The organism is Psychrobacter sp. CX18, assembly GCF_057396215.1.
Window position 1 is genome coordinate 1 of the sequence record NZ_JBXYJH010000004.1, and the last position, 57,671, is coordinate 57,671.

The window sequence follows — 57,671 nt, forward strand, 5'->3', positions numbered from 1 at the left end:
TTTAAATAATCATCTCTATTGTACTGACTTACCAAGTAAATCGAACGCTTCTCCTTACCGGGCTTATGAAACTGACTCATAAAAGGCTCATCATCCGCATTATGCGTTAGTAGCGTAAAGCTATGTACTGGCTCATTAAAGTGATTGTTATACTCGTACATGCCAGCGATGGTAAACGCCATTTTATCTTTCCTATGGATACGCTTCCATTCACTTTTATTATTATCTCCGCTTAAATAGTACGGCTCCATAAATCCTGCCATTGGTACTAAACAAAACTGGTTTTTGGTGAATGCAGGCTCAAATGTCTTTTTACTCTCAATAGTCTCAAATCTTGCGTTATAGGTAGAGTAATCTACTGGATCACTTGCCCACGATGGGCTAAGTCCGAACTGGCCTTTAACAACCTCTAATCCATTATCAGTTTTAATAATAATTGGGCAGAAGTCTTTTGGATAAACACGCTTCTTATATTCAAAATCCAACTCAAGCTGTTCGTTAACAATTTCCTCTATCAGCTTCGGACTTGCTGGTTCAAAGTTTGAGCACATGTTTGTTATCCCTTTGGTTATCAATCATATCTTCAATATCATTATTCACTATTAAAACATTTACTGCTAGATGAATTGATTAATGTAACGTGAATTAATTTTAGGCAATATATGTCGTCGCTTATTTCAGTTAAACAAAATCAAAAATTTGCAACTGACATGTCCTCTAACGGCTCAACCTATCAGTTAATCACGCATAGGTATTCCTGAAATATTAATTACTAACTTTAAAGTAAGTTAGTCGTAGCGATATCAGGTATCAATGTATATATTTTACTTAATACCAAGCATCGATTTTCTTGATTAATAAAATTTGTGTTGCCTTTTTTAGAACAAAAAAGTTTATTCATTATAATTCTTCTTATGGTCTGATTAGTTAGAATAAACTTTCAGGAGCTTGATATTAAAGGAATAGACATGATTAATAAAAAGGTAGGTATTATCGGGTTAGGCCGTATGGGTAATGGTATGGCTAAGTCCTTACTTCGTAACGGTTTTAAAGTATATGGCACTGACATAGGCGAGGCACAATGTAAAGCAGCTAGGGAAGTTGGTGTGGAGGTTGTTCTAGATATTAAAGCCTTATGTATAGAGGCTAGTACAATAATCCTATCTTTACCTATGGCAAAACATGTGCAGGCAGTCATAAAAGGCGAGGGTGGTATTATTGAAAGTGCCCAACCCAATACTCTCATTCTTGATACTTCTACATCAGAGCCAGAAGTAACGAGAGAACTTTCAACAGAGCTTAAGCAATTAGGTCATCAGTTTTTGGACTGTCCTGTCAGTGGTGGTCCAGCAGGCGCAGAGGCTGGTACTATGGTGATGGTTGTTGGGGGTGAAAAAAGTGCTCTTGATCGAGCTCAGCAGTATCTGGACTCTTTAAGCTCAAAAGTAGTCTACATGGGTAGATCTGGTAATGGACACGCAGCAAAACTAATCAATAACTTACTGTGTGCTGCACATCTTGTGACAACAGCTGAGGCCATCTCTTTAGGTACTAAGGTAGGACTCGATTCGGCGGATCTTATCGCTGGTTTAAATGCTGGTTCAGGTCGTAGTGCCGTTAGTGAAGTGAACTTTCCTCGTTGGATTCTTAACAATAGCTTCAACTCCGGTTTCACTATGGAACTGATGCGTAAAGATGTGCGCCTAGCAAATAATATGATTAATGAGATGAGAGTAGAGCTGCCTTTATCTAAACAAGTAGCTGACATATGGGCACAGAGCGAAGATAACATTCCTAATCAGGCGGACTTTAACTGCATTATCAAAAATTTGGGTTTAGGAGAGTAAGTTATGGCTTTTTTAGTAGAAGGGAGCGGCGAGCAGCAAGTCAAAGCACTGCTTAATGAGCTTATAGGTACGTCTGAGTTTGGCAGCTGGATAGATGGTGAGCTAGTTACCGGTACTGGTGATGAAATTGACCTGACTAATCCGGCAACCGGACAGGTATTTATGAGTTATAGAGATGCAGGGGAAAGCCTTGTTTCAGCCGCTGCAGAGGCTGCAAAAAAAGCTCAAAAAGTCTGGTGGTCAATGACAGCCAGTGCAAGAAGTCAGTTAATGTGGAAATGCAGTGTTGAGATACGTAAAGTAGCTGAGAGTTTAGCACGTTTAGAATGTATCTCTGCCGGTAAGCCGATTCGAGACTGCCGAGTTGAGGTATCCAAAGTTGCAGAAATGTTTGAGTATTATGCTGGATGGTGTGACAAAATAACAGGGCAAGTCATTCCGGTGCCAACGAGTCATTTAAACTATACTCGCCATGAGCCCTATGGCGTAGTTACTCAGATTACGCCGTGGAATGCCCCTATATTTACTGGAGGCTGGCAGATTGCTCCAGCTATTTGCTCAGGAAATGGAGTTCTACTAAAGCCATCTGAATTAACCCCCCTCAGCTCAACCGTGTTGGCTAAACTACTTGAGAGGGCAGGTATCCCTCGTGGCTTAGTAAACGTCATTAATGGATTCGGTCATACGACTGCTAATAGCGCTATTGCTAACCCAGCAACTAAAAAGGTTGTTTTTGTAGGCTCTCCAAAAACGGGTGCGCTTATTGCTTCTGCAGCCGCGCAACGTGTTATTCCATGTATATTGGAGCTGGGCGGAAAGTCAGCTAATATTATCTTCCCTGATGCAGATATTGATCGTGCGGTGGTAGGTGCACAGGCAGCGATATTCTCTGCTGCAGGGCAGAGTTGTGTTTCAGGTTCACGATTGTTAGTTCATCGTGATATCTATCAAGAAGTAGTAGAACGCGTCGCTTCAGCAGCCAGTAAGTTACCAATTGGCTTACCCTGGAATAACAGCACAATGCTCGGACCAATTAATAATCAAAAACAGTTCAATCACGTAAGCTCATTAGTATCTAATGGTATCAAAGCAGGTGCTACTATTGCTACTGGTGGAAGGCCAGGAGAAATTCAAGACGGTGAAAACGGTTATTTTTATCTTCCAACAGTATTAGCTAATGTAAATAATGATATGTTAGTAGCACAGGAAGAGATTTTTGGGCCTGTAGTTTCTGCGATTCCATTTGAAGATGAGGATGAAGCTTTGGCTTTGGCTAACGATAGTCGGTTTGGTTTAGCTGGAGCTGTTTGGACTTCCGATGTTGGACGCGCTCATAGAATGGCCGCTCAGATAAATGCAGGAACATTCTGGGTAAATGGTTATAAGACAATTAACGTAATGTCTCCATTTGGTGGCTTTAATGAAAGTGGCTACGGTCGATCTAGTGGTTATGAAGGCTTGCTTGAGTATACGCAAACGAAAAGTGTTTGGATTGAAACTGCAAAAGATTCTGCGATTCAATTCGGCTACTCAATCCAGTAGTCGGTTTAGTATTAAGCAAAGGCAGAGAGATTAATCAATATATCTGCCCAAAAACTATATCTAATAACTAACTTTGATACCGGCGGTTTTATTAGTTTGAATTTAGAACATGTAATGTATCGCTTGAAATATTACAGGGAATCTAACAGTATAACACCGTGTTAACGGTATATATTAAAGGAGAAGCGAAATGTCAGTTAGTAAAGAGCTATTAAAAGAAGTGAAGCAGTGGCGTAAGTTAATACATAGCCAGCCTGAGCTTGGATTCAATGAAGTTAAGACATCTTCTCTTATTGTGCAGAAGCTTGAGTCTTTTGGTATCAGTGTTCATAAAGGTCTCGGTATAACTGGAGTAGTCGGCACTCTTAAAAACGGTGCAGGACCTACTATTGGGTTGCGAGCTGATATAGATGCGCTACCAATAGAAGAGAAAAATGATTTTGACCATAAATCTACTCACGCTAACTGTATGCATGCATGTGGTCATGATGGTCATACATCAATCATGCTTGGAGTAGCAAAATACCTAAGCGAAAATAGAAATTTCAATGGCACCATTCATTTTATATTTCAGCCTGCTGAAGAGGTTTTAGGCGGCGCTAAGTCAATGATTGATGATGGATTATTCGATAAGTTTCCTGTAGATGCTGTATATGGGTTACATAACTGGCCAGGATTACCTATAGGTGAGATTGCAGTTAATGATGGACCTATGATGGCATCTTTCGACACCTTTAAAATCACACTGACTGGTAAAGGTACGCATGCGGCTATGCCACATCTAGGTGCTGATCCTATAGCAGCAGGAGCAGCATTGATTACTAATATACAATCTATAATTTCGCGTCGAATATCTCCACTTGAGTCAGGAGTTATTAGCGTTACTCAGATGAATAGTGGCGATACGACGAATGTTATTCCTGATTACGCTACTCTCAAAGGAACTGTTCGAAGCTTTGATATGGATGTGCGTCAGTCAATGCAGGATATGCTCACAGATATGGTTAATACGCTACCGCCATTATATGGAGTGACAGGTAAGATTGATTATCATATTCGATATCCAGTCACTATCAATGACAGTGATGCTTATCTTGAAGTGAAGGAGGCAGCTACTAAAGTACTGGGCTCAAATAAGGTGCATACTGGTGTTGAGCCTTCAATGGCTTCTGAAGACTTTTCGTTCATGAGTCAAACTGCCAAAGGTGCTTATTTTTGGTTAGGTGTAGATGGACAAAGCCCTTCAAAGCCATTACATAATGCATCTTATGACTTTAATGATGACGCTATTGAAACTGGTATCAAAGTATGGGTTTCGTTAGTTGAGACTAAATTACCAAAAACTACTGCATAATCTTACGTATGGAAAATGTCTAAAACTTAAAATGTAAAAGGAATTGCTATGAAAAATACCAGTGTACTTTCAAGTACCATGACTAAACATCTATTTGATTGGAGACTACATTTACTCGTAATTATTACATCACTAATTGCAGAGTGGATAGGAATTATTAAGATTCCAATTGGTATCGGTACATTAGTCTTACTGCCTTTATTGTATGCCTTTATATTTACGATACTTTTAAATCCTAATGTTATACCTTCAATGGGAGCAATAATTTCTAAGGATAAAGCTAAATTTGCAAGCTATGCTGTTCTTCTAAGTATCATGCCTTTTATTGCAAAATTTGGTGTGGGTATTGGTCCTAAAGTAGAAGAAATTATAGCAGCAGGTCCTGCTTTATTACTTCAAGAGCTAGGTAATATAGCTACTGCTCTTATAGCCTTACCTGTTGCCGTATTAGTATTTGGGATGGGAAGGGAAGCTATTGGTGCTACCCACTCAATTGCTCGGGAGCCAAATATTGCGCTTGTTGCAGATAAGTATGGACTTCAGAGTGCTGAGGGTATTGGTGTCATGGGTGTTTATGTCATGGGTACCTTATTTGGCGCCGTGTACTTTTCGTTAATGGCAGGCGTCATTGCATCTATGGATATTATGGATATCCGTGCCCTAGCGATGGCTTGTGGTATTGGTAGTGGAAGTATGATGGGTGCTTGTTCAGCAGCACTAGCAGAAACAGTACCTGCTCAAGAAGAAACGATTACTGCATTTGCAGCAAGTTCTAACTTACTAACTTATGCGACAGGGCTTTTCATTAGTTTGTTTGTGGCTTTACCGTTCACAGAGTTTCTGTACAAAGTTACCAGTAAACTTAAGAAAAATGATGCTGTTGATATATCCAAGCAAGAAGATTTTGGTATAAAGCTACAAGAACAATCAGTTTTATCTGTAAGTCAGTCTGTATCTTTGCTTGCTGTTATCTGTATGATTCTATTATTAAGTAACTGGGTTGGACAGGGTGTTAATCCAATAGCCGGTCTACCTGGTATGTTAATTCTATTCGCTTGTTGTATCGTTGGTATCTTATTAAAAAGAATTATTCCTGGTAACATTCCGGCGATCGCATGGATATCTATTGTAGCTATTATAATATCTTTACCTCAGTTTCCTATGAATGAGTACATCCTAGCAGAAACGGAGAAATTAGGAGTTTTACAGCTCATTACTCCTGTACTTGCTTATGCAGGTTTCGCAATTTCACAAATGGAAGTTGAGTTATTTAAGAAGTCTGGGTTTAAGATTGCAGTGGTCGCGTTGCTTACCTTTACTGGGACTTTCTTAGGTTCTGCAGTGATTGCTCAAGCTTTACTTTAAACCTATAACAGTTTTTTTTAACTCAATGCTCAAAGCTAAGGATATAGGATGAATTGTGCGAGGCGCTGTACCAGAACATGGTAAAGTGGCTTCGCACAATAACTTTGAGGTTGTGTTAGAAAGCTTTAATAAAAAGCTTGGCATCATTCATATATAAAATATTTATAGTGATTTCATCCATAACTTTAGATGATTTAACAACTCATTAGGACCTTGCGAGAGGTAACGACCCAATCGGGTCACGATATGGGCTTCACCGCTTGCCAGTAGCGAATTATCTACAGGTATTGCTACTAAATGACCATCCTTTACCTCTTTAGATACGACAAAATAGGGTAGAAAGGTAAGCCCCATATTCGATCTAGCAAAGTCTATCAAGACAGCAACTGAGTCAGTAGTTAAAATAGGGTTAAACCTAATCTTTTGTTGAAATTCAGCCATTGCTAACAACTGACGCACGCCAAAACGATTTTCGGCCAATCCAACAGGATATTCTAACAGCTCTTTCAACTGCACAGGTTTATCTTTGCTTGCTAATGGATGCTGAGGTGCGATAATAATACATAAGGGTTGATAACTAATATACTGAGAGCGGATACGTGGATGACTATTCGGATGGAATAGTAGTCCTATGTGCGCCTCATCCTTTTCAACCTGACGAATTACTTCATTTGATCCACCAACACTGATTGAAAGTGTTAACTCTGGATATAAGCGAGAGAACTCTGGTATTGGCCCCAGCATCAGATCGCCAACAAAACCATCACCGACTGCTAGCTTTATATGCCCGCGCTGTAGACCTGACAATGCCTTCAATTTGGAAGCACAGGCCTCTTCAGCGGATAATGACTCCCGATAAAACTGTAAAACAATACTACCTGCTTCTGTTGGCGTCACTCCTTTGCGATGACGTTCGATAAGTGTGCATGCTAATTCTGACTCTAATAGAGATATTTGCCGGCTAATTGCTGAGGGAGCTATATTGAGCTTGTCAGCAGCAGCACGTATTGTGCCCATACTTACTGCTTCATACAGATAAGATAGCCTCTTTATATTGATCTCTGTCATAGCTACTGTATTACTCCACATGGCAAATAAAACCAATATATTTCTAATATCACTCATCAGACTTTGAATCATAGTATATTCATCATTAGAGTGTTTCAAAATATTTAATTTTTTAAACATTTTATTATATACAACTGTTAATCAATATTAGATGCTCTTATTCATCATAATGACTAATAAACTCTTTAACGGCAGAGGATACCTCTAACAACGAGCTTTCTTGAACTTTTAATTGTCTTAGGGATTTTAAATTAACGAAGCTATCTGGTATGGACTTCAAGCCATTTTCATATAATGTTAAGCTAGTTAATGTTGGCAGGTTACCAAAAGATTCGGGTAGTCTATCCAATTGTGAAGCTCTAATATTAATATACTCAAGGTTTGATAGTTTATCGAAATCCTCAGGAAGATATTCCAATGGATTCACACAAAAAGTAATACTTCTAAGCTGTTTTAACTGAGTAAATGATTCAGGTAATTCTTTAACCTGAGTGCCTCTCATATCAATCAATCTTAGAGACGATAACTGACCTATACGGAGTATAGAAAGTTAGGTGATTTAACCGTTACGGCCTTTTATTTTGATCTTAACTTAAGTCTGCTATCTAGAACTATTGAACTTGCTAAGGCTTATGGTGTTGATGAGGATAAGATTCTAAAAGAAATTAATGATGTAGTTGATTACTTTTTTAGTTAATTGCTAGTATTTGATTAATTCGTTTTTTGCTAATTTTTGTACAGAGCCAACCATGTTATATTAGATATAAGGTCCAGTGTCAAAAAAAGGACCTTGTATTCTTCCTTCGTTAATAGCCCGTAAAATAAAAGCCAAATTGTAAAATTTTTAATTAGTAGCTTTCCTATAACTATAAGAAGTATTATGTATTAAATGCTTATAAATTCAACTATTTGAGGATTGAACTAAATATGTACGAACTGGATATTAATGAGTTACGCGATGAAGCACAACGTTTATTAAAACAAGAGATTAAATTATTAGAGCAAATTCAAAGTACACCGAACTTACTAGTTCAAACAAAGCAGAAAAATATTCAAACCCTTGATTCTGAATCAATTATGGAAGCTATTAAGCGTTTGGAGGATGAAAATTATAAGCTTAATAACCTTGAATTAGTTATAGCTGTAGTGGGAACAATGAAGGCGGGCAAGTCAACTACTATCAATGCCATTGTCGGCATGGAAGTCTTGCCTAATCGCAACAGACCAATGACCGCTTTACCCACATTGATTCGACACACTCAAGGAGTTACTGAGCCGCGTTTATTTTTCCAGAATACAGCACCTGTTAATACCCTAGTCAATGAGTTGAGTAAAAAATTAAAAAGTGCTCCTAAGAGTCTATTAAATGGGCTTAATGAAAATGATGACATGCAAGATTTGCTAGACCAGGTTAGAAAAAATCAGAATTTTTCGGAAAGCCACGAAGGTAGCGATGCAATTTTTAACTTTCTTAAGAGCTTAAATGACTTAGTTCGTTTATGCACAGAGCTTGAAGTCGACTTTCCATTTTCGGCTTATAGCAGTATTGAGAGCTTGCCTGTTATTGAGGTTGAGTTTACTCATTTAAGCCAGATGGGTCATATGCAAGGTCGTTTAACTTTATTGGATACTCCAGGCCCTAATGAAGCTGGTCAAAGTCATCTACGACCTATGCTTCGTGATCAACTAAAAAAAGCGTCTGCTATTTTGGCTGTACTAGATTATACGCAACTAAAATCTGATGCAGATAATGAAATACGTGAGAACTTAGAAGAAGTGGCAAGTGTAAGTGGTGAACGCTTATACGCACTAGTTAATAGATTTGATCAAAAAGATAGAAACAGTGATAGTTCGGATGAAGTGCGTAAATATGTGTCGAGTAACTTAATGAAAGGCCTAATCCCTATTAATCGTGTTTATCCAGTATCAGCAAGATATGGTTATTTGGCAAGTCAAGCTAAGAATGAGCTTGCTGTAAATGGATGTATACCTAGTCACGACACTCACGATTGGGTTACTGACTTTGCTAAAATAGCAATAGGTGGCTTTCGCTGGAAAGACCAACTTAATGATATTGAGACAGTTACTGCTGCAGCTAAATATTTATGGGAAGAGTCGCAATTCAACGAACCTCTAGAACATGTGATCCGTCAAGCTTATAGTAAAGCAGCTATTCTTACTATTGACTCCACAGCATCAAAATTGGTTGAGACTGCAGAGACTGCGAAAAATTTCTTAGGCACTCGTAAACAAGCCTTTAAGAAGAGTGTTGATGAGCTTCAATATAAAATTATCTCGCTGCAAGATAATATAGACTTTATTCAGAATCAGGAAAAGGAGGTTAGTAAGGATGCTAATTCTGCTCTAAATGACGTAAGAAAAGGTATTCAAAGCGCAGGGCAAACAGCTCAAGAAGAAACCCTGTCTATGCTTGATAAGTACTTTAAAGAAGGTAAACGTATTGAGAGGACGAAGGAAAAAGAGCAAGAGCTTAGCAAAAAATCTAAAAAAAAAGGCATTAAAAGTCCGATGCTAACAGACTTTGGTAACATTTTTAGTGATTCAGGTAGGGAAGAAGACGCTCAAGACTTTAAGTTTAGTGATAAACCACTTAAGTTCGAAGACCAAAATGAAGCTGAAAAGCTACTCAATCGTATTGAAGAATCCCTTGAGGAAATAAGTAAAGATGCTGAAGAGGCTTTACGTAAGGATATCCATAAACAAATACAATTTTTTAGTGAAAGGTTTCAAGGTTATGTTGATGAAACTAAAAAGGTAATTGACAATATCAAAAAAGATATGGGTGACTTTGACTTAATTATCCGTGTACCAGATGTAGAAGACTTACAGCTAGGCTTTGCTATAGATGAAGTATTAAGTGATGCAACACAGAAAAGAAAAGAAAAAGAGACTCGCTATCGTAGAAAACGTGGAGTATGGGGAAAAATTTGTAGCTGGTTTGGCACAACGGATTGGGGCTGGGAGGATTATTCAGTCAATGTAGACGTATATTATGTTGATATAAAATCCATCAAGAAGCAAGTTGAGGATGGCATTGGAATAGCTTTTAAAGAATTGGAGAGCACTCTTAGTTTAACAGTTGAAGCACAGTTAAATGAACAAGCAAATAGCTTTTTTTTAACATTAAGAGAAAAGGTTGAGCATATTCGCGGCGACTTAATCGCTAGTATAGAAGATAGAAAAAAGAGTCAAGAAGAGCAGAGAATACTATTAAATAGTTTAGAAAAATTGGAGAAACCTATCCCTCATTTGTTGGAGGATAGCGAGGCTATCTTAAAAGATATACGTGGTTTATTACTCAGCGTAGGAACAGTAAAATGAGCCAGAATTTACAACCGATAACTCCCGATTGTGTTTTATTAAAAACCCTAAATTCAATACCAGAAAAATTCATAGTGGATTTTGCAAACAGTATTGATGTTACTCGGGATCACTCGAAGGTACAAATTGAGAGAAATAAATTTTTCACTCGCTGCTTTGACGGTTTTACAGGTAAAGATGTAAGGCGTCAAAATGAAATTAATTCTAACTTAACTAATGCTGTTGAATGTTCATTGACGTGGCTAACAGAGCTAACCCAAGACTTAGCTCATACTAATTATGCTATAACATGCGTCAATGAACGAGTTACTAAGTTAACCAGTCAGGTGACATACCTTGCACAGTATTCAGAGAATACTCGTCTCATGTTAAAGGAATTATCACAAGAGCTTGATGTTCGCATACTACGTTTAGATGAAGAGGTAATGCGAATTGATTTTAATCAAAAAGTAATACTACATCTTGACCAAGTTTTTAATAAATGGAGAGCTGGTCGTTTAGCAAGTTATTCACCTGCTGGTCGCTGTTACGCCGCTATAGAAGAGTTACGTTGGGGTGCTTTTGGTGATTTTTGCCGCAGTCATACAGGTTTAGATCGAGATAGCTTTATGCAGCAAGCAGTAGATCGTGCAACCGCACAGCTAGCAGCAGATGCAGAAATTAGTATTGGTACTAGATTGAGTTTTTATAATGGATGGTTGCAGTTGCCTCATAATACTAATCAGGATGATGACTGGCATCAGGCATTAAGATATTTGGCGAATGACTTTACTACGGATAAAGCACCTTTAATTACAACTATTACGCAAAAAACATCAGAAAGGCTAGGAGATGTTCCTTTACTGGCAAATGCATCACGAATAGCTGAGACAATTATGGATGAGGTGTTTGCGGAGGCACATTATGTCTGAACAAATGAAGGTAGGTTTAGTGCTATCTGGTGGCGGTGCTAAAGGAGCTTATCAAGTTGGAGTTCTGCGAGCTCTACAAGAGTTAGGTACGCAGATTGATATGGTGTCAGGCGCTAGTATTGGAGCGCTTAATGGAGGGATATTAGCCAGTGCGCCAACACTTAATGAAGGTATTAAGCGAATTGAAAAACTTTGGAGTGTTTTGGCTGAAACCTCTCCTATTCAGGTAAATTCAATGAGTTATATTAGGCTAGCAGTATCTGCAGGAGCTGTATTAGCACCTAGTGCCCGCTTTCTAGCCTTAGCTCTTGGATTAAGTGAGGATGCGATTCTATCAGATAAGCCTTTAATAGAGTTAATGGATGAATATCTTGATACCAATGAGCTCGCTAAAGGTATGCCTCTTTATGTGTCAGTTTATAAGAGTTTAGGTGCGACAAGAGATATTGGCCGCTGTATTTTGGCAGCAACTGAATTAAAAGATACTCCAGATTCTGAGTTCTTACATGTGCAGTCATTGCCTAAAGATGAGCAGCGTAACGCTTTATTAGCTTCAGCGGCACTGCCTAAGCTTTTTAAAGCAAGAGAGGTGTCAGGTAATAAGTATACTGATGGTGGGCAAGGTGGCTGGTCAAAAGCACAAGGTAATACGCCAATACAACCCCTGATAGATGCAGGTTGTAATCTAATAATAGTAACGCACCTTAGTAATGGCTCTTTTTGGAGCCGTGATGACTTTCCTAGCGCAACAATTCTTGAAATTCGTCCTCAGTCAACTATAGCTAGAGCTACAGGCCTGATGAGTGGGGCTAAAGATTTATTAGGTTTTGATGCAAGTAAAATTCCATCATGGATAGAGCAAGGATACAATGATACTTTGCACTGCATAGGCCGAGTAAAGAAAATCACACAGTCTCGAGAAGCACTCAAAGCATCTAAATCTACTTTAGAGGAAAGTGAAAAATATGGAGCAGCAGTAGATACTGCTTTAGATAATGCCTTATCAAGAATGAGAGAGTCAGAATAGTTGTAATATATCAATTCATATTAAATATACCTGACTATCTTATTGAACGATGATTTTGTGGGTTTTAAATGCTGATTTTATACGCCTACTTATATCTAATTAAAGTGCTATCTGTTCGATACCTACCTGATAAAAAGCCAGTAAAAAGGACCATTAATACTTCCCTCGTTAGTTGCCTGTGAAATAAAAACTGAATTGGAGAACTTCTTATCAAGCAGTTTTCCAATGACCACTGCTGGATTTCAAGGTCAGGGTGACCAAGGTTTGATGGGGCAGTTTTTACGAGATCCAGAATGCCCAAACAACCTGTTAAAAGGTCCATGGCTTGAGGTGAAGCTGCCATTTCGAACCGCAAGCCCGTCAGAAGAGTCTCTATTAACTAAGATCAAGCTAGGATTTACCCCTTATACGCATATGTAATAGACTAAACTTATTTATATCGAATATCATTTAAGAATCAGTTCTTAAAATTCATATCTATTCGGAAGTCATTATTAGATCACTCTTAATCATTAAGCTAGTCTAAAGTTTTATGAAAAGTTATTTAATGGGAAAAATGGTATTATTATAATTTAGCTATAGTGCCTTCAACTTTAATGTTTACTTTCATACAGACGTAATTTTGCTTTAGATAAAACTTTTCTAGCGAATAGCTAAAGCTATTAGTAGCTAAGTAACTACTTCATACCCTTAGTCTTGTTGCAACTCATCGAAAACCCCTAGAATAAATTTGAATAATAAAGAACCTAATTATTGCCAAAATATACTACCAAAGTTATAAAGGCCTTCTATTCTAGTTGATTCAGCTCTAAGCCTAAAAAACTTTATACTCGCAATTAAGCTGAATAAAGTCATAAGTGTTGAGAGTCTTGCATACTAAACCACCCCCTCGGAATACTATGAACAGAAGTGTCTAAATAACCCTTCCACAGCTTTTCTATCAATACGGTTTACAAAGTTTTCATCCTAAGGATTATTAGAATAGGCCATCGACTCTTTAAAACTAATTTTTTTGCCATTTAAGGTGTTGCTCACGACATGGGATTTTACTGGGTTTTTACAGTTGATTTCTAAAGTATTTTCAAATGCACCCCTAAAACCTGTAGCTGATACATACACCATCATAACTTCGGGTTTTAGGTTTCTATCAGATGGTGAGATGATAACGAAAGGTTTTGCAGTCCAAGATGTAGACCTTACGCCGTCACCAGCAGGTTGATCGTAAATCAAAACTTCTCCAGTCGCAAAAAAGTCATTAGCATTCTTAATTTTTGCAATAGCAGGGGTGCTAGTAATAAGACCTGCTAAAGCGATGCTAGCTAAAACTTTATTTAATATATTAAATTGCACTCTCCTTGTTGATTAATAATATAATATACCATCAATATAAGTGTGTTTTAAATTTTATTAGATTTAAAAGAATTACCATCAATAACACTCATCAAACATTCAATATTAGTGTGCTCGGCTTTTAAATAATCATCTCTATTGTACTGACTTACCAAGTAAATCGAACGCTTCTCCTTACCGGGCTTATGAAACTGACTCATAAAAGGCTCATCATCCGCATTATGCGTTAGTAGCGTAAAGCTATGTACTGGCTCATTAAAGTGATTGTTATACTCGTACATGCCAGCGATGGTAAACGCCATTTTATCTTTCCTATGGATACGCTTCCATTCACTTTTATTATTATCTCCGCTTAAATAGTACGGCTCCATAAATCCTGCCATTGGTACTAAACAAAACTGGTTTTTGGTGAATGCAGGCTCAAATGTCTTTTTACCTTCAATAGTTTCAAGTCTTGCGTTATAGGTAGAGTAATCCACTGGATCACTTGCCCACGATGGACTAAGTCCGAACTGGCCTTTAACCACCTCAAGCCCATTATCTGTTTGAATAATAATAGGGCAGAAGTCTTTTGGATAGACACGCTTCTTATATTCAAAATCAAACTTAAGCTGTTTGTTAACAATTGCCTCAATCTGCTTCGGACTTGCTGGTTCAAAGTTTGAGCACATCGTAGTTATCCCTCTTTGTTTTATTAATTAACTTTAGTCTATTATTGCTTATAAAGTTCAACCAATCTATCGGGTTCTAATAAATCAAACTATGCGACGTAAGCTATCGTTTACCGGCTTTAAAACTATCAAACTAAGTATACAAAACAACGTATGAAGATTTATGTCAGTGTTCTCAAAAATAGCTCATTTAATAATAGTGAAAAATATGCGTCCATATGAGGCTAATGTCATTTTAATATACGGCCAGTTGATACTAGAAAAGTGGAAGCGGAAGATCGAAAGGTTGCTAATTAATATGATCAGTTTACAAACAGATGATGAAAAAAGAAACGCACATAATTGTGAAACTTAATGGGTAAGCTAAACAGTATGATTAAACCTGATCTTAATCAGCTGCCAGCGGTCCTTTATCCTTTGTGAGTGCATTAAGGAAATTCAAAGGTAGCATATGAGTTATAAATTATTAAGCCCATGTTATATGACATGTGTGAGTAATTTAGAGGTGCTTAGTTGATCATTCAAAGTATCTATCTATTTTAAAGTTCAAGAGTAAAGTTTATAATTAGTTACACTTTGGTTACAAATGAGGTAAACTCATAAGTAATTGACTATTAAATAAAAAATAGTTCTTATTTAATTATTAGGATAGATAGATGAACTGGGAAGAGTGGATAGTCGCTAATAAAAAGCAATTAGAACATATCGCAGGTTTTGAGGAAAAGTTTGTTAGAACTATCCTAGCAAAGATACCTGAGATTGAACCACAAGATGTCACCACACAATATCATTTTAAAGATTCAACTGGAAAAAATAGATATATTGATTTCATGATTATCAATAAAACTAAAGGATACAAACTCCCAATTGAGCTTGATGGTATGTGGAAAGTGCAAAGTTATGAAGAGTTTGACGATATGCTTAAACGTCAAAATGATTTGGTTAAAATCTATGGCGTTCTACTTAGATATACTAATAAAAAAATGCTTAACGAAGCTCAAGTTATTGTTGATGAAATTAGACAAACGCTACATCTTCAAAGTACGAACCAATTAACCGCTAAAGTGATTGAAGAGAAGAATAAAAAGCGTTTCGATGAGTATCAAAGTCAGCTTGCATGGTACAAGCAACAAATGGCAGAGCAACAAGCTAATCAAGAACTAAAGGTTAAAACTCTTGAAGAGCAGAAAAAAGACACTGCTGAATCTACGATTACTAAAGAAGATATAGCTGAGTTACAAGCTACTATAAGCGCACTACAGGCTAAGATTGAGCAACCTATACCTGTATTTACTGAGCCACTTAAAGAGCAAAAGACTAAAATAACACTTAATCATATGCTAGGTATAGGTGCAGTTTCTCTTATAGTAGTGGCATTGGGTGCCAATTCATTTTATGGTAAAGATAATAGTGACAAAGACGCTAATAATCCAGAAGCTTTAGTTGGTAACTTATATGATAGTGACGATATTAAAGACGATAAAATTACGATCGTTGAGAATAATACGGAGAGTGGCTCAGAGCCTGTGCAGAAGGATAATATTGAATCACTACCCGAATTAGCCACAGAATCAGTTGTCACTAGCAATATAGAACCTGATAAGCTCGAGCCACAAGCTAAGCCTAAAGATGAAAAGTCTAAATTTAACGAAGTAGAGCAGCCAAGCTATCAAGAGCCTAGTACTATTCCTGCCTCACAAGCTTATAAGTATATTGGCTCAAGTGGCATTGTATGTGGCGATGTTGCGCAGGTTAAAAGTTTTAGTAGGGGTACATATTTAAATTTAGGTGCTAGTTATCCTAATCAGGACGCTACAATAGTTGTCTGGAATGAAGACGCTGGTAACTTTAGTGATCTTAGTCAGTATGAAGGTCAAAGCCTGTGTATTAAAGGAAGTGTGAAATCATATAAAGGGACACCACAAATTAAATTAGCCTCAATAAATCAATTAAACTAAAAGGAATTAAATTTGGTAACCGGGACAATAGCTATAATTGGTTTTATCTTTTTCTGTGGATTAATTCAATATGGAAATGATTTAATTAAGCAGGAAAAAGCTGAAAAGGCACAGAAAGAGCAAGATGAACTTGAAAGAAAGAGGGTAGAGAACAAGGCTATAGAACTAAAAAATGCACAATTAGCACTCGTAAATGAGCATAATAAAAACTTAAAGGTATCTAAATCAATCTCTAATGTCGAAAGCTCAAGTGATTTCTTAACTACCAAACAGGTCTTAGTTGGCCTAATCTTATTATTATTCTTAACCGTTGGTACTGTATTTTATTTCAAAATGCTGTATTTAGATTAAATTCATTAGGATGAACTATGTATAAGAAAACAGCAGCAATACTATCAACTGCTATTTTTAGCTTTGCGTTTTCAATTTCAATAGCGCATGCAGCAGAGCCTAAAATTGAAGCATACAAAGCACCCTTTCATGTAGGTCAATCTGTAATGGCGTGCGGAAACTTAGCTGAAGTTAAACACCTTTCAAGTAGGCACTATCTAAATCTTGATAAACGCTATCCTAATCAAACATTAACTATCTTAGTATGGAATAAAGACTACCGCTGGTTTGAAGACCGTTTTGGGAATCTTGATGACTATATCGGAAGAAGGTTTTGTGCGCATGGTAAGATTGAAGATTATAAAAATAACATACAGATGCAGGTTAAAAATCCGCAGTTTCTAAGACTGATGAATAAGTAATAATATACCTGTATCTCTTATAGGCTTCGTTTAGCTTTAATATAAAGTTCGATGATTAACTGGTTGAATACCATCTTTAGTGCAACTGGTTTGATCTAAGTCATAGATAGTATCGTTAAATCTATACCTAGGATTTTCATCTTTTCTAAAATCCCATGGCGCAGTTACTATCTCTGCTGACCACAATCCATTTTGGTTTAAGCGCGCTTTTACTTCCGCATTTGAATATGCTACTCGATCATACTCTGATTGGCTAGCTTGATATTGCTTGTAGTGCCAAGCAAAGCCTTTCTCAATTTGGTTAAGATTACAATCTTTATCATCGGCGAATACTGTTCCTAGTAAACGCTGATAACGATCTTGACCTTCCCACAGTATTTTTACAGTAGAGTCTGCAACGCATTCAATTAATGCTTGTGTGCTTGCCTCTCCAAATGGTTGGTTGTACTCAGGTGCATCTATACCAACCAATCTAATGCGCTCAGACTTGCCATCGTAGGGGATAGCTTCAATTGTATCTCCATCTATTACTCTGAGACGTTCAGCCTTTAAGACCGAACCTTGAGGTTCACATTTTTTAGTATTAAGGGCTGGCTTGTTATTGGATACTGACGTTATGGGTATCATAGATTTGTCATTAACGTCACATGAGAAAAGCATGAGTGATATTAATAATACAGTTATAGTTTTTATCACTTCCATATTATTCTCATGTAAAAATTTTGATAAATAACAGTAATACTTAAAATCATTTAAAAATCTACCTAATATATTAGGTAGCTTTGGTGCGTTTGAAACCAATGCTTAATTACAATATTTTTCAAGAGCTCTTTTAGTAGATGTGCCATCAGCCTGATAAGCATCTGTAATTAAACATGAGTTACCATCACATTTGACAGTATAGTCTCTGATACCATAACCGTCCATATTACTTACTTTAGCTATAGCTCTAATTCGACCATTACTTAAAGTTTCTACTCTTAAGTCTTCAATCTCATTTAACGAATAAGAGTTACCTTCCGATAGACTCGCAAAATATAAACTTTCACCACATGACGTTAAGCTACCGTCAGAGTAGTTTGCTTGTTGAAAAGCTGAAATTAGAGAACTTTGAAATGCAGAATCAGCGTATTTATAAAGAGATGATATTGAGTTATTACTATCACCATTAAAAATCTCATTTATATAGGCATCTTGAAACATTTTTTCAACTAAAAGAGTTTTTTGATTTGTATCGGCTAATGTAGGTGTTACTAAAGTAAAAATTAATAATGGTGCAAAATAAAGGTTCTTTATCATTAAATTCTCCGTTTTAAAAACAATATAAAATCATTTATTAACTTTTTAATAGGCCATATTAACATTCATTAAAGGGATTTATGTATGCTATTAAAGTAGTTTAATTATGCCCATATTGAGAGTTATTAGACTATGCAGTCCTTAATTTTTAAGAATATTAACCATATTTCTATCATTATATTATCTAGCATCAATACCTGTATCGTAGTTGAATCATCTGACCCTAAACATTTTTGCATTTATTTTGCAGAGATAGCTGAAGCTATACCAGATAACATATCTTGAATATGGGGAGTACTAACAATGCAACTTGATTAAAAAATCATTCTTAGTTTTTAGTTATCAAGCAATAAAGTTATGAATTCATCAATGTATCAAGTTTAGCAAAATCTTTATCTGCCTCTATTGTAGTTTTATAATTTATCCTGATTAAAGGGGTGTCAATGTCACCAGTATAGATGTTAATTTCACGTATAAATTTCTTACTATCAGAATTTCTAGAGGTCCACCTTCTAAAAAAAGCTATAGTCTCTAATTCCGTTCAGACATTGTACATCGAAGAGATAAATCTTTTTTTATCAACATCAAAGTATAATGAATAGCTCAAGATGGTGATTATCGACAAAATTTATGCCATGTTCTTTGTTTATTTCGTCAAGCTTTTCTTATTCTATAGGTACTGGTGAAAACATCTTCGTTATAAACTTAACTAGCAATATAAAGAATATAACCATCCCAGCTAAACAAACACCCAGAAGAGAACTTATGCCATTACAATATCCTTAGTATAGAAAATTAAATACGTTCATTTAATTATCTATATTATTGTTAAAATGTACAAGCTATTATTTATTTCAATTGAAAACTACTAACCGATAAATTGCGACACTCAAACCCTGATATTAAGCAGATCACCTAAGAAATTAAAAATATATCAAACTCTAGTCTATTCCTTAATGTCCATGACTTTAAAAAGCTGTCTAAAAACAAATTGCTATATAAAATCTTAAATGGACTAGTATCTAAAATTAATTCACTGGATATTGATGCAAAAAGCTTACCTAAAATAACTCAAAATTTAGCGGTTGTATTTGAAGAAATTGTTCTTCGCTTTAATGATCTGTCTAATGAGACGGTTGGTGAGCACTCTACTCCTCGAGATATCATTGATCTAATGATCGGCGTAACATTTGAGCTTGACCTAGAGATGCTACAACAGTTAAAAGGTAAGCTCAAGATCTACGATCCAGTGTTAGGAATAGGCACAACCCTTACTAGAGCGGATAAGTATTTAAGAGGCTTAAACAAAGCTTTAAAAACTATTGATAGCAATAAGGTATTTAAAAACAAAGATGAGTTTGAAAAGGTTTTTAGTCCAATACTAAATGAGCTTAACTTCAAGGTATCGTCAGCTGTAAAAAAAGCAATTATTAATGCTTTATCTGAAAAAGATCCGTCAGCTGAAACATGTATTGATAGTCAAGGTAATATCGAAGCAGACTATGATCTTCGTGATTATGAGCAGATACCTCTACCAAGTGGGATACAGCTACCGCTAGCTCTTGGTTATCAAGATGACAAAGGGCAAGAGGAGTTTGTAGAAATGATTAAGCCTTACAGCGAACAATATTTAAAAAGTAAAGTACTGCCTTACGCGCCAGACGCATGGATAGATTATGATCGTGCTCGCATTGGGTATGACATTTCATTCAACCGTTATTTCTTTGTTGATGACAGCCAGCCACGAGATATCAAGGCCATTGAGGCTGAAATCGCTGAGCTAGAAACTAAGGTGAAACAGATTTTTAATAGGGTTATATAAGCACCTCACTTGATAGCTTATTTTCATGAGAAGATAACAACGCACAAGATTTATATTTGTATATTTAACAGAAGGTTTAAAAAGATGAGTTTAGAAAATACTGAAAAACAAAAAATGCTTACAGCACATAATAAGTTAGTAGCATTCATTTGGTCAATCGCAGATGATCATCTAAGAGATGTCTATGTTCGAGGAAAATACCGTGATGTTATTTTGCCTATGGTGGTATTACGTCGATTAGACAGCCTTCTTGAGCCTACTAAAGAGCAGGTTTTAGAAGAGGTTAAGTTCCAAAAAGAAAATGGCTTTACTGAGCCAGATGATGATGCGTTGCAGGCAACGTCAGGATTTGTATTTTATAACACCAGTAAATGGACATTAAAGAGCTTAAAAGAAACAGCCAGTGACAACGAACAGATACTTCTAGCTAATATGGAAGAGTACTTGTATGGATATAGCGATAACGTCAAAGAAATTATCAAGTGTTTTAAGCTACAGTCTCAGTTCAAACATATGGCTGATAAACAGGTTCTATTAGACGTGCTAGAGAAGTTCGTATCACCTTATCAAAACTTCTCACCTAACGATAAGGTAGATCCAGATGGTAATAAACTTCCTGGACTAAGTAACTTAGGTATGGGTTATGTGTTTGAAGAGCTTATTAGGAAGTTTAATGAAGAAAACAACGAAGAGGCTGGTGAACACTTTACACCACGTGAAGTCATTGAGCTGATGACTCACTTAGTATTTGATCCTGTTAAAGATGATCTACCTAACAGTATCACTGTATACGACCCAGCGTGCGGTAGTGGTGGGATGTTGACTGAATCTCAGAACTTCATTCATCAAAAATATCCGGCTAAAGGGTTTATGCGTAGCATCTACCTGTACGGCAAAGAGATTAATGATGAAACTTATGCCATTTGTAAGTCGGACATGATGATTAAGGGCAATAACCCTGAAAACATCAAGGTAGGATCAACATTATCTACGGATACATTCGTAGGCAAGGACTTTGACTTTATGCTATCGAACCCTCCGTATGGCAAAAGCTGGTCTAGTGAGAAAAAGTACATTGAACAAGGGGGAGAAGTTATTGACCCTCGTTTTATAGTCGATCTGACAGATTACTGGGGAGAGAAGCACAGTGAAAAGGCAACCCCAAGATCGAGTGATGGTCAGCTTCTATTCTTAATGGAAATGGTCGATAAAATGAAATCGACAAGCATGGGCGGGGTAGGCTCTAGAATCGCTTCTGTTCATAACGGCTCAAGCTTATTCACAGGTGATGCTGGCTCAGGTGAGAGTAATATTCGTCGTCATATTATCGAAAATGATTATCTTGAAGCGATTATTCAAATGCCAAATAACCTGTTTTACAACACAGGTATTACCACGTATATCTGGCTATTATCTAATAAAAAGCCAGCACATAGACAAGGCAAGGTACAGCTTATTGATGCAAGCCAAATGTATCGCAAGCTACGTAAGAACTTAGGTGATAAAAACTGTGAGTTTGCTCCAGAAGATATTGAAGCTATTACCACCACTTACTTAGATATGGCAACTGTTGAAAGAAAGCCAGATGACTTTAATGAAAAAGGGGATCCTATCGGTATCGCTAGTCAAATCTTTGATAACAAAGACTTTGGTTATTACAAATTCAATATTGAGCGCCCAGATCGTCGCCATGCTCAAATGACGGCTGAACTGGTCGCTAGTCTAAGATTTGACAATCAATTAAACGAAGTTATGGCCGATATCTATAAGGAACATGGCGATCAAATTTATGACAAAGCGTTCTTTGATAGTCAGAAAAAAGAGCTAAAAGAGTGGTCTGAAAAAGAAGAATATGGACTGTCGCCAAATCAGCGCAAAAAGCTGGTTAGCCATAAATTATGGAAAGATCAGTTAACGATACTTGAGTATGCCGAGTTGATTCGTGAAGCTATTCAAGAAAATGGTCAGGACAAGCTGTTTACTGACTTTAATCTATTTACTGACTTAGTTAAAAAGACCATCAAGGCTAAAAGCTTAAAGCTAAAGGCCAATGAGCTTAAGCAAGTTCTTGATGCGGTAAGTTGGTACGATGAAACAGGCACTAAAGTTATTAAATCTGTCTCCGTATTCAAGCAGGATAAGCTTGATCAGCTGATCGAGCACCTAGGCTGTCAAGTCGATGAGTTACCAGACTACGGCTATTACCCTGCATCTAGTGTCGGTATCGAGAATGCTAAGCCAAACCAATATGTGGTATACGAATCTAGTAGTGATCTACGTGACTACGAGTCAGTGCCGTTAGCAGGTGATATTCATGACTATTATTTACAAGAGGTGAAGCCACACGTTAAGGAGGCATGGATAGATATTGATAGTGTGAAGATTGGCTATGAGATTAGCTTTAATAAGTACTTTTATCAGCATAAGCCGTTACGTTCACTTGAAGAGGTTGCTAAAGAACTGGTAGAGCTTGATCAACAAGCTGACGGTCTGATTGCACAGATTTTAAGTGTTCAAAGCACCTTGAATTTGGAGGGTTAATTATGGATAAGTCAATTATTAAAAGCTACCCTCGTTATGAAATTTATAAAGATAGTGGCGTAGACTGGTTGGGAGAGATTCCAGAGGAATGGGAGCTGGTTCCCGGATTTAAAGTTATTGAGGAAAATAAAAGGAAGAATAAGGGGTTATTGGTTAAGACAGTTTTATCTTTAAGCTATGGGAAAATCGTAGTTAAGCCTGAAGAAAAGTTATTTGGGTTGGTTCCTGAAAGCTTTGAAACATATCAGATCGTAGAGCCTGATGATCTTATTATCAGATGTACCGACTTACAAAATGATAGGACTAGTTTACGTGTTGGTTTGGTAGAAGATAACGGAATCATAACAAGTGCCTATTTAGGATTTAAAGTTAATGATGAGTACTCATCTGAATTCTTATACTACTACTTACATAGTTTAGATACTTCGAAAGCTATCTATAAAATGGGAACTGGATTAAGACAAAACCTAAGTTTTAATAATTTTAAGCGGTTTCCATTAATTGATATACCTCTTAAAACTCAAAGAAGAATTGTAGATTTTATCAGCGATAAAGCTAATAAGATTGAAAAAGCTATTGAGCTCAAGCAAGAGCAAATTTCTAAGCTAGAAGAGTATAAGCAAATAGTTATTCAAAATGCAGTGACTAAAGGCTTAAATCCTGATGTGCCTATGAAAAATAGTGGTGTTGATTGGACTGTGGAGATACCTGAGCATTGGGAGGTTGAAAGATTTAAATACTGTTTTAAGTTTCAAAGAGGTCTGAATATTACTAAAGATAGCTTAAGAGAATCTGGTATTGCTTGTTTGAACTATGGAGAAATTCATTCAAAATACGGTTTTGAGTTATTACCTCACCACCCTTTGAAGCATGTTGAAGATAAATATATTAAAACAAATAGTCAGTCATTATTGAGAAATGGAGACTTTGTGTTTGCTGATACTTCAGAAGATATTGAGGGTTCAGGTAATTTTAGTTATTTGAACGGAAGTAGACAAGTATTTGCTGGTTACCATACTTTAGTAGCTAAACCTATTGTCAGCTTTGAATCAAGATATATTGCCTACTTGTTTGAGTCACAAGCTTTTAGAAGACAGGTCCGGCAAAGGGTAAAAGGTGTTAAAGTTTACAGTATTACTCAAGCTATATTAAAAGATACATGTATATGGTTACCGCCAATAAATGAGCAAAAGCAAATTGTCAAGAAGCTTGACTCTGATATTGCTTTAGTTAATAAGTCAGTAGAAGGTTATTTAAGTCAAATTCAATGTTTAAAGGAATACAAAACTATCTTAATCAATGAGGCGGTAACAGGAAAGATTAAAGTTGCCTAATACTGCAAGTCGTTTATTACTTAATAACTATAAAGGAATAAGGGTGAGGGATAGATATGAATATTGGATTCACTCAATATACTGAAATAGAGTTAGAAGAGCATATTGAAGCTCGTATGATAGCGAGCGGATATATACAAGGTAACCCTGCCAACTTTGATAAGCAGTTTGCTATTGATAAAGAGCTATTTTGGGGCTTTTTAAAGGATACCCAACAAGAGGAGCTTGATAAAGTTATCAGGTTCCATCCTGCTGACTGGAAGCAGTTTATCCTGCAACAACTAGATCGTAAGATCAAAAGAAACGGGGTGCTAAGCATCCTGAAAAAAGGGCTACAAGTAGATGATGCCTCGTTTCAATTCTTGTACCCATTACCTTTAGCTAGTAGTGGTGAAAGAGTACAATTAAATTATAAAAATAACCGCTTCAGTGTCACACGCCAAGTTCATTACTCCAGCGTTGATCCAAATAAATCGATTGATATGGTGCTGTTTATAAACGGGCTAGCCATTGTAACGATGGAGCTAAAGAGTACGCATAAGAGCCAGACAGCACGCTTTAATGCGCTAAAACAATATCAGGAAGATCGCGATCCTAAAGAGACGCTGTTTAACTTTGCTCGATGTGCGGTTCATTTTGCCTTGGATAACCAAGAAGCTTATATGACCACTAAGCTTGCAGGTAAAAAAACGCATTTCTTACCGTTTAACAAAGGTAATAATGGCGGTAGTGGTAACCCGATTAATCCAAATGGGTTTAAGACAGCCTATGTCTGGGAAGAGGTGTTGGCTAAAGATAGCTTAGTCAACTTGCTCAGTCACTTTGTGCGACTGGGCTGTGATGATCCAGATATTAAAAAGCCTCGTTTAGAAGATATGACGCTTTATTTCCCACGTTATCATCAAATGAATGTAGTCAGACGCTTGGTATCAGATGTTGAAAAAAATGGGGCAGGTAAGCGTTATCTTATTCAGCATTCAGCAGGGTCAGGTAAGTCTAACTCAATTACTTGGTTAGGGTATCAACTCATAGAGACTTATCCACAAAGCTCTGATGATGACAATATTTATGATGTCGCTAAACCTATCTTTGATTCAGTTATTGTCGTTACTGATCGCCGATTATTAGACAAGCAAATCAGAGATAATATTAAACAGTTTAATGAAGTCAAAGGTATTGTCGCTCATGCTGAGAAATCGCGCGACTTAAGAGAAGCAATGGAGACGGGTAAAAAGATTATCATTACGACGATCCAGAAGTTCCCCGTAATCGTTGATGATATGAGCGATATGTCAGATAAGAAGTTTGCCGTCCTCATAGATGAAGCACATAGCTCGCAAAGTGGATCTTCTGCAGATGACTTAAATAGAGCAATAGGTGTTGGTTCTGATGAAGAAGAGGATGAGGATTATGAAGATACCACTCAAGACAAGATCATCAAAGCAATTGAAGCAAGAAAAATGCGAGGTAATGCCAGCTATTTTGCATTTACTGCTACGCCTAAGAATATCACTTTAGAAAAGTTTGGTATTCAACAGCCAGACGGTAGCTTTGAACCTTTTGACCTATACTCAATGAAACAGGCTATTCAAGAAGGGTTTATTCTTGATGTATTAAGTAACTATACGACTTTCAAATCTTACTACGAAATTCAAAAAACCATTAGTGACGATCCACGTTTTGATGTTAATAAAGCTCAAAAAGCACTTAAAGCTTATGTTGAGCAGAGTGAACATACCGTCAGTATTAAAGCTGAGATTATGTTAGATCACTTTATGACCAATGTAGTAGCCAAAAAGCGATTAAAAGGTCATGCAAAAGGCATGGTTGTGACTCAAAACATTGAAATGGCTATCAGATACTATCAAGCCTTATCTAAGATATTAGATAAAAAAAATAATCCTTTTAAGATACTCATCGCATTTTCAGGTACTAAAAAAGTGGATGGTATTGAATATACAGAACGCTCGATCAATGGCTTTGAAGAATCTAAAACCAAAAAGAAGTTTGATAACGATGAATATAGACTATTAGTTGTTGCCAATAAGTACCTAACAGGATTTGATCAACCGAAGCTTGCAGCTATGTATGTTGATAAGAAGTTGAGGGATGTTTTAGCTGTTCAAGCTTTATCACGATTAAATCGCTCTGCTAATAAGTATGGTAAAAAGACAGAGGACTTGTTCGTTTTGGACTTTTATAACGAAGCGTCGGATATACAAGCTTCCTTTGATAAGTACTACACAACAACCACTTTAAGCGAAGCAACAAACGTCAATGTCCTTCATGAAATTAAAGACAACTTAGATGACTATGGGGTCTATGAAATACATGAGGTAAAAGAATATGCAGAGCTCTTCTTTAATAATGCCTCTATGGAAGTATTAGAGCCTAAGACCGATGTGTTTGCTCATAGATTCAACGAGGAGTTGGGTTTATCTGATGATGAAAAAATCGAATTCAAGATGCAAGCCAAACAGTTTGTTAAGGTATATGGTCGTATAGCTGCCATAATGCCGTTTAACATGCCTGATTGGGAGCGACTGTATTGGACTCTGAAGCCTCTTATACCAAAGCTAAATGTTAAGGATACTAAAGAGCAAGATACGATTGATGAGCTATTAGAGTCTGTGAACTTAAATACCTATGCGATAGAACGAACTCAGCTTGGTCAAAAGTTAACCTTGTCTGGTGAAAATGGTGAGCTAGAGGGTACAAATACTAATCCGATTACCATTCATAATCCAGAAGTGGAGGAAGATGAGCTTACCAAGATTATTGAACGTTTCAATGATCGTTGGTTTAAGGACTGGCATTTAACGCCAGAAGAACAGAGATATAAGTTCGTGGAGCTCGCTAAACGTGTTACTGAACATGCTGACTTCGAGCATAAGTATTTGAATACCAATGATGAGCACCATAAAGCTTTGGAATTTACTAAGATAGTCAAAGAAATTGTGATTGAAGATCGCCGCAAAGAAATCGACTTTTATAAGAAGTTTGTTCAGGACGAAAACTTCCAGCTCACGTTCTTAGATAGTTTAAGGCGTATGGTTGATAAAGGCTTAGCTAATAAACATTAAGTTAATGCATATGGATCTATTTCAATGGATATTTATAAGTTAATAGAGAGTAGACTTTTATTTCATGAAGGGCTTCTTGATTCTAAAGGTAATGATTTTGATTATACTGAGTTATCTTTAGACACTATCTCAATGGAAACTGGAATAATTCAGATAAAAGAAAGACTCAATAGGAGTTCTTCATCTGAAACGCTTATACGTGAAATCATTTGTTCCGAATGGTATATAGCCGGTATATTTGATTTGTCAGCCTTACTAAGCCCTTTTAGTGCTATACAGTGCTATTTTTATTATCTAAAGCGAGAGAAGCCTGATAAGGTTGTATTTTCAATTTATGAGTCGGATAGGTGTTATACAGGAAAGTTTAATTCTAAGAATGATTTAAACGAAGTTATTAAAAACCGTCGTATCACTGAAGAATACAAGAAATATTTAGATGCAATTAATTTAGTAATCAACAAGGGTGATTTAAAGCTTATTGACACAAAATTAGGTGATTATTTCTTTGAGCATCCATATGAGATACTTAATTTAAATCGTCTATGTATAGATTATTATAAACCTGAGTTGATAGAAAATAGAAGAAAGTTAGAAGAAGAAAACACAAAGACATTACAAGAACTGGCAGATATTATCACTCCAAAAACTATTAAAGAAAGAAAGGGTAAATTTGCGAAAAACTTAAAGACCATTGAAGATAGTGATAGTTATAGAGAAGGCAATGCAACAGATGTATTAGTTCAGCCCAATGACATTATAATACCTAAGCTTAATTATTCAGAGCTTGTACTGGTTAGTAATAACTTTCAAGGTGAAGTTTACGCCTCACATAATTGGTATATTATTCGGCCTAAATCTTATGAAATCACTGCTGAATACTTAATTTTGTTTATGATGAGTGATACTGCTCAAAAATATTTTGAGCAGTATAGTCGTAGCACAGTATTATCAAAAATTTTGACTAAAAAAGATCTGCTTCAACTTCCAATCATTATACCTACTAAACAGGTGCTAAAGCGTGCATCTAGTATCTATGAATCTTTATATCTCACAAAACAGCCAAGCCATATTGAAATAATTAACGAGCAGTTGTTTAACACAGAAGTGCCTGAGCAAGCAGTTCAAAAAGAGTTGATTGAGGAGTTGCTGGCTAGAATTAAGAGTTCAAAGCTTGAATTGATCCAAGAGATAATTGAAGATGATCTAAATGAAGTTGATAAATGCTTCCAAGTTGAAGCTTTTAAAAGCGTTGTGGTGCTATCAGGCTCAATACTTGAGGCTATATTACTCGACTGGCTATCAGAAGTGAGTAGAATTAATTATCTAACTTCAAAAGAAACCATAGATTTATTTAATGTAATTGAAAAGTTGAATCGAGAGAAATACTTATCAGCCTATCTGAAAGATGCAGCTCATAAAATTAGACAGCAGAGAAATTTGGTGCATCCTAAGCTTTACATGAAATCCAAAGATCAACTTAATAAGCAGGTTGCTTCTGAAGTGTTGACTGACTTAAGGAAGATTTTGTCCAAGCGACTCGGAGAGTACAAAAAGTAAGTTAAAAGCATTTGAAATTGTGTTCAATGATTTTAGGATAAAACAAATATTATTTATTATTAGTATTATAAAGTATTTAAATTCACAAAAGATAACTTACATACTTTGATATTTTTAAAAACTTTGCGTTTCCCAAGAAGGCTTATATGATTTCATATATAAAATTAGATGAAAGGCTTAATTTTTATAAACGTACTTTAGAGCATCTTTTCAATGATAATATAGACTTGCCTGAGCAACTAAATATTATTCAAAAATATAGATTACCTAGTACTTTAGCATCTATAGTCAGTCATTTAAGCTCTTTAAACTATAAAGATGATGAAACTGAATTACGATTTAAGAGAATACAAATATTAAAGTTTTCTTTAGAGGATGAAGGCTTTTTTGATTCATGGGATAGTATTTTAATTTTAGCTTACATTAGCTATATTGAATTTAGCTTACTTAAATTAGGTCACACCTCGGATAGATATCGTAGAAATAATGGTTCTATAGTATTAGATCGCCCTGAAGTAAAGAATATTCTTGAACAGATTGAACAAATTGCTTATGAAATAAATAATAGTCTAAGTTATTTAATAAGTGATTTAAGTTTTGAAAGGAGTCAACGGCAATCGGATAGTGAAACATTAGATGAGGTTTCAGACAAGTTTTCAGATTTTTTGAACAGCTATATTTGGGATTGCTATGATGATGAAGAAGGAGAAAGATTACGAGGTGAAATTATCAAAAATATGATTCATTTATATAAATCTCTTGATCCTATAGATGGTGAACAGTTTAATAATATGTATGAAAACTTGGGCTATATTAAATATCATGGGCAAGACCATGGCCTTTATCAAATGACTCAGGATCAGATTCGTAGAGAGTTATGGGAAGAGATATCTACCTTAGAATTCAAGCAAAAAGTTTCATTAGTCGACGAGATGAGTTTGGATCAAATTACTGATGATATTAGTATTTATGATTTCGAAGATTTGGATGAGTTTAAAGATAAAGCTTTGAATAGTGATATTATTGATGAGATTTTAGAGGATTTACATAAGGAGTTTATGAAAGAGGTTCCTGAGTATTTTCCAGACTGAAATTAAGCGTCTTCAAGATTATTTTGTCATCAAAAATTAAGTTTTAATAGAAATAAAGGTAAGTATAAATTGAAAGCAACTGAAGCTAAATTACTTGATTTTTTAAATAAATCACCTCAATTCGTAATTCCTATTTATCAACGTACATATTCATGGACCGAAAAGCAATGTCAGCAGTTATGGGATGATATTATTCGTGCTGGAAGTAATGAAGAAATAGGAGCTCATTTTATAGGTTCAGTTGTATATATTGAAAAAGGCCTATATCAAGTTTCTAGTCAATCTCCCCTTCTAGTAATTGATGGTCAACAGCGCATAACGACAGCTATGTTATTACTAGAAGCATTAGCAAGACAACTAGGTGACTCTCAGCCGGTTGATGGGTTTTCAGCAAAAAAAATACGTCATTACTATTTGCTTAATCCCCTTGAGGAAGAAGAAAGAGGTTATAAGTTAATACTAACTGATACAGACAAAGATAGTTTATTAGCGCTTGTTAATCAAAAGCCTTTACCTGAAAACTATTCGAACCGTATTAAAGATAACTTCAATTTTTTTTATAAGAAGCTTTCTAAACTAGAAGGTGACTTAGAAGGAGTATGCCGAGGGCTAGCGAAGCTTATTATAGTGGATATTGCATTAAATCGAGAGCAGGATAACCCTCAGCTGATATTTGAAAGTATGAACTCAACCGGTAAGGCATTAAGTCAGGCTGACTTAATTCGAAATTATATTCTAATGGGATTAGAACCTGAGCATCAAAAAAGACTCTATCTTGATCACTGGAGACCAATGGAGGTTGAGTTTGGACAAAAAGGCTATAGCGAACATTTTGATAGTTTCATGAGACACTATTTAACTGTTAAAACTGGAGAGATTCCTAAAATAAACAATGTGTATGATGCATTCAAACAACACGCATTAAATGTTGAATCGACTGGATCAGGTATTGATAGCTTAGTTGCAGATATTAATACTTTTGCAAAATACTATTGCGCAATAGCTCTAGGTAAAGAAGTTGATAATGAACTTTCTGAAGCGTTTAAAGATTTTAGAGAGTTAAAAGTAGATGTAGCATATCCGATTTTACTTGAACTATATCATGACTATAGTGAAAATATTTTAAATAAATATGATTTTTATGAAGTTATGCGATTAATCGAAGCTTATGTTTTTAGACGTGCTGTTTGTTCTATACCTACTAACTCATTAAATAAAACCTTTGCTACATTTAATAAATCGATTGATAAAGACAATTATTTAGAAAGCGTACAGGCACATCTGATTAATTTGAAAACTTATAAGCGTTTTCCAAGTGATGATGAGTTCAAAAGAGACTTAATCACTCGGGACTTATATAACTTTAGAAATCGTACCTATTGGCTGAGAAGGCTTGAAAACTTTAATCGTAAGGAGCGGGTACCAGTAAATGAATATACAATTGAACATATAATGCCTCAAAATGAGAATTTATCGAATCAATGGAGGAATGAGTTGGGTTCTGAATGGGAGAGAGTACATGAGACTTACCTTCATACATTAGGGAACTTAACCTTGACAGGTTATAACTCAGAATATAGTGACCGACCATTTAAAGATAAGCGAGATATGGAAGGTGGGTTTAAATACAGTCCACTTAAAGTTAATGAAGGGCTGCAAACAATTGACTGTTGGAATGAAGAAGCGATTATCAATAGAGCTGAACGGTTAGCTGATACGGCAAGTCAAGTATGGTCTTTCCCATCACTTTCTGATGAAGTGATGATGAAATATCAAGATAAAAGAGAAGTTATAAAAGAATATACTTTAAAAGATTACCGCTATTTAGATGAAGGAACCGCTGTTAGAAATCTTTTTGATAAACTAAGGCAAGAAGTTTTAGCTCTTGACCCAAGTGTCACAGAGGATATATTAAAACTTTACATAGCTTTTAAAGTTGATACTAATTTTGTTGATGTTGTTCCTTTAAAAAATCGCTTAAGACTTAGCATTAATATACCTTACTATGAGATTAATGATCCTAAAGAAATGGCTAGGGATATTTCTAATATTGGAAAATGGGGTAATGGGGATACTGAGGTTGTGTTAAATAATCTATCTGAGTTACCTTACGTGATAGGTCTAATTAGACAGGCATTAGAAAAACAGTTGGGATCAAATACATAGGTTATATTAATCAAATGAAAAATGCGTGATATTCTGCAAAGCTTTTAAAAGCTTTGCTTTGTTCTAAAGTAAGTGTTTAATTGCTTATTGGATTATTTTTTATAATACTCATAACTGATTAGTTTTTAGTTCATCACCATGGGACGTTGGCCGTCACCCTCTGACCATTTATATAGTAGCACATCAATAAACCGATAATTTCAGCAGGTAATATTAGCTCTTTAGTTGTTCCATTTGGATGATTCGTTCTGATGATATCTTCTGAATATGTCTTAGTTTCTATGTTATAGAATCCAAAATGATCACCAATTAAACGTATATCTCTTAACAACTTCCCATGATTCTTATCTACAGCTTTACTAATATCCAGGGTGCTTAATGGCTTCTCAACCATTATCATTAGTGTTATAAACTGCATAACCCGATCGAATAGAGTTACAGAGCTCATCATTTCTTCATAAAATTGATAAGCTTGCTCTTGAGTACATAAGCGTTCAAATAAGGTAAGAGCATGAGCTACCATTTCCGCGATAACAGAGTCGTTCTCTGCAAATTTGATAGCAATAGTTCCCCTTAATAGGGGTAGCATGACCGAGAGGTAGCCCTCAGCATCTTCTACCATACCATCTTTCATATATGGTGCTACATTAGCTTCAGCCTCATTCAATGCTTTTTTATGGTTTTTGATAAACATCTTTTATTGCCCTCTAAATCTTCACTGTATCATTATATAAAAGTAAGGCTGAAGCTGCCATGAGTAATATTTATTTAAAAGATGCTCTAACCAGATGTGTTTCTTATAGTAAAAAACCAGACAACCTAAGCTGTCTGGCTATATAGCGTTAAGAGTGATTAATTATCTATTATGTTGATATTCCTGCCTAGTAGCATACTCACATAGCTCACAGCACCAGTCTACTTTGGAACGCATATAAGGTATATCAGCAGGGATTTGAACAGGACAAATATAGCCACAATATATGCATTGTACATCATCAAGGTAGGCAAAACATTTCCCTACTTCTTTGAACAATTCTTGAACGCTAATGCTATGTTTACGGCAAACGGATTCAACATGCTCTATATAATCAGTATTGCGGTCATATGCCCAGTAGTCTTCGCACATTTTAAGTTCTCGAATACCCTGATTTATGTTAGGTTGAAGCTTTAAACTCATACTAAACTCCTCACTTAATAGCCATAACCAGGATTGGTGAATAAGTCTCGTAATTCACATTCTAACCGAGCCCGCATCTCCTCCATCACGACTGACCCTGTTGGATCATTATCTAACTTACCTTGTACCCACACACGTATCGCCATATGGTTATTAAAGCATGTATCAATATTAAGGAATCTAGCTAAACCGTTGCCTGCTTGAATGCAGTTATCACGTATTAATGCGTTCGCAATACTATCTGCCTCAGCACTAATATGTCCTAGAGGTTTGTAGTCAGCTAATAATGCTTCATAATCAATCGTTTTCATTGTTAACCTCCTTGTCGATATTAGTATTGCTCTTATCAAACTGCGCTTGACTACGGTTAACCAAGGCTTCAAAAGCACTACCATCCTGACGGGTCATGTTAGGTACATAGCGACTGTATGTATTAAATAGCATCTTAGTGGTTGAGTGACCCATTTGGTATGCAATCCATTCTGGGCTCTCACCTGCTGCTAGCCACAATGTGGCAGCCGTATGACGTGTCTGATAGGCATTTCTTTTCTTTAAACCAAGAGCTTTAAGAGTAGGGTGCCAAACTCGTTTGTTAACATTGTTATAGTCAAAAGGCTCACCAGTATGTGAACAAAACACATAGTCAGATTTGACAAATGTGACCTTGTGTTGCTCTTTCAGTGCATCATAAACCAATTGAGACATTTGTATTGCTCTATAAGACTCTTGAGTTTTTGGCGGTACTATTTTGCCTTTGACTAAAGCCTGATTAATAACAATCTCTCTTCGATTAAAATCAATACTATCCCAAGTTAGACCGTCGATTTCACTGGTACGCATACCTGTAAAAAAGCGTACAAGGTAATAATTGCGATAATCTTGTCTTACACCATTGATAAACTTCCAAACCTCATCAAGTGTGAAAGGCGCTATATCTACTTTAGGCTCTTTTAATGATTTGATATCCTCATAAGGGTTATCAAACTTGTAGCGTTTTGCCGCTTCTTTTAGTATCATACCTAAAGGTACCATTATCGAATTGATGCGTGCCGCTGACAGATGTTTGTTAGCTTTTCCGTAAGTCACTTTGGCGAGGGATGAACGGAAAGCTAATACATCTGTCTTTTTTATAAGATGTAAAGGTTTAGATCCAAAAGCGGGTATTAAATATAACCTTAATGTATCGGCTATCTTATTACGATACGTCTCACGCCATTCAATCTCCTTTTCTTGGGTAAATTGCATAGCAAATTCTTTGAATAATGGCACATCGGTTTGAATGGATGTTTTACGGTCATTCAATGCCATCATTTCTTCCGCTTTATCACTTTTTGGAAAATAGGCCGCATAGTTAAACGTTCCTAAGGTGATTTCAGCTTCCATTCTTTCTACTATTTTATGTAACTTTCTACGGTTGGCTGGATTATCGACTAAGTTAGTAGTTTCTCTACAACGTATGCCCATGTAGCGGAAATCGACTACCAGTTTTTTATATCTAGTTCTAATGCTAGCCATTATGCCTCTCCTTATTGAATCGCCATTGCATTAATGCTGCCTGTTATACCAGTACGCATATCTTTTTCAATTTCTTCCCAGACATAAAGGATCTTTCTACCACCAAATGGTCTGATGTAGTGAATGCCTTCAATTAAAACGCTATCTTTAAGTTCGTTACGGATTGTACGCGGGGTATACTTAATACGCTCAGAAAGCTCTTGGGTTGTTAGGTAAGTTTGTGACATAATAGTCTCCATGTAGGTTAATAAAATAATTTTAGCATTTGATTGAACTGTATAGTACTTCTATAGAATAACTTAGTTATTCGATAGAAGTACTATACAAGTATATTTAGTTCGATGCAAGTACTTTTTAGTCCAATAAAGGAATTTTTTATGATTATTTGTAACTTGCCTGTTTTATTGGCAGAGCGAAGAATGAAGGTTGCTGATTTGATCAGAATCACAGGCATAAGCAAATCTACTATGCACAAGATTTATAATGAGCAAACGTCAAGAATTGATTTTGAAACGATGGACAAAATTTGTGAAGCATTAGATATAGGCGTAGGTGATCTATTTACTTATGAACCAAATGAGATAGATGAAGAAGACTAATAAGTATTAAACCAAGTTTAAGGTAGAGGTCAAAAATTAGGAATGTTCAGTTAATGATATTTAATGCGAGTCACGTTTTGGTCACTATTTGGTCACCGATGGTTTTTCAGGAAAAAAATAAGTTATAAAATTGTGATGTTAAATGAATTAAAAATGAGAGTATAGAGGGCTGAACCTCATATACTACAAGCACAAAAAAACCCCAATCATTAAGATTGGGGTTTTAAATATTTGGTAGGCGTAACTAGATTCGAACTAGCGACCTCTACCATGTCAAGGTAGCGCTCTAACCAACTGAGCTATACGCCTATTGAGGTGAGGTATTTTAGCAAAATTATACGGTATTGCAAGCCTTTTTATTGATAAATATAATAATTATAGGCAACTGACTTGAAATAGCAGTAAATACGTCAGTTGTCACTCACTAAATTATACTTTTTCAATAATTCAAATGGCATGACTGATTGCCGGTACTATAATTTGGTCATTTACGATACCATAGACATTCAAACACTCATAATACCTTTTCTACAAATTAACGTATTCTTCTTAGTCTCGGTTAGGCTCACTAAACCTACTATTGATAGCGTTTGATTTTTTGCATTTGGACTAGTCTTTTCGATAGGTTAATTTCTAGATTTGGTGTAACTTTACAGTTTGATGGACCAAACATTTCGTTCTAACAAGGATGTTATTATGTTTCAATTTATCACGAATGCCAGTGTACAACTGGTCAATCGCTATTTACCCTCACCTTTCGTCTTCTCAATTGTATTAACCTTTATCGCCTTTGCAGCTGGTATATTAATGACTGGCCAAGATGTCCTAACTATGGCGGGTCATTGGGGCAATGGACTGTGGTCTTTACACAGCTTTGCAATGCAAATGGCGCTTATATTGGTTACTGGCTACGCGCTTGCTAATGCGCCTATTGTTCAACGGGTGTTAGACGGCATAGCATCAAAGGTAACTTCACCAACCATGGCCATTATGATCTCAACCCTAGTTGGTCTAACTGGCTCATGGATTAACTGGGGTTTTGGCTTGGTCGTGGGCGCGGTATTTGCAAAGTCTTTAGCCAGAAAAGTACCTAATGTGGATTATCCGCTATTGGTGGCCGCTGCTTATTCAGGATTTGTCATTTGGCATGGCGGCTTTTCCGGATCTATACCTTTGACCCTAAGCACGGGCGGTGAAAATTTGACCACGCTGTCAGGTGGAGTCTTAACAGAAGCGGTGCCCTTGTCGCAAACCATATTTGCCTCTTATAACTTAATCATCTTGGCAGCCTTATTTGTCATATTGCCACTATTAAATCGCTTTATGCATCCCAAAAATCCTACCACGGTAGACCCTGCGTTAATACGGCTTGAAACGTATGAGCTGCCTGAGAGAAATACCCCGGCAAAAAAATTAGACGACAGCCGTATTATAGCGATTGCTTTACTGATATTGGCACTGTTGTATTACATCAATTATGTTAATACTAACGGCTTTGATTTGGGTTTAAATATCGTCATTGGTCTATTCTTATTTATAGGTTTAATGGCACATGGAACGTTGGAGCGCTATTACCGCGCGGTTAAAACTGGGATTATTGGTATCGCAGGTATTGTACTGTTGTTCCCTTTTTATAGCGGTATCATGGGTATCATGACGGGTGCAAATGCTGATGGTATCTCTATCAGCACTCAAGTTACTCAGTTTTTTGTGAATAATGCGTCAGCCGATAGCTTTCCTATCTTAGCCTTCTTAAGTGCCGGACTGGTGAATATTTTCGTACCATCAGGTGGGGGACAATTTGCCGTACAAGGTCCTGTTATGATGCCAGCTGGTGTTGCACTAGGGGTTAGCCCGAGTGTTACGGCGATGGCAATTGCTTGGGGTGATGCTTGGACCAATATGATTCAGCCGTTTTGGGCGTTGCCTTTATTAGGGATCGCAGGGTTAGATGCTAGAGCAATTATGGGCTACTGCTTGATTGTATTAGCCGTCTCAGGGGTCATTATTACCGGTGGGTTTTGGTTATTGGTCTAACTTGCTAATCCATCTTAATAATCAAGCTTAGACGGACTTCTAAGTAAGACTCTATACCTCATTCTCAACTCTTAACCTAGGCTATGGCTTTAGCCTAGCATGTTTGATTAAATATCTTTATATGCTGGGCTAAAAGCACCAGCCTACAGTAAATTTAAATAAGTTGAGAGCGGGGTTATTTATTTAACTACCCATGTAACTATTAACATAAGTATTAAAGTTATGTTTGATAAGTTTTCAACACATGCCATAATTAAAACGACAGGTAAAATATACTCATTCACATTGATTCGAACAGGGAGATAAATATGAGTCAATCAAAAGTTTATGATAGCGCAGCGTCTGCATTAAAGGATATTGTTAAGGACGGCCAAACTTTAGCCATAGGTGGTTTTGGATTGTGCGGAATACCCGAAGCCTTAATAATTGCCTTAAGAGATAGTGGTGCCAAAGAGCTGACTTGTATTAGTAATAACGCTGGCGTCGATGACTTTGGTTTAGGATTACTGCTACAAACCCGTCAAATCAAAAAAATGATTTCATCTTATGTGGGTGAGAACAAAGAGTTTGAACGTCAGTATTTGGGCGGTGAACTGGAAGTCGAGTTGACGCCTCAAGGGACACTAGCCGAGAAGTTGCGGGCAGGAGGTGCCGGTATACCAGCCTTTTATACTGCGACAGGCGTTGGGACGCAAGTGGCCGAAGGCAAAGAAACCCGTGATTTTGAGGGACGAACCTATGTGTTAGAACACTCCCTTACCGCAGATATTGCCCTTGTTAAAGCGCAAAAAGCAGATAAAGCCGGTAATCTAATTTTTAATAAAACTGCCCGTAACTTTAATCCCGACTGTGCGATGGCAGGCAAGATTACGGTGGCAGAAGTGGAAGAGATAGTGGAGATTGGCGAGCTAGATGCTGATGACATTCACTTGCCGGGTATCTTTGTCCAGCGTTTGATTTTAAATACCCATCCTGAAAAGCGTATCGAGAAAGTAACCGTCAAAAAATAGCCAGTTTAAATCAGCAGTCGTTTATATAACTGAGCTTAACTTTACGCTAATTATTAACATTAATCATTTAAGCTAATCATTAATGCAACGCCAATAATTTTGGCAACGCCAACAATTTTCGCACGCTAAATATTAATACGAATATGAAGACTAAAAATAATAAGGAGTAATCTCATGGCATGGACAAGAGAGCAAATGGCCCAACGAGCGGCGCAAGAATTACAAGATGGCTATTATGTCAATCTAGGTATTGGACTTCCCACATTGGTTGCCAATTATATCCCAGAGGGTATGGACGTTTGGTTGCAATCAGAGAATGGTTTATTGGGCATCGGTGAGTTTCCTACGGAAAACAAGGTTGACCCTGATTTGATCAATGCGGGTAAACAAACCGTAACTGCTAAGCCGGGCGCCAGTTTTTTTGGGAGTTCAGATTCCTTTGCCATGATCCGCGGTGGTCATGTCAATTTGGCCATACTTGGGGCGATGGAAGTCTCTGAAACGGGAGATTTAGCCAACTGGATGATACCCGGCAAGATGGTCAAAGGCATGGGCGGTGCGATGGATTTGGTAGCGGGTGTCCAGCGTGTCATTGTGTTGATGGAGCAAATTAATAAACATGGCGAACCAAAAATATTGGCAGAATGTCAGTTGCCTCTGACAGGCAAACAAGTTGTCGATCGTATCATTACCGAAATGGCGGTATTAGATATCACAGATACTGGTGATGGAAAGCGGGGTCTTAAACTGGTGGAGCTTGCAGACGGCGTGAGCTTTGAAGAGCTACAGCGCAACACTCCTGTCACTATTACCCAATAGAATGAGATTCATATAAGTAAGGGAAGTTCACAACATTCTTTAATTTTAACGTTTACTTGAGCTTTTACCTTTACTTGAGCCCTAAAAGGTAGAGCGGTTTAGCCCTGACATGAGCGGTATCCTGACGAGGACAATGGCGATGCAGACTGTGGCTTGTGGCAGTGTCGAGAATACAGCAATGACTCAAGTCACGGTAGTCTGCACGCCATTGACTCGGCAGATACAAGCGGTTGGCAGGATAAGCTACAAACTCTAAGCTATAAAAAGCCTGATGTGTTACAAATACGGCTACTATAACTATAATAAAGGAAGCAGCGATAATGACTCAATTAAATCAGGATTTGAGCGGTAAAGTAGCGTTAGTAACGGGTTCAGCAAGTGGTATTGGACGGGATATTGCTGAGATTTATGCAAAGGCAGGGGCGGCAGTGGGTATCGCTGACATCAGCCTTGACGCCGCGCAAAAGGCAGTCGAAGCGATTGAAGCGGCAGGTGGTAAAGCAATGGCGATTGAGATGGATGTGTCGTCTGAATCAGCGGTCAATGATGGCGTTAAGGCACTGGTCGATCACTTCGGTGGCATTGATATCTTGGTTTCAAATGCTGGTATTCAGATTATTAATCCCATTCATAAGTTAAGCTTTGAGGATTGGAAAAAGATGCAAGCCATCCATTTGGATGGGGCATTTTTAACCACCAAAGCCGCCCTGCAATATATGTACAAAAATGACAAAGTCGGGACGGTTATCTATACCGGTTCGGTGCATTCTCATGAAGCGTCTTTGTATAAAGCGCCTTATGTCACCGCCAAGCATGGATTGTTAGGACTGTGTAGAGTGCTTGCTAAAGAAGGGGCGGAGCATAATGTGCGTGCTCATGTGATTTGTCCAGGCTTTGTAAAAACACCGTTGGTTGAAAAACAGATACCAGAACAGGCAAAAGAAAAAGGGATATCAGAGGAGGAAGTGGTCAATGATATTATGCTGGTTAATACCGTCGATAAGGAGTTTACCACGACCCAAGATATCGCACAATTGGCCTTGTTTTTAGCGGCATTTCCGACGAATGTGTTTACAGGACAGTCTATTGTGGCCAGTCAAGGGTGGTTTATGAATTAAGGACATAGATAAGATTGGTTCAGATCGCTATAAGCGTTCAATTTATTAGAAGGTTGAGTTGTCAGAATTTGTGAGATATGTGACATAAAGTATCACCATTAATGTGGTTTTTTTAAAGTCATAAGTCAGTTACACTAGCCTAAGCAATGTTATACATCAGTGAACAACCTATCCCTGTCATAAATAAAAAGGATGATATTGAAACCTATGCGCCTATTATCTGGATAGGGTGTTATTGATTGGTGTTATAACGATAAGAAATTAGGTCGTCATGTTTTAGGGTAACAAGGGCTATTATGTTTAACTTTATAAAAAAATCAAACCGTCATAACGATAACAACAGCACCATAAATGCTGATTTAGACCAACTAAAAACAACGATTACGCAAGTATTGGCTAAAAGTAGTCATGGCAATCAACAAAATACTCTGACTGATTTTAAGCGTGCTGGCGAGTCGATAACGATTGATTTGCGATTAAGTGCTGACGCAAATCCTGAGGATATCCATAGACAGCTGGGTCAGTCATTGCACCCTTATGGCATTAATGAGGTGAATCTCAATGTTAGTTTGCCACCAAAATCATCTGCAAAAACCATATCTCAGCATGACATGCCAGCGGTCTCCACAAAAGGCTCAGGCAGTAAGCTACCTAAGACCATAGATGCCGCTTCCAAATCCCAAGCTAACCCTCATGCCAGCTCTCAAGCCAGCTCTCAGGCCAAGCCAGAGCCACCGATTACTAAACGAGCACCGACACAAGCAAGCTTGCAGCCGCATCCGCGTATTAAACACATTATCGTTGTGGCTTCGGGTAAAGGCGGCGTTGGCAAATCAACCACTACGGTTAATATTGCTTTAGCGCTACAAAAACTCGGTAATCGTGTGGGTGTATTAGATGCTGATATTTATGGCCCCTCTATGCCTACTATGCTGGGCGTTGAAGGCGTTAAACCACAACTTGAAAACGAGCAGTTTGTACCGATTAACGCACACGGTTTAGCAATGCTGTCTATTGGCAGTCTATTAGATGGTGATAATACGCCCGTCGCATGGCGTGGACCTAAAGCGACGGGTGCCTTGATGCAATTATTTAATCAGACCAATTGGCCGATGCTCGATTATCTTGTGATCGATATGCCACCCGGTACTGGTGATATCCAGCTAACGTTGGCTCAGCGAATACCAGTCACAGGGGCAGTCATTGTCACCACGCCGCAGCATATTGCCTTGATGGATGCGCAGAAGGGTATTGAGATGTTTAACAAAACAAGCATTCCTGTTATTGGGGTGGTTGAAAATATGGCGTTACATACCTGCACTAACTGTGGTCATACCGAAGCCATATTTGGAGAAGGAGGCGGTGATTATATAGCCAAAGAATATCAAGTTCCGCTACTCGGTCAGTTGCCACTAGCGAGTGCCATCCGTGCTCAAGCCGATAAAGGTGAGCCGAGTGTCATCGCCAATAATGGGGCAGGGGACGACTATGCAAGCTTCTATATTGACATTGCTAAAAGAATTGAGGCGAATATCGCCAAGTTTGCCAAAGAACGGGATGATGGACGTATTTTTTAAAAGGTTTAATGATATGTCTTAGCCCTTATCTTTGCTTATATTCTAGTTCTTAGATGATTGTAATGGATGATTAACCCAATTCAATAAACAAGCTATAAATTAGCGAATTAATCTTCTATAATGTTCTAATTTTCAAACATCGTTGAGATGATTTGTATTCATATAAAATAGTCATATTTTAATTTGCTAAAAAACTTTAAACTAGCAGGCACTATTAATTGAAGCACTCGTTATTTCATTGCCACTAGTTTTAATCATCATTAAAAAGATACATTTTTAAACAATAGTTTGAATCTAAATATTAAGGGTATAAAATGTCTATAAAATCTGACCGTTGGATCCGTAAAATGGCTGAAGAGCACGGTATGATCGAACCATTCGAAGCCGGTCAAGTGCGTTTTAATCAGGCAGGTGAAAAGCTGGTCAGTTATGGGACATCAAGCTACGGTTACGATGTACGCTGCGCTCGCGAATTTAAAGTATTTACCAATGTGCATTCTGCTATAGTTGATCCTAAAAACTTTGATGACAATAGCTTCATTGATATTGTTGGTGATGAGTGTATTATCCCTCCCAACTCTTTTGCGTTAGCACGAACGGTTGAGTATTTTAGAATTCCACGTGATGTGTTGACCATCTGCTTAGGTAAGTCAACCTATGCCCGCTGTGGTATAATCGTAAATGTTACCCCGCTAGAGCCGGAGTGGGAAGGACACGTCACTTTAGAGTTTAGTAATACCACTACGTTACCTGCTCGTATTTATGCCGGTGAAGGGGTCGCTCAAATGTTATTCTTCCAAAGTGATGCTGATGATATTTGTGAAACCAGTTATAAAGATCGTGGTGGTAAATATCAAGGTCAAAAAGGGGTCACCTTACCACGTACATAGCTTTGTCATTATGCTCTTAACGCCCTTTAAAATAAAACGTATATTAACCGTTTATCTAAAGAGCGATTTTTCTTAGGAACTATTTATCTTAAGAGCTATTTATCTTAAGAGCTATTTGTCTTGAAAACTATGACTTTGATAGACTCATATAGCATGAGTTGCCTCAAGAAAATTAAAATGTCAATAAAAAGGTTGAGGGGTATAATGCAGAATAATGACCCTCTCATTCAGTTTTAAACTGGCATTTAATGTTTAAAAAAAGTATAGTAACACCTCGATTTTCCAGCCAATGTATCTTATAAAAAAGCTGCTTTTATCATATTAATAGATATTAATATTGCATCAGCGGGTACTAGCCAGTGAGGAGATTTATAAATGACATCCGCCTTTAATTGGTCAGCGTTAGCCTTCATCTTGGCTGCTATTGGTTTGGTGATATTTATGTTAGCCGTCCCACGCCTATTAGGGGGACGCTCGCAAGGTACAGAAAAAGAAGAAGTATTTGAATCGGGCGTTGTCGGAGCTGGCAATGCCCGAATTCGTTTGTCTGCAAAATTCTACTTAGTGGCTATTTTCTTTGTCATTTTCGATCTTGAAGCCCTTTATTTATATGCCTATTCGGTCTCTGTTAGAGAAGTTGGTTGGATTGGGTTTGCCACGGCAGCCGTGTTTATCGGTATTTTATTCGTGGGCTTAGTTTATGAGCTTAGCGTCGGTGCTATGAATTGGGCACCTTCTGATAAACGCCGTAAAAAAGAGCGATTAACACAAGCGCCAGCTGGGTTTAATCTGGCCAGTATTACTAAATTTGACGGCATTGACGAGTTGCACACTGACCCTACCGGTAAAGTACCGGCTCAATCATCGGGTCAAGTTAATGTATCAAATGATATCGAAGTCAACAAACGCCAACTTGCTAAAATTGATCACAATATCAATATTTCTGGTAATGTGACGACGGTCGATTTTGCTAATGATTCGGCAGGCTTACCCTCTGACAACCATTCTTACAAATTATCAAAACAATCATCTACCCATAATAAATCGTCATCTTAAGGGTTAAATCATGAAATATACGCTAACCCGTGCAAATCCTGATGCGGATACTTTCCCAGCACAGACTCACCAGACCGTGAACGATCCTCTTGAAGATGAGGTAAATCGCAATGTGTTCATGGGTAAGCTTGAGGATATGGTGCATGCCTCAGCCAACTGGGGACGTAAAAATTCATTGTGGCCATTTAACTTTGGTACATCATGCTGCTATGTAGAATATGCGACGACGTTGACTGCGGTGCATGACTTGTCGCGATTCGGGGCGGAAGTTATTCGCGCCTCACCTCGTCAGGCGGATGTGATGATCGTTGCAGGGACTTGTTTCATTAAGATGGCACCGGTTATTCAGCGTCTTTATGAGCAAATGCTTGAACCAAAATGGGTCATCTCTATGGGCTCTTGTGCGAACTCTGGCGGTATGTATGATATCTACTCTGTGGTACAGGGTGTGGATAAAATTATCCCAGTAGATGTGTACGTGCCCGGTTGTCCGCCACGTCCAGAAGCTTTAATTCAAGGCTTGATGTTATTACAAGAGTCGATTACAAAAGAGCGCCGTCCTTTAGGTGCTTATGTCAATGACCAAGGAGTCTATAAGCCTCAGATGCTTCCAGAAAGGGATCGCAAACAAGCAGACCGTATCGCTGTTAAAAACTTGCGCAGTCCAGATAGCATCTAACTAAAATATAGTCTTTTTTTAAGTATTGTATTTTTAGCTGTCACAGTTTCTTTAGGTTTGAGCAAATATAAGCGTTTTAGTTGGTTTTCAGCCAAAATGCTAATTAAATAGATGATTCAATATAGGATACTTTCTTCCGTATTCGCAATAAATGCAATGACTCTGAGGTAAGCGGTAACCATGGTAACGGATAATAGCAAAATGGCTAATAGCACTAGTGCCGATGCATCTAAAACTCAGCCTGCGGTGCTGCGCGAGCTTGGGCATAAATTTTCAGGTAAGTTTACTGAGCAATTTACCTTTGATGGCATTCCGACCATCTGGGTTGCACGCTCAGACCTACTTGATGTTCTCATGTTCTTACGCACCTTACCCAAGCCCTTTGTTATGTTGCTTGATTTATCGGCAATAGATGAGCGCTTGCGTCAACATAGAGATGGCTTACCTGCCAGTGACTTTACGGTGTTTTATCACCTTATGTCACTTGAGAGAAATAGTGACATCCGTGTCAAGGTTGCACTATCTGAAGATGATTTAAACGTGCCCACTGCGACCAAGATTTGGCCAAATGCCAACTGGTATGAGCGTGAAGTATGGGATATGTTTGGTATTGTCTTTGAAGGACACCCACATTTAACTCGGATTTTACTGCCTAAATACTGGGAAGGGCATCCGTTACGCAAAGAGTATCATGCCCGTGCCACAGAATTTACGCCGTATTTTTTAAACGCGGCCAAGCAGCAATTTGAGCAAGAAAACCTACGTTTTATTCCTGAAGAGTGGGGTATGAAGCGTTCGGGCCGAGATGAGGACTTTATGTTCCTAAACTTGGGTCCAAACCACCCTTCAGCGCATGGTGCATTCCGAGTCGTATTGCAGCTCGACGGTGAAGAGATTATTGATTGTATTCCTGATATTGGCTATCACCACCGTGGTGCAGAAAAGATGGCTGAGCGTCAGACTTGGCATTCTTTCATTCCCTATACCGACCGTATCGACTACCTAGGCGGTGTGATGAATGAATTGCCTTATGTGATGGCAGTTGAACAGCTAGCGGGTATTACCGTACCAGAACGTGCTCAGACCATTCGCGTCATGATGAGCGAGTTTTTCCGTATTACCAATAACTTGCTGTATTTTGGTACCTTTGTTCAGGATGCGGGTGGTATGACCCCTGTATTCTATATGTTTACCGACCGTCAGAAGGCGTATGATGTCATTGAAGCGGTTACCGGCTATCGTATGCACCCTGCTTGGTTCCGTATTGGCGGTACAGCTGCTGATCTTCCACGGGGCTGGCAGCGCTTAGTTCGCGAGTTTTTGGACTGGATGCCGAAGCGTCTTGATGAGTATGTAAAAGCCACCATGCAAAACTCTGTACTAAAAGGTCGTACTCAAAATGTGGCTCAATATGATGCGAAGCATGCATTAGCATGGGGTACAACTGGTGCAGGTCTACGTGCTACAGGTGTAGAGTTTGATGTGCGTAAAGCGCGTCCTTATATGGGGTATGAGAACTACGACTTTGAAGTGCCTGTATTCCATAATGGTGATGCGTATGACCGCTGCTTGATCAAAATTGAAGAGATACGTCAGTCGCTACGCATTATCAGACAGTGTATGGATAATATGCCATCGGGTCCATACAAAGCAGATCATCCTTTGGCAGTGCCACCCCCAAAAGATCGTACGCTAAATGACATTGAAACCTTGATTAATCACTTTATATCCGTATCATGGGGTCCGGTCATGCCGGCAGGTGAAGCCTCTATGATGGTAGAAGCGACCAAAGGTATTAATAGCTACTACATCACGTCTGATAAAGCCACAATGAGTTATCGTACCCGTATTCGTACTCCTACATTTGCCCATTTGCAGCAAATGCCATCGGTTATTAATGGTAGCTTAGTTTCGGATCTTATTATTTATCTGGCATCAATTGATATCGTGATGGCGGACTCTGATAGATAGTCGTAATAGAAAACATAAAATAGTCAGTCCGATAAACACCTAGAATAATTTACAATTTTTGATAGTTTTAAGCCAGCTAGAGCCACTTAGTTAACTAGAATAAACCTAGTTAATGCAAAATGAGAAGCAAACTAGCCGTTAAAGAGAACATAAGACAATGATTAAAATTGTGACCGATAAAGTCCCAACAGTAGATGTGGAAAGCATCTTGACTGCCCAAGAGATTGAGGGGATACATGAATACATCCATCATTACCCTCATGCAAGAGCCGCTTCTCTTGACGCTTTGAAACTCGTGCAAAAGCGCAACGGCTGGGTAGATGACGCGCAAGTAAACGCCATCGCAAATTTATTGGATGTACCGGTAACAGATATTGAGGGTGTGGCCACCTTCTTTAACCGGATTTATCGCGCGCCTGTGGGTCGTCATGTGATTTTAGTCTGTGATTCAATTGCCTGTTATTTAACCGGCTATGAAGCACTGTCTGCAAAATTTAAAGAACATTTAGGTATTGAGTACGGACAAACAACCGCAGACGGTCGGTTTACGCTATTGCCTATTTGTTGTTTAGGAAACTGTGATAAAGGCCCTTCTGTGTTAATCGATGAAGATACCTTTGGTCCCGTTTCACCTTCTGAGGTTGCTGAATTGTTGGAGTACTATCCATGAGTCAAACTGTTGACACCTTGACCCCTGAAAATGCTGAGACCCAAAAATTAAGCATCGCAGAACAATTCGCACGTCGCAAACAAGGTCAAGCACCTAGCCAATTAAATAACCAGCGTGTCCCTATTTATGGGGATAAAGAAACAGCGACGATTGAAACAAAACCATTAACGTGGCGTCTTGCTCATCATGATGCTATTTTAGATCTGGCAACCTATCAATCTTTAAGAGGTTTTGAAGGCCTTGAAAATGCCTTGAATAAATCACCTAAAGAAGTAGGTGATATGGTCAAAACGGCTAATGTGCGGGGCCGCGGTGGTGCAGGCTTTAATGCGGGTCTGAAATGGTCATTTATGACGCCACCTGATGGGGGCCCTCGTTATCTGATTTGTAATGCCGATGAGATGGAGCCGGGTACTTTCAAAGACCGTTTATTAATGGAGCGTTTACCGTTTCTATTAATTGAAGGTATGTTAATTACCGCTCATGCGATCGGTGCAACTGACGGTTATATCTTTATTCGTGGAGAATATATTGTTGCTGCCCAGCGTCTAATGGCGGCTATCGATGAGTGTATCGCTAATAATTTATTAGGCGATAACATTAAGGGTACTGATTTTAGTTTTCATCTTCATGTTCATACCGGAGCAGGTCGATATATTTGTGGTGAAGAAACGGCGTTAATTAATTGTTTAGAAGGGCGTCGTGCCAATCCAAGAACGAAACCGCCATTCCCACAAGTTTCTGGTGCATGGGGTAGACCAACGGTGGTTAACAACGTTGAAACCTTATGTAATATGCCTGCTATTTTAGTGAATGGTGCGGAGTGGTATCAGTCACTGAGCAAAATTAAAGACAATAGTGACACACCAGGAACCAAACTATTTGGTTGCTCAGGGCTGGTGAAAGATCCTGGACTTTGGGAATTGCCTTTTGGCTATACAGCTCGCGAAATTATCGAAGATTTAGCAGGCGGTATGATTGAGGGTAAAACGCTGAAAGCATGGTTACCAGGCGGTGCATCTACTGACTTTTTAACACCTGATCATCTTGATTTGCCGATGGACTTTGTGACTATTCAAAATGCGGGTAGCCGTATGGGTACGGGTCTGATCATGGTGGTGGATGAATCACAAGATATGGTAGCACTCTTAAAAAATCTTGAGATTTTCTTCCAGCGTGAGTCTTGTGGATTCTGCACGCCTTGTCGTGACGGTTTGCCTTGGGGCGTGAAACTTCTGACTGCTATCGATAACGGCGAAGGTCAAGTGGGCGATGTTGAAAAGTTAGAAGGGTTGACCAAAGATTTATGGCTTGGTAAAACCTTCTGCGCCCATGCGCCAGGGGCGATGGAGCCTTTAATGAGTGCTCTTAAATATTTCCGACATGAGTTTGACAATAAAATTATAGTAGAAGCACCCACCGAGGTAGATTCAGAAACCTCACAATGGGCTGAGACAGAAATAAAAAAAGTAATGTCAACTATGGTAAAAAGCAAACCTGCGGCATCATCTAGCGCAGATACCGATACCACCAAACATTCGGATTCAAATGCAGGTAAAGGTGCTGGGAATCATACCCTAGCTTCTAAACCTAGTGATGTGAAGTAGAGGAGTAGAAACAGGCATGGCGGTCATACATATTGACGGTAAGCAGGTCGAGGTAAACGGGGCAGACAACCTGTTAGAAGCATGTTTGTCACTGGGTATCGATGTGCCTTATTTCTGCTATCACCCGGCACTTGGTTCAGTCGGCTCATGTCGTCAGTGCGCGGTAAAGCAGTTTAATAATGCAGAAGATGCAGCAGCTGGTAAAGGTCGATTGGTCATGTCTTGCATGGTCGCACCTACCGATGACATGTATATTTCGGTTGACGATGCAGAAGCCAAAGCATTTAGAAAGTCGATTGTTGAGTTTCTAATGACCAACCACCCCCACGATTGCCCAACTTGTGAGGAAGGGGGTCATTGTCATTTACAAGATATGACTTATATGTCTGGTCATAGTAGACGTCGTTACCGCTTTACCAAACGCACCCATCACAATCAAGAACTAGGTCCTTTTATAGCGCATGAGATGAATCGCTGTATCGCTTGCTATCGCTGTGTTCGTTATTATAAAGACTATGCCGGTGGTGAAGATTTAGGCGTTTATGCCTCTAACAACCGAGTTTATTTCGGTCGTGACAAAGATGGTCAGTTTGAAAGTGAATTTTCTGGTAACTTAACTGAAGTTTGTCCAACGGGTGTATTCACTGATAAGACACATTCAGAACGTTATAACCGTAAATGGGATATGCAATATGGCCCAAGCATCTGTCATGGCTGTTCAGCAGGCTGTAATATTTCAGCGGGTGAGCGTTATGGAGAGTTACGCCGCGTTGAAAATCGCTATAACGGAGAAGTTAACCGCTATTTCTTATGTGATCTAGGCCGTTTCAGCTACGGTTATATCAACCGTGAAGACCGTCCTGTACAAGCGGTTGAGCGTATTAACGACAAACAAGTTAAAATAAATATTGACTATGCTTTAGACGAAACGGTTAAGCGTATTAAAGGTAAAAAAGTAGTCGGTATTGGCTCACCGCGTGCCAGTTTAGAGACGAACTTTGCGCTCAAAAAACTGGTGGGCTTTGATAATTTTTCAACAGGTTTGAATAGTCATCAGCAGTCGTTGGTTGAAAAGTGCATTGAGCTATTAAACACTCAAGGTATTTATAATCCGACGATGGCCGAGATTGAAGAGCACGATGCGGTATTTATCTTAGGTGAAGATATCACCCAGACCAGTCCGCGTATTGCTTTGGCTGTACGTCAGGCTGCTAAAAATAAAAAAATTAAGATGGCAGAGGCGCTTAAGACTCAAGAATGGCTGGCTGAGCCTGTGCTTCGTATTGGTCAAAAAGAGCTTAGTCCAGTATACATTGCCGACACTGTGCAAACAAAACTGGATGACATTAGTAAAGTAAGCTGTGTTGCCACACCTGAGGACATCGCAAGTTTAGGCTTTGCGGTAGCAGAAGCGGTAAAAGCACTCTCAAATGATATTGAGCAGATTAAAAAAGAAGCGACTCAAGGCTCCGATTTTAATGGGGCTCATATTGATGCGCAAGACGATGCGCATAAAGTTGAACAAGATGAAGTCCAAGATGCCGTCTATGATGAGAATCAACAGTCTAATTTGGATCCAATGCAGCAACTGGCAAAACAAATTGCCTTTGATTTAGTCACTGCTGATAAGCCATTAGTTGTCTCTGGAACAGGACAGTTTAATGTTGCCATTATCGAAGCGGCTGCACAAATAGCTCAGGTTTTAACCGATAAACGTGATGAAATAAAAGCCTATGAGCTTGAAAAAGTTGACATTCATAATGCAAAAGTTCGAGCGCAAGCAGCTGAAGATCAGCCGAATCAAGATAAAGAGTTAGATGCCAAAACCGCTGAGAAAACGGCTAAAGACAATGTAGAGCGAGATCCAAAAGAAGAAGAGTTGGATCTAAAACAGGTTAATGAGAATTATCGCAAACAAGCTGGCTTATATCTATCTGTACCAAGTGCAAATAGCATTGGCGTCTGCCTATTAGGCGGCAAGTCGGTTGAAGAGATTCTTGCCACAGATTTTGATGCAGTCATTGTGGTTGAAAACCAATTAACTGACGCGTTAGATATTGAAAAACTTGCCAAGTTATTGACAGACAAAACGGTCATTGCACTGGATCATCAAAATCTACACTGGCATAAGTTTGTTGATATCGTGTTACCGGCGGCCAGCTTTGCTGAAGCAGATGGGACATTGGTGTCTGCAGAAGGCCGTGCCCAGCGATTCTTCCAAGTTTATGACCCTGGTTATTACAATAATAAAAATTGTATCAAAGAGGGATGGCGCTGGTTACACGCCGTCGAAACCAGTCTTAATGCGTTGCCACTAGACTGGACGCAGCTTGATGATGTGATTAATGAGCTTATCAAGACGCATCCTAATCTCACAGGTATAAAACAGGCGGCACCAGAATCAGATTTTCGTATTTCAGGCCTTAAAATTGCCCGTGAACCAAGACGTTATTCTGGGCGTACTGCCATGCGCGCTAACCTGTCAGTGCATGAGCCAATGCAGCCCAAAGATTTAGATACGGCTTTAACCTTTTCGATGGAAGGTTATACCGGCACCCAAACCCCAAGTTCTATGATACCTTTTGCACATTTTCCAGGTTGGAACTCACCACAAGCTTGGAATAAGTATCAAGATAAAATTGGCGGTAGCCTAAAACAAGGTGATCCAGGGGTTCGCTTATTTGATTTAATAGATGAGGATAACAAACTGGATAAACGCGATTATGTACAGCCAGAACCGTATCAGCCTATTAAAACCAGTATTTTCCAAGGGCAGGCCAAATTAGTGCCCATTCATAATTTATACGGCAGCTCTGCAATGGCTCAGCGTAGCCCAGTAGTGGCTTCGCAGTTACAAGTGCCAGCATTTTCAGTGAGTAAAGAAGATGCTGATAATTGGCAAGTGAGTGACAAAGACTGGTTGGCTATTACGGTTGATGGGCAGCGCGTGGAATTGCCTGTCAAAGTGGTACCTTATCTTGCCGAAGGCTGTATTGGGTATCCAGTGGGACAAGTGCCTATCTTACATGGACATTTACCGGCATCGGTCATTAAAATTGATCCCCCAAAAATACAAATAGAACCATCCAATGTCGATAATAATCAACCAAACTTAGAGGGTCAGGGAGGTTAATATGGAATCAATTCGAATCATCCCTGAGGTCCCAAGCTTCCTAAGTCTGTCAACAGATGCTTGGACGGTGTTATTTTTAGTTGCTCAAGCCTTAATGATATTTTTGGTCGTGGTGATGGTTGCAGCCTTAATGATCATCTATGAGCGTCGTATGTTGGCGCTTTGGCAGGATCGTTATGGTCCAAACCGAGTAGGACCTTGGGGTTCACTCCAGCTAATTGCAGATATGCTAAAAATCTTCTTTAAAGAAGACTGGACGCCAAAGTTTGCTGATAAATTTATGTTTGTATTAGCGCCTGGTGTGGCGATGTTTACGGCAATAGCCTCATTTGCGATCATTCCCATTTCTCCAACATTAGGGGTAGCGGACTGGAATATTGGTATTCTATTCTTTTTCGCGATGGCAGGTATGGCAGTATATGCTGTGATGTTTGGTGGCTGGGCATCTAGAAATAAATTCTCATTACTCGGCGGTCTACGTTCAGCCGCCCAAACCATTAGCTATGAAGTTTTCTTAGGCTTGTCATTGATGGGTATAGTCGCGATGACAGGCTCATTTAACCTACGTGATATTGTTGTGGCTCAGACAGGCGGCTTTTGGAACTGGAATATCTTCCCTCAGTTTTTTGGGTTCTTAACCTTTGTTGTGGCAGGGGTAGCGGTGACACATAGACACCCCTTCGATCAGCCAGAAGCTGAACAAGAGTTGGCTGAAGGTTACCATGTTGAATACTCCGGTATGAAGTTTGGTATGTTCTTCATTGGTGAGTATGTCAATGTGGTCCTTATTTCGGCTTTAATGACTTGTTTGTTCTTTGGTGGTTGGGATGCGCCAATGAATCTTGGATTCACCATTCTACCGCCAGCATTTTGGTTCATGATCAAAACCTTGTTTTTTATGACCATGTTCGTATTGGCTCGTGGTTCGCTGATGCGTCCAAGATACGACCAAGTTATGAACTTCGGTTGGAAGATTTGTTTGCCAGTTACCTTGATTAATTTATTAGTAACCGCTGCTTTGATATTGATTTCAGCAAGTTAATTTCAAGGCAAAATATCCTTCAAACTCTACACCCTTAAAAAAGTTATTTGCAATAGGGTATAGATCGATATTTGGCAAAGAAATTTACTTATAAAAAAGAAATTTACCTATACAAGAGTTATTTGGTTTAAAACCTTCTATTTATTAGTTAGAAATAACGACCCGACTGACGTTAAAAGCTATTTTTATCGTTGTCAGGTTCTTCACTAGTAAGCAATTAGAGAAGTTAACATGTTTAAAACGTTGAAAAAGACAGTCGTGGGCATGTTTACCATTGTGCGCACCATGTGGATGGTTAACAGTCATGCTTTTAGACCTCGAGATACCATATTGTATCCAGAAGAGCCTGTGCCAGTGCCGCCACGCTTTCGCGGTCGTATCGTGTTAACCCGTGATCCTGATGGAGATGAGCGTTGTGTCGCCTGCAACCTATGTGCGGTGGCGTGTCCTGTTGCCTGTATCTCCTTACAGAAAGCGGAGCGTGAAGATGGGCGTTGGTATCCTGAGTTTTTCCGTATTAACTTCTCACGTTGTATATTTTGTGGTATGTGCGAGGAAGCTTGTCCGACCACAGCGATTCAACTTACACCAGACTTTGAGTTGGGTGAATACGTTCGTCAAAACTTAGTATATGAAAAAGAGCATCTATTAATCTCAGGTCCAGGTAAATATCCTGATTATAACTATTACCGTGTTAGCGGTATGGCGATTAAAGACAAACCAAAAGGGGCTGCCCAAAATGAGGCGGATCCTGTCGATTTAAGGAGTCTATTGCCATGAGTTGGCTACACTGGTTTGATAATACTGCATTGGTAGGTTTTTATGCCCTAGGGTTAGTTGCAATTATCGCAAGTCTTAGGGTTATTATGTTAGCTAATCCCGTCCATGCCATCCTTTCTATGATTGTATCGTTATTGGCATTAGCAGGAATCTTCATTATATTGGGCGCGCCATTCGCTGGGGCCTTACAGGTTATTGTCTATGCAGGCGCAATTCTCGTGCTCTTCGTATTTGTTATTATGATGCTCAATTTGGGCTCTGAAAATGACAGCCGAGAAAGCCTATGGTTGTCATCAGATGTCTGGGCCGTACCTACTGCATTAAGTGTCATCGTCGGAATTGTCCTCATGTATATTATTTCAATGGGTAATAGTGTTCAAGGTGTGACAACCGCTGCGACAATAGGGGCTCAAACAATATCTGCCAAACAAGTAGGTATTGCATTATTCACAGAGTATTTATTATTGGTCGAAGTCGGTGCGATGCTGTTATTGGCTGCCCTAGTTGCCGCCTATCATTTAGGTAAAAAAGCGCTTGACGATGAAAACGTCAGCCACAGTAGCCGTCAAGTAGCCCATTCAAATGGTCTATTTACAAATGATACGGACAGAGTAACTCATGCCAAGGGTGATAATTCTCTGGGTTCAGATGAGGCTGATACGGCTTACGAATATCAGAAACTAGATGCCAACCGCTTCAAACAAGGTCATAGACATGATAGCGCTCATCTGCACAATAGGGAGGATAGTTAATGGCAGCTGCAACCTCTGAAACCGTTAACCAAACTGATGTGACATCTTTAAGTCATGTCGATACTGTCAGTAATGCTGATACTGTAGCAACCACCCAATCAATGGAAATTAAACCTGTTGAGATGGTGCAAGCGCCTCACGTCAATGTTGTTGCTGATACAAGCGTATTAGGTCCTATTCCGATGGAACATGGTCTTATATTAGCGAGCATTATTTTCGTAATAGGGCTATGTGGCGTGATGGTTCGCCGAAACTTCCTATTTATGCTAATGAGTCTGGAAATTATGATGAGCGCCGCTGGCCTTGCATTTATAGTCGCTGGCAGTCATTGGTTAAGTGCAGATGGTCAAGTTATGTTTATCTTTATCCTAACCTTAGCAGCTGCTGAGGCTTCATTAGGATTAGCAATCTTATTGCAGTTCTACCATCGCCGTGGTCATTTAGATATTGATTCCGCCAATGAGATGAGAGGTTAATATTATGAGTTTATTACCATTGACCTTTATCTTTCCGGCTATCAGCTTCTTGATCCTAGCGGCAATGCGAGATCATTTATCTGAACAGTCGGCAAAATGGCTTGGCGTGGGAAGTTTAGGTCTATCTGCTCTATGTGCTCTGATTGCGTCATACAGCTACCTGTCTCAAAACGATCCTAGTACGGTTATTAACTTACCGTTATGGACGTGGATGCAAGTAGGCGATTTTGCCCCTGCATTCGGGTTAAGCTTCGATGGCTTAGCCTTAACCATGACAGGCGTTATTACGGGTGTCGGTTTTTTAATTCATCTATTCGCCTCATGGTACATGAAAGGTGATGTTGGCTTCGCAAGGTTTTTCAGCTATATGAATTTATTCGTCGCCAGCATGTTGTTATTGGTGTTAGCGGATAACTTATTATTGCTTTATCTCGGCTGGGAAGGCGTGGGTATTTGCTCGTACTTATTGATTGGTTTTTATTATCAAAATAGAGCAAATGGCCGGGCAGCAATGAAAGCATTTACCGTCACTCGTATTGGTGATGTGTTTTTGGCATTCGGGCTATTCTTACTGTTCCGTGAATTCGGCACCTTAAATATTCAAGATATCATTACCCGTGCCCCACAAATGTTTGAAGCCAATAACCCAACATTGATATTGGCAACCATGATGTTAGTGGGCGGGGCAATGGGTAAATCTGCACAAATTCCTTTGCACAGTTGGCTTGCTGATGCGATGGCAGGACCGACACCGGTTTCTGCATTGATTCACGCCGCAACCATGGTTACCGCTGGTGTGTATCTAATAGCACGACTGCACCCTCTATTTATGTTAACACCGGGCATTTTACTATATTGGGTAGGTGCTGTTGGTGCAATAACCTTAGTGGTGGCAGGATTCTGTGCATTAGCACAGACTGATATCAAGCGCATTTTAGCGTACTCAACCATGAGTCAAATTGGCTATATGTTTTTGGCACTTGGTGTGGGCGCTTGGCAAGGTGCTATCTTTCATTTAATGACTCACGCTTTTTTCAAAGCTTTACTGTTCTTATCAGCGGGTGCGGTAATTACCGCGGTGCATCATGAACAAAATATATTTAAGATGGGCGGATTACGCAATAAGATACCTTTAGTATTTTGGTGCTTTATTGTCGGTGGAGGCGCATTAGCAGCCATACCATGGATAACCGTCGGCTTCTATTCTAAAGAAGCGATCTTATGGGAAAGCTATGCAACGGGTCATCAAATTCTGTTTTATATGGGCGTGTTTGGGGCATTCTTAACGTCGCTGTATACCTTCCGTATGATTTGGTTCACCTTCTTTGGTGAAGAGAAAACCCATGCACATAAGCTGTCAGGTTTATCTTATCAGCTACCTTTAATTATTCTATTAATCTTGTCAACAGCAGTAGGTGCATTGATAACACCACCACTACACGGTGTCTTACCAGAAAGTGTGGGTCATATGCTTGAAATGAGCGGTGATGCCCATGCGAAGCACTTGGCTGAATATATCGCTATGGGTGCGATGGCATCTGGATTAGTACTCGCATTTTTATTGTATGTTGCTAATAAAGGCAAGCTTTTAACCCGTTTTAAATCAACAAGTTTGGGTGGTGCGATATATTATTGGTGCCTAAATGGACTTGGTTTTGATGCCTTGTATGATTTGATTTTTGTGAAACCATTTTTATTCATCGGCAAATTACTCAAAGTCGACCCTGTTGATAAAACATGGAACATCTTACCCGCTATCGCTGCAGCGGGTAATAAGGTGATGACCATGACTCAATCAGGATCGCTAAGAGGATATGCTGCAAGTTTTGGACTGGGGATGGCAGTGTTGTTGATACTAGTCATGACGACGGTGATTTAAGATGACAGAACTTCAATTAGCTTGGATATTGCCAGCATTAATTGCTACCCCGTTTATTGCGGGTACGCTGTGTTGGTTAGTAGAAAAAATTGACAAACGTCTGCCTCGATGGATTGCCTTACTTGGTATGATTATCACCTTTGCGATGACGGTCGTGTTATGGCGTGAAGGTGGCTTTGCAGGTATGAGTAAGCAGGTGATTGCACCTGATGCACAGCTGCCCTGGTTTGCTGAGTTTGTGGTACCTTGGATCGATTCATTTGGTATTAGCTTCCATTTAGCTTTAGATGGTATGTCATTACTGATGGTATCGTTAACCGCTTTCTTAGGTATTATGGCGGTAGGTTGTTCTTGGGGTGAGATTCAACGCCGTGTTGGATTTTTCCATCTTAATCTACTGTGGAGCTTAGGTGGGGTAATCGGGGTATTCTTAGCCATCGATTTATTCTTGTTCTTCTTCTTCTGGGAGATGATGTTAGTCCCTATCTATTTCCTAATTGCCATCTGGGGACACAATGCCTCCAATGGTAAAACCAAAGAATATGCGGCTACTAAATTCTTTATTTATACTCAAGCGTCAGGCTTGATTATGCTGGTGGGCATTTTATTATTAGTCATCATAAATTACCAAAACTCAGGCGTATTTAGCTTTAACTACAATGATCTTTTGGGCACGCCTCTTGGTGGTTGGGAATATCCCATCATGCTGTGCTTCTTTATCGGCTTTGCGGTTAAATTACCGATCATGCCCTTTCATGGTTGGTTACCCGACGCTCATGCTCAAGCACCAACTGCAGGTTCCGT

At 38.5% G+C, this 57,671-nt stretch carries 50 protein-coding genes and 1 tRNA gene (1 of these 51 running past the window's edge); 38 read left to right on the forward strand and 13 right to left on the reverse strand.

Going from position 1 to position 57,671, the window contains the following annotated elements:
- Window positions 1-551 (reverse strand): SOS response-associated peptidase family protein (locus AC2SLT_RS03905; protein ID WP_486546336.1); only part of this gene is annotated, 551 nt, incomplete at its 3' end.
- A gap of 402 nt (window positions 552-953) precedes the next feature.
- Here AC2SLT_RS03905 and AC2SLT_RS03910 point away from each other — a divergent pair.
- The 4 genes from AC2SLT_RS03910 (at window position 954) to AC2SLT_RS03925 (ending at window position 6,108) form a co-directional block, all read left to right on the forward strand.
- Window positions 954-1,847, forward strand: a complete 894-nt coding sequence (locus AC2SLT_RS03910; RefSeq protein ID WP_486546580.1) for an NAD(P)-dependent oxidoreductase — start codon at window positions 954-956, stop codon at window positions 1,845-1,847.
- A 3-nt stretch (window positions 1,848-1,850) separates the two neighbouring features.
- The gene (locus AC2SLT_RS03915) at window positions 1,851-3,389 is read left to right on the forward strand and encodes an aldehyde dehydrogenase family protein (RefSeq protein WP_486546337.1); all 1,539 of its coding nucleotides are present in this window, start codon (window positions 1,851-1,853) and stop codon (window positions 3,387-3,389) included.
- A gap of 190 nt (window positions 3,390-3,579) precedes the next feature.
- Window positions 3,580-4,743 carry a M20 aminoacylase family protein gene (locus tag AC2SLT_RS03920; RefSeq protein WP_486546338.1) on the forward strand — a complete coding sequence of 388 codons (1,164 nt, stop codon included), beginning with the start codon at window positions 3,580-3,582 and terminating at the stop codon, window positions 4,741-4,743.
- 48 nt (window positions 4,744-4,791) lie between these two features.
- Window positions 4,792-6,108: a DUF3100 domain-containing protein gene (locus tag AC2SLT_RS03925; RefSeq protein WP_486546339.1), complete on the forward strand. Its 1,317-nt coding sequence runs from the start codon at window positions 4,792-4,794 to the stop codon at window positions 6,106-6,108.
- Window positions 6,109-6,270: 162 nt separating this feature from the next.
- Here the strand turns inward: AC2SLT_RS03925 and AC2SLT_RS03930 are convergent, their stop codons facing one another.
- Both AC2SLT_RS03930 and AC2SLT_RS03935 read right to left on the reverse strand, forming a co-directional pair.
- Entirely contained in the window at window positions 6,271-7,248 is a 978-nt protein-coding gene (locus tag AC2SLT_RS03930) for a LysR family transcriptional regulator (RefSeq protein ID WP_486546340.1), read from the reverse strand.
- Between the two features lie 85 nt (window positions 7,249-7,333).
- Window positions 7,334-7,678, reverse strand: coding sequence for a leucine-rich repeat domain-containing protein (locus tag AC2SLT_RS03935; protein WP_486546341.1), 345 nt, complete (start codon window positions 7,676-7,678; stop codon window positions 7,334-7,336).
- A 425-nt stretch (window positions 7,679-8,103) separates the two neighbouring features.
- Here AC2SLT_RS03935 and AC2SLT_RS03940 point away from each other — a divergent pair, with 425 nt between their 5' ends.
- The 4 genes from AC2SLT_RS03940 (at window position 8,104) to AC2SLT_RS03955 (ending at window position 12,876) form a co-directional block, all read left to right on the forward strand.
- Window positions 8,104-10,518, forward strand: a complete 2,415-nt coding sequence (locus tag AC2SLT_RS03940) for a dynamin family protein (RefSeq protein WP_486546342.1) — start codon at window positions 8,104-8,106, stop codon at window positions 10,516-10,518.
- Entirely contained in the window at window positions 10,515-11,429 is a 915-nt protein-coding gene (locus AC2SLT_RS03945; RefSeq protein ID WP_486546343.1) for a diguanylate cyclase regulator RdcB family protein, read from the forward strand. The genes AC2SLT_RS03940 and AC2SLT_RS03945 overlap by 4 nt, the downstream gene beginning before the upstream one ends.
- A complete protein-coding gene (locus AC2SLT_RS03950; RefSeq protein WP_486546344.1) occupies window positions 11,422-12,456 on the forward strand; it encodes a patatin-like phospholipase family protein in 1,035 nt (344 codons plus the stop codon). Before AC2SLT_RS03945 ends, AC2SLT_RS03950 begins: the two co-directional genes overlap by 8 nt.
- 225 nt (window positions 12,457-12,681) lie before the next feature.
- Entirely contained in the window at window positions 12,682-12,876 is a 195-nt protein-coding gene (locus tag AC2SLT_RS03955) for a hypothetical protein (RefSeq protein WP_486546345.1), read from the forward strand.
- Between the two features lie 546 nt (window positions 12,877-13,422).
- Here the strand turns inward: AC2SLT_RS03955 and AC2SLT_RS03960 are convergent.
- Both AC2SLT_RS03960 and AC2SLT_RS03965 read right to left on the reverse strand, forming a co-directional pair.
- Complete coding sequence (locus AC2SLT_RS03960) at window positions 13,423-13,806, reverse strand: hypothetical protein (protein WP_486546346.1); 384 nt, start codon at window positions 13,804-13,806, stop codon at window positions 13,423-13,425.
- A 47-nt stretch (window positions 13,807-13,853) separates the two neighbouring features.
- Window positions 13,854-14,477 (reverse strand): SOS response-associated peptidase family protein, encoded by a 624-nt coding sequence (locus AC2SLT_RS03965; RefSeq protein WP_486546347.1) that lies wholly within the window; start codon window positions 14,475-14,477, stop codon window positions 13,854-13,856.
- Window positions 14,478-15,133: 656 nt separating this feature from the next.
- Here AC2SLT_RS03965 and AC2SLT_RS03970 point away from each other — a divergent pair.
- Genes AC2SLT_RS03970 through AC2SLT_RS03980 form a run of 3 tightly spaced genes read left to right on the forward strand, consistent with a single transcriptional unit; the run spans window position 15,134 to window position 17,187 of the window.
- On the forward strand, window positions 15,134-16,435 hold the full coding sequence (locus AC2SLT_RS03970) for a hypothetical protein (RefSeq protein ID WP_486546348.1): 1,302 nt from the start codon (window positions 15,134-15,136) through the stop codon (window positions 16,433-16,435).
- Window positions 16,436-16,447: 12 nt separating this feature from the next.
- Window positions 16,448-16,786 (forward strand): hypothetical protein, encoded by a 339-nt coding sequence (locus AC2SLT_RS03975; protein ID WP_486546349.1) that lies wholly within the window; start codon window positions 16,448-16,450, stop codon window positions 16,784-16,786.
- Between the two features lie 17 nt (window positions 16,787-16,803).
- Window positions 16,804-17,187, forward strand: a complete 384-nt coding sequence (locus AC2SLT_RS03980; protein WP_486546350.1) for a hypothetical protein — start codon at window positions 16,804-16,806, stop codon at window positions 17,185-17,187.
- 36 nt (window positions 17,188-17,223) lie between these two features.
- Here AC2SLT_RS03980 and AC2SLT_RS03985 read toward each other — a convergent pair whose 3' ends face one another.
- Together AC2SLT_RS03985 and AC2SLT_RS03990 are read right to left on the reverse strand one after the other, a co-directional pair.
- Entirely contained in the window at window positions 17,224-17,814 is a 591-nt protein-coding gene (locus tag AC2SLT_RS03985) for a thermonuclease family protein (protein WP_486546351.1), read from the reverse strand.
- A gap of 177 nt (window positions 17,815-17,991) precedes the next feature.
- The gene (locus tag AC2SLT_RS03990) at window positions 17,992-18,486 is read right to left on the reverse strand and encodes a hypothetical protein (protein WP_486546352.1); all 495 of its coding nucleotides are present in this window, start codon (window positions 18,484-18,486) and stop codon (window positions 17,992-17,994) included.
- Between the two features lie 991 nt (window positions 18,487-19,477).
- On the opposite strand from AC2SLT_RS03990, the gene AC2SLT_RS03995 reads away from it, so the two are divergent.
- The 7 genes from AC2SLT_RS03995 to AC2SLT_RS04025 all read left to right on the forward strand — a co-directional run bounded on the left by AC2SLT_RS03995 (window position 19,478) and on the right by AC2SLT_RS04025 (window position 32,080).
- Entirely contained in the window at window positions 19,478-20,308 is an 831-nt protein-coding gene (locus AC2SLT_RS03995; RefSeq protein WP_486546353.1) for a hypothetical protein, read from the forward strand.
- Window positions 20,309-20,392: 84 nt separating this feature from the next.
- A complete protein-coding gene (locus AC2SLT_RS04000; RefSeq protein ID WP_486546354.1) occupies window positions 20,393-22,849 on the forward strand; it encodes a type I restriction-modification system subunit M in 2,457 nt (818 codons plus the stop codon).
- A gap of 2 nt (window positions 22,850-22,851) precedes the next feature.
- Window positions 22,852-24,183 (forward strand): restriction endonuclease subunit S, encoded by a 1,332-nt coding sequence (locus tag AC2SLT_RS04005; protein ID WP_486546355.1) that lies wholly within the window; start codon window positions 22,852-22,854, stop codon window positions 24,181-24,183.
- 56 nt (window positions 24,184-24,239) lie between these two features.
- On the forward strand, window positions 24,240-27,266 hold the full coding sequence (locus tag AC2SLT_RS04010; protein WP_486546356.1) for a type I restriction endonuclease subunit R: 3,027 nt from the start codon (window positions 24,240-24,242) through the stop codon (window positions 27,264-27,266).
- Between the two features lie 24 nt (window positions 27,267-27,290).
- A complete protein-coding gene (locus AC2SLT_RS04015; RefSeq protein WP_486546357.1) occupies window positions 27,291-28,823 on the forward strand; it encodes a DUF4145 domain-containing protein in 1,533 nt (510 codons plus the stop codon).
- A gap of 146 nt (window positions 28,824-28,969) precedes the next feature.
- Window positions 28,970-29,914, forward strand: a complete 945-nt coding sequence (locus AC2SLT_RS04020; protein ID WP_486546358.1) for a hypothetical protein — start codon at window positions 28,970-28,972, stop codon at window positions 29,912-29,914.
- A gap of 69 nt (window positions 29,915-29,983) precedes the next feature.
- On the forward strand, window positions 29,984-32,080 hold the full coding sequence (locus tag AC2SLT_RS04025) for a GmrSD restriction endonuclease domain-containing protein (protein WP_486546359.1): 2,097 nt from the start codon (window positions 29,984-29,986) through the stop codon (window positions 32,078-32,080).
- A gap of 133 nt (window positions 32,081-32,213) precedes the next feature.
- Here the strand turns inward: AC2SLT_RS04025 and AC2SLT_RS04030 are convergent, their stop codons facing one another.
- From AC2SLT_RS04030 to AC2SLT_RS04050, 5 genes are all read right to left on the reverse strand, one after another.
- Window positions 32,214-32,774 carry a hypothetical protein gene (locus AC2SLT_RS04030; RefSeq protein WP_486546360.1) on the reverse strand — a complete coding sequence of 187 codons (561 nt, stop codon included), beginning with the start codon at window positions 32,772-32,774 and terminating at the stop codon, window positions 32,214-32,216.
- A gap of 162 nt (window positions 32,775-32,936) precedes the next feature.
- Window positions 32,937-33,257 (reverse strand): hypothetical protein, encoded by a 321-nt coding sequence (locus AC2SLT_RS04035; RefSeq protein WP_486546361.1) that lies wholly within the window; start codon window positions 33,255-33,257, stop codon window positions 32,937-32,939.
- A gap of 14 nt (window positions 33,258-33,271) precedes the next feature.
- The gene (locus AC2SLT_RS04040; protein WP_486546362.1) at window positions 33,272-33,568 is read right to left on the reverse strand and encodes a hypothetical protein; all 297 of its coding nucleotides are present in this window, start codon (window positions 33,566-33,568) and stop codon (window positions 33,272-33,274) included.
- Window positions 33,555-34,772 (reverse strand): Arm DNA-binding domain-containing protein, encoded by a 1,218-nt coding sequence (locus tag AC2SLT_RS04045; protein WP_486546363.1) that lies wholly within the window; start codon window positions 34,770-34,772, stop codon window positions 33,555-33,557. Before AC2SLT_RS04045 ends, AC2SLT_RS04040 begins: the two co-directional genes overlap by 14 nt.
- Window positions 34,773-34,783: 11 nt before the next feature.
- Window positions 34,784-34,999 carry a hypothetical protein gene (locus tag AC2SLT_RS04050; RefSeq protein WP_486546364.1) on the reverse strand — a complete coding sequence of 72 codons (216 nt, stop codon included), beginning with the start codon at window positions 34,997-34,999 and terminating at the stop codon, window positions 34,784-34,786.
- A 150-nt stretch (window positions 35,000-35,149) separates the two neighbouring features.
- Between AC2SLT_RS04050 and AC2SLT_RS04055 the strand changes: the two genes are divergently transcribed.
- The gene (locus AC2SLT_RS04055) at window positions 35,150-35,371 is read left to right on the forward strand and encodes a helix-turn-helix domain-containing protein (RefSeq protein WP_486546365.1); all 222 of its coding nucleotides are present in this window, start codon (window positions 35,150-35,152) and stop codon (window positions 35,369-35,371) included.
- A 232-nt stretch (window positions 35,372-35,603) separates the two neighbouring features.
- On the opposite strand, the gene AC2SLT_RS04060 is transcribed toward AC2SLT_RS04055, so the two are convergent.
- Window positions 35,604-35,680 (reverse strand) — tRNA-Val (locus AC2SLT_RS04060).
- A 387-nt stretch (window positions 35,681-36,067) separates the two neighbouring features.
- On the opposite strand from AC2SLT_RS04060, the gene AC2SLT_RS04065 reads away from it, so the two are divergent.
- The 19 genes from AC2SLT_RS04065 to nuoM form a co-directional block, all read left to right on the forward strand.
- Window positions 36,068-37,408 (forward strand): short-chain fatty acid transporter, encoded by a 1,341-nt coding sequence (locus AC2SLT_RS04065; RefSeq protein ID WP_486546366.1) that lies wholly within the window; start codon window positions 36,068-36,070, stop codon window positions 37,406-37,408.
- 308 nt (window positions 37,409-37,716) lie between these two features.
- The gene (locus AC2SLT_RS04070) at window positions 37,717-38,418 is read left to right on the forward strand and encodes a CoA transferase subunit A (RefSeq protein ID WP_486546367.1); all 702 of its coding nucleotides are present in this window, start codon (window positions 37,717-37,719) and stop codon (window positions 38,416-38,418) included.
- 174 nt (window positions 38,419-38,592) lie between these two features.
- Window positions 38,593-39,237, forward strand: coding sequence for a CoA transferase subunit B (locus AC2SLT_RS04075; protein ID WP_486546368.1), 645 nt, complete (start codon window positions 38,593-38,595; stop codon window positions 39,235-39,237).
- 133 nt (window positions 39,238-39,370) lie between these two features.
- Complete coding sequence (locus tag AC2SLT_RS04080; RefSeq protein ID WP_486546369.1) at window positions 39,371-39,493, forward strand: hypothetical protein; 123 nt, start codon at window positions 39,371-39,373, stop codon at window positions 39,491-39,493.
- 61 nt (window positions 39,494-39,554) lie between these two features.
- Entirely contained in the window at window positions 39,555-40,355 is an 801-nt protein-coding gene (locus tag AC2SLT_RS04085) for a 3-hydroxybutyrate dehydrogenase (RefSeq protein ID WP_486546581.1), read from the forward strand.
- Window positions 40,356-40,651: 296 nt separating this feature from the next.
- A complete protein-coding gene (gene apbC / locus AC2SLT_RS04090) occupies window positions 40,652-41,932 on the forward strand; it encodes an iron-sulfur cluster carrier protein ApbC (RefSeq protein WP_486546370.1) in 1,281 nt (426 codons plus the stop codon).
- Between the two features lie 314 nt (window positions 41,933-42,246).
- The gene (gene dcd, locus AC2SLT_RS04095) at window positions 42,247-42,822 is read left to right on the forward strand and encodes a dCTP deaminase (RefSeq protein WP_486546371.1); all 576 of its coding nucleotides are present in this window, start codon (window positions 42,247-42,249) and stop codon (window positions 42,820-42,822) included.
- Window positions 42,823-43,197: 375 nt separating this feature from the next.
- Window positions 43,198-43,878, forward strand: a complete 681-nt coding sequence (locus tag AC2SLT_RS04100) for an NADH-quinone oxidoreductase subunit A (protein WP_486546372.1) — start codon at window positions 43,198-43,200, stop codon at window positions 43,876-43,878.
- A 10-nt stretch (window positions 43,879-43,888) separates the two neighbouring features.
- Window positions 43,889-44,557 carry a NuoB/complex I 20 kDa subunit family protein gene (locus tag AC2SLT_RS04105; RefSeq protein ID WP_486546373.1) on the forward strand — a complete coding sequence of 223 codons (669 nt, stop codon included), beginning with the start codon at window positions 43,889-43,891 and terminating at the stop codon, window positions 44,555-44,557.
- 180 nt (window positions 44,558-44,737) lie between these two features.
- Window positions 44,738-46,528: an NADH-quinone oxidoreductase subunit C/D gene (nuoC, locus tag AC2SLT_RS04110; RefSeq protein ID WP_486546374.1), complete on the forward strand. Its 1,791-nt coding sequence runs from the start codon at window positions 44,738-44,740 to the stop codon at window positions 46,526-46,528.
- Window positions 46,529-46,688: 160 nt separating this feature from the next.
- Entirely contained in the window at window positions 46,689-47,198 is a 510-nt protein-coding gene (nuoE, locus tag AC2SLT_RS04115; RefSeq protein WP_486546582.1) for an NADH-quinone oxidoreductase subunit NuoE, read from the forward strand.
- On the forward strand, window positions 47,195-48,805 hold the full coding sequence (gene nuoF / locus AC2SLT_RS04120) for an NADH-quinone oxidoreductase subunit NuoF (RefSeq protein WP_486546375.1): 1,611 nt from the start codon (window positions 47,195-47,197) through the stop codon (window positions 48,803-48,805). The genes nuoE and nuoF overlap by 4 nt, the downstream gene beginning before the upstream one ends.
- Before the next feature lie 16 nt (window positions 48,806-48,821).
- Complete coding sequence (gene nuoG, locus AC2SLT_RS04125; RefSeq protein ID WP_486546376.1) at window positions 48,822-51,938, forward strand: NADH-quinone oxidoreductase subunit NuoG; 3,117 nt, start codon at window positions 48,822-48,824, stop codon at window positions 51,936-51,938.
- A 1-nt stretch (window position 51,939) separates the two neighbouring features.
- A complete protein-coding gene (gene nuoH / locus AC2SLT_RS04130; RefSeq protein ID WP_486546377.1) occupies window positions 51,940-52,980 on the forward strand; it encodes an NADH-quinone oxidoreductase subunit NuoH in 1,041 nt (346 codons plus the stop codon).
- Between the two features lie 231 nt (window positions 52,981-53,211).
- On the forward strand, window positions 53,212-53,760 hold the full coding sequence (gene nuoI / locus AC2SLT_RS04135; protein WP_486546378.1) for an NADH-quinone oxidoreductase subunit NuoI: 549 nt from the start codon (window positions 53,212-53,214) through the stop codon (window positions 53,758-53,760).
- A complete protein-coding gene (gene nuoJ / locus AC2SLT_RS04140; protein ID WP_486546379.1) occupies window positions 53,757-54,512 on the forward strand; it encodes an NADH-quinone oxidoreductase subunit J in 756 nt (251 codons plus the stop codon). The genes nuoI and nuoJ overlap by 4 nt, the downstream gene beginning before the upstream one ends.
- Window positions 54,513-54,634: 122 nt before the next feature.
- Window positions 54,635-54,988, forward strand: coding sequence for an NADH-quinone oxidoreductase subunit NuoK (gene nuoK, locus AC2SLT_RS04145; RefSeq protein ID WP_486546583.1), 354 nt, complete (start codon window positions 54,635-54,637; stop codon window positions 54,986-54,988).
- A 4-nt stretch (window positions 54,989-54,992) separates the two neighbouring features.
- Window positions 54,993-56,867, forward strand: a complete 1,875-nt coding sequence (gene nuoL / locus AC2SLT_RS04150; RefSeq protein WP_486546380.1) for an NADH-quinone oxidoreductase subunit L — start codon at window positions 54,993-54,995, stop codon at window positions 56,865-56,867.
- 1 nt (window position 56,868) lies between these two features.
- A protein-coding gene (gene nuoM / locus AC2SLT_RS04155) for an NADH-quinone oxidoreductase subunit M (RefSeq protein WP_486546381.1) crosses the window boundary here: on the forward strand, window positions 56,869-57,671 show its beginning. Its footprint extends 1,000 nt past the window's final position; the window shows 803 of its 1,803 coding nt (coding positions 1-803); the start codon lies at window positions 56,869-56,871; its stop codon lies beyond the right edge, outside the window.

Coding starts and splice junctions, on each gene's coding strand:
- nuoL (WP_486546380.1), top strand. CDS start 54,993: ATGAGTTTATTACCATTGACCTTTATCTTTCCGGCTATCAGCTTCTTG.
- AC2SLT_RS03925 (WP_486546339.1), top strand. CDS start 4,792: ATGAAAAATACCAGTGTACTTTCAAGTACCATGACTAAACATCTATTT.
- AC2SLT_RS04105 (WP_486546373.1), top strand. CDS start 43,889: ATGAAATATACGCTAACCCGTGCAAATCCTGATGCGGATACTTTCCCA.
- AC2SLT_RS04045 (WP_486546363.1), bottom strand. CDS start 34,772: ATGGCTAGCATTAGAACTAGATATAAAAAACTGGTAGTCGATTTCCGC.
- AC2SLT_RS03955 (WP_486546345.1), top strand. CDS start 12,682: ATGACCACTGCTGGATTTCAAGGTCAGGGTGACCAAGGTTTGATGGGG.
- AC2SLT_RS03915 (WP_486546337.1), top strand. CDS start 1,851: ATGGCTTTTTTAGTAGAAGGGAGCGGCGAGCAGCAAGTCAAAGCACTG.
- AC2SLT_RS04075 (WP_486546368.1), top strand. CDS start 38,593: ATGGCATGGACAAGAGAGCAAATGGCCCAACGAGCGGCGCAAGAATTA.
- AC2SLT_RS03950 (WP_486546344.1), top strand. CDS start 11,422: ATGTCTGAACAAATGAAGGTAGGTTTAGTGCTATCTGGTGGCGGTGCT.
- nuoF (WP_486546375.1), top strand. CDS start 47,195: ATGAGTCAAACTGTTGACACCTTGACCCCTGAAAATGCTGAGACCCAA.
- AC2SLT_RS04035 (WP_486546361.1), bottom strand. CDS start 33,257: ATGAGTTTAAAGCTTCAACCTAACATAAATCAGGGTATTCGAGAACTT.
- nuoK (WP_486546583.1), top strand. CDS start 54,635: ATGGTGCAAGCGCCTCACGTCAATGTTGTTGCTGATACAAGCGTATTA.
- nuoG (WP_486546376.1), top strand. CDS start 48,822: ATGGCGGTCATACATATTGACGGTAAGCAGGTCGAGGTAAACGGGGCA.
- nuoH (WP_486546377.1), top strand. CDS start 51,940: ATGGAATCAATTCGAATCATCCCTGAGGTCCCAAGCTTCCTAAGTCTG.
- AC2SLT_RS04100 (WP_486546372.1), top strand. CDS start 43,198: ATGACATCCGCCTTTAATTGGTCAGCGTTAGCCTTCATCTTGGCTGCT.
- AC2SLT_RS03985 (WP_486546351.1), bottom strand. CDS start 17,814: ATGATACCCATAACGTCAGTATCCAATAACAAGCCAGCCCTTAATACT.
- AC2SLT_RS03980 (WP_486546350.1), top strand. CDS start 16,804: ATGTATAAGAAAACAGCAGCAATACTATCAACTGCTATTTTTAGCTTT.
- dcd (WP_486546371.1), top strand. CDS start 42,247: ATGTCTATAAAATCTGACCGTTGGATCCGTAAAATGGCTGAAGAGCAC.
- AC2SLT_RS03920 (WP_486546338.1), top strand. CDS start 3,580: ATGTCAGTTAGTAAAGAGCTATTAAAAGAAGTGAAGCAGTGGCGTAAG.
- AC2SLT_RS04005 (WP_486546355.1), top strand. CDS start 22,852: ATGGATAAGTCAATTATTAAAAGCTACCCTCGTTATGAAATTTATAAA.
- AC2SLT_RS04020 (WP_486546358.1), top strand. CDS start 28,970: ATGATTTCATATATAAAATTAGATGAAAGGCTTAATTTTTATAAACGT.
- AC2SLT_RS04070 (WP_486546367.1), top strand. CDS start 37,717: ATGAGTCAATCAAAAGTTTATGATAGCGCAGCGTCTGCATTAAAGGAT.
- AC2SLT_RS04055 (WP_486546365.1), top strand. CDS start 35,150: ATGATTATTTGTAACTTGCCTGTTTTATTGGCAGAGCGAAGAATGAAG.
- nuoJ (WP_486546379.1), top strand. CDS start 53,757: ATGAGTTGGCTACACTGGTTTGATAATACTGCATTGGTAGGTTTTTAT.
- AC2SLT_RS03965 (WP_486546347.1), bottom strand. CDS start 14,477: ATGTGCTCAAACTTTGAACCAGCAAGTCCGAAGCAGATTGAGGCAATT.
- AC2SLT_RS03930 (WP_486546340.1), bottom strand. CDS start 7,248: ATGATTCAAAGTCTGATGAGTGATATTAGAAATATATTGGTTTTATTT.
- AC2SLT_RS03990 (WP_486546352.1), bottom strand. CDS start 18,486: ATGATAAAGAACCTTTATTTTGCACCATTATTAATTTTTACTTTAGTA.
- AC2SLT_RS03935 (WP_486546341.1), bottom strand. CDS start 7,678: ATGAGAGGCACTCAGGTTAAAGAATTACCTGAATCATTTACTCAGTTA.
- AC2SLT_RS04080 (WP_486546369.1), top strand. CDS start 39,371: ATGGCGATGCAGACTGTGGCTTGTGGCAGTGTCGAGAATACAGCAATG.
- AC2SLT_RS04015 (WP_486546357.1), top strand. CDS start 27,291: ATGGATATTTATAAGTTAATAGAGAGTAGACTTTTATTTCATGAAGGG.
- AC2SLT_RS03940 (WP_486546342.1), top strand. CDS start 8,104: ATGTACGAACTGGATATTAATGAGTTACGCGATGAAGCACAACGTTTA.
- nuoI (WP_486546378.1), top strand. CDS start 53,212: ATGTTTAAAACGTTGAAAAAGACAGTCGTGGGCATGTTTACCATTGTG.
- AC2SLT_RS04030 (WP_486546360.1), bottom strand. CDS start 32,774: ATGTTTATCAAAAACCATAAAAAAGCATTGAATGAGGCTGAAGCTAAT.
- AC2SLT_RS04000 (WP_486546354.1), top strand. CDS start 20,393: ATGAGTTTAGAAAATACTGAAAAACAAAAAATGCTTACAGCACATAAT.
- AC2SLT_RS03945 (WP_486546343.1), top strand. CDS start 10,515: ATGAGCCAGAATTTACAACCGATAACTCCCGATTGTGTTTTATTAAAA.
- AC2SLT_RS03970 (WP_486546348.1), top strand. CDS start 15,134: ATGAACTGGGAAGAGTGGATAGTCGCTAATAAAAAGCAATTAGAACAT.
- AC2SLT_RS04010 (WP_486546356.1), top strand. CDS start 24,240: ATGAATATTGGATTCACTCAATATACTGAAATAGAGTTAGAAGAGCAT.
- AC2SLT_RS04065 (WP_486546366.1), top strand. CDS start 36,068: ATGTTTCAATTTATCACGAATGCCAGTGTACAACTGGTCAATCGCTAT.
- apbC (WP_486546370.1), top strand. CDS start 40,652: ATGTTTAACTTTATAAAAAAATCAAACCGTCATAACGATAACAACAGC.
- nuoC (WP_486546374.1), top strand. CDS start 44,738: ATGGTAACGGATAATAGCAAAATGGCTAATAGCACTAGTGCCGATGCA.
- AC2SLT_RS04040 (WP_486546362.1), bottom strand. CDS start 33,568: ATGAAAACGATTGATTATGAAGCATTATTAGCTGACTACAAACCTCTA.
- AC2SLT_RS04050 (WP_486546364.1), bottom strand. CDS start 34,999: ATGTCACAAACTTACCTAACAACCCAAGAGCTTTCTGAGCGTATTAAG.